Consider the following 57199-nt stretch of genomic DNA (forward strand, 5'->3'; position numbering starts at 1 on the left):
ATCCTGCGCACGATAACGAGGCAGGCGCTTGGCATCCAGGAGACGATTCACCTCCTCGACATAGGGAGGAAGATCCGCATCAGCGACGGCAAAGTCCATTTCAGGCGAGAAATAGTCGGTCCCGTTGTAGCCCAGACTGAATCGGGTCTGAAATTCCTGAATGGGCATGAGCTGTAAGGCGGTCACGCCGAGGTCAGCAAGGTACGGCAGCTTGCGCGCCACGTCGAGAAACGTGCCGCCCTTCCGAGGCAAGTTCGGCGTGAAGAAGGTGCCGACATGGAGCTGATAGAGAACGACCTCGTGAAACGGCGGCGTACCGTACCCGCAGTCGTGCCACGGGAAGTCCGTACGACGAACCATGCATTCTGCAGGAAAGGGTGCTTCCAGCTCACGGGCGTAGGGATCGCGCTTGAGCCCCTCGCTCCCCTCACCGACGACATAGAACATGTACCGGTGCCGGTCCTTCACGCCGGGGAGAAAGCCCCGCCAGTGCCCCTGCTGATCCCGGGTGAGCAGCGCCGCATCATTCCGCACCCGGTGGTTGAAATCGCCGACGACATAGACCGCCTTGGCCTTCGGAGCCCACACGCGGAAGGTCGCCCCGCCGGCGACCAGGTTCGCGCCCATCGGCGTGTCGGAATGGATGTGTGCGAGTGAGGCAGGCATACGTACGTTCAACCCGGCCATCGCGGGAACGGTATCATCCTATCGAAGGCCGCCGGACCGGGCAAGAGGCAGGTTCAGCCACCTATCGTTCACCGCAGCCGACCGGCACGGATCAATGCCACGATCTGATCCGCGGCGACGTCGGACGAGGTGACGGTGGTGTCGATGGCCAACGCCGGCGAGACAGGCGCCTCGTACGCGTCCTGCAACCCGGGCACGGTGGAAGACGTCCCTTCCAGACCTCGCCGATACGTGCCTTTCTTGTCACGCTCCATGCAGACCTGCAGGGGACACTCGATCGACACCTCCAGCAACTCAGGAATCAAGGCCCGTGCAAATTCTCGATAGGCTCGGCGGCTCGCAGTCGCATCGAAGATCACGTTCACCCCGTGCGCCAGCAATCTGGCTCCCATGAACCCCAAGGCGCGGTAGAAGAGATCCCGTTCCTCCCGCGAGTAACTGGCGTCAGGCGTCAAGACACGCCGGACCGCATCGGACTCCAGCACCTCCACGGTCAATCCCAGCGCAGAGAGTTTGGGCAGCAACCGCTCAACGATCGAGCTTTTCCCCGAAGCCGGGAGTCCGGTGAGCCAAATGGCAAATGGTGTGCTCTTCATGGACACAGGCAAGGAATTCGCTCGTTCAACAGGAATACGTCGCAACCCATTCGCCGGCTCATCGACCTTCCCCCACGGCAGGGCGGACCGTTCCACCTAGCGGCAATACCGGTGCACCTCCGCCGGATCAAACCGTGGTTCGGCCAGGACATTCTCGATGAATCGGAAAATGGTTCGCCTCACGCCTACTGACAACTTCGGATACCAGAGCGGACTGGCCAACACTAAGCCGCGGAAGGCAAAGAACGGCGCCGTCGTCTCGAGTACGCCCTGGTCGCGACTTTCCGCAAGGTAGCGATCCCAGAACGCACGAAAGACTATTTCCAGCGCTCCGGTGAGCGTCCCGTGCCGACACACCGAGAAAAACAGATAGTTGATCGACATCGAGGTGACATCGTCGGCCGGCTCGCCCCATTCCCCGCGCGAACGGTCCAGCACGGAAAAATCCACGCCGCGGCGAAACAACACGTTCCAGGGATGAAAATCGCCGTGCACCTGCGCCAGGCGGGCATGTCGGCTCCGCAAACGCCAGCGCCAGGCGTTGCAGGCCACTTCAATCCGCTGCAGCAGCTCTTCCGTGATAAACGCAAACCGGTCAGGGTAACTATCCGTGAGCCCCATGATACATTCGCCGTGCCCCAGCAACTCCCGCAGCCGCCGTCGATACAACTGCGGATCGCGGTGTTTCTTCCGATGGATCTTCACCAAATACCCGGCGAGGGCGTCCGTCCGCTTCCGGTCGAGGGCGGTGGGTTTCTTCGCTCCCGCCAGCCGCTCAAGATCCTTGTGATACGTGTCCCCTTCCGACCACTGAGTCAGCAGGAAGAATTCTTTCGCCGCGGCGACCGAGATCAACTCGCCGTCTTCGGTGAACGCCCCCACGTCCAGCGCGACAATGTGTCCAGGCAAGCGGCCATAGCTGTCATAGTCCCACAACATGGCCTGTGCCCGATCGGCCGGATGCTCATGGCCGAACGGGCCGGGACTCATCGTCCCTAACACCACCTGGCGCGTCTTCCCATTGACCTCGAAGGTCAACCGCACCGGAGCCCCATACCCGTATTGCTTGTAGCGCGACCCACTGGTTTCCTTTCCGATCGGGCCATACCGGCACAGCTGTGTCGTCGGGCCAAACCGGGCCTTGAGATAGGTTTCGAGGGCAGACTTGTTCAACACCGGCATACCTCATCCCCCTCGCAAAACATGTTCCACAAAATGCGTGCTGACTCAGCGTTATTTCCGCGAGTACTGGCGCATTGAGCTTCAGCCGGACCGCATCCAGTGAGGAATTTTGCACCAGTCCCCAACCAGGTCGTGACCGGCCGATTTTCGGCTCGTCGGCAAATGCCCCACTTTCAGCCAATTCACAGGCGCGCTGGTTCCGATTGCTTGCCCCCGAGAAGGCATGTGCTTTGCTGAGACAGGGCGTGGACCCTATCCTGACCTGAGACGAGAGGAGGGACGCATGAACCTGGAAGTTGAGAGCCGCAACATCGCCATGACCCCGCGGTGGAAAACTGAGATCGAGGAGCGGATGGCCGCCCTGCAACGTGGCCATGACGATATCATCCACGGGCGCGTCACGCTGACGAAAAATCGCCATCACAAGAAGTTGGACAACGTTGCCGAGGCGCTCGTGCTGGTGACGGTGCCGACCCGGCAGACCATCACTTCGCGCAAGGAGGACAAGACCTTCGAGGAAGCGATCCGGTCCGCGTTCGATGCCGTGTCCATCGAGCTACGGAAGTATCGTGAAAAACGGGCCGACAAAGTCGCACGGGTGGAACCGCTGCCGCAGCTCCGCGGCGTGGTGAGCAAAGTGTTCCAGAACCAGGGCTATGGGTTCATCCTCACAGACGGAGGCGGTGAAGTGTATTTCCACAAGAATGCGCTGAAAGGCATCTCCTTCGACCACGTTCAAGACGGACAGGAAGTGCTCTTCGAAAGCGAACCAGGGGAGAAGGGTTTGCACGCCACGATCGTGCAGGCTCCGCACGTGTTGAAGCCGTAGGAACGGGAACGATGTCGGACAAGCACAAACTTCCTGCGAGTTTACTGGCGCCGAATGTCGATCCCGGTCGCCTGGGGTTCGAGGATACCAGCGAAATCGAACCGCTGGAGGAAACCATCGGGCAGGAGCGGGCGGTCGAGGCACTCGAGTTCGGACTGCAGATGAACAGTTCCGGATTCAACATCTTCGTCTCCGGACCGGTGGGAACCGGCAAAGGGACGCTGGTGCGGCAGATGGTGAAACGCCTCGCCCAGACGGCGCCCTCGCCGGCCGATTGGTGTTACGTCCACAATTTTCAGGATGCGTCCAGGCCCACCTGTCTGTCGTTTCCGGCGGGACAGGGGGCCTCGTTCAAACGCGAGATGGGAGCCTTCATCGAAGGACTTCGCCGCGACATCCCCGCCGCCTTTGAAGGGAAAAAATACCTCGATGCGAAGGCGAAGATCATCGAGGACACGGAAGGAAGAAAAAAGTCGCTCTTTCACGAACTCACGACACTCTGCCGCCAGCGGGGGTTCGGATTTGAAGAAACACCGGTGGGGTTCGGGCTCGTCCCGCTCAAAGACGACCGCCCGATGAACGAGAAGGAACTGGAGGAACTCTCCGAGTCGGCACAGCAGGAGCTGACCGAGCGGCGGCAATCGCTGGAGAGCGAGATGCGGGAATTCCACGTCCGCATCCATACACTCGAACGGGAGGCCGAACAGGCCCTCCATCATCTCGACCATCAAGTCGTCGCGAACGTCATGAAAAGCGCCTACGAGACGCTTCAGCACACCTACGAACGATTGCAGCCGGTCACGACGTATCTCCAACGCGTCCATCACGACATCATTCATCAATACAAAGATTTCCTGCCGCACAGCACTCCGATGCTGCCGATTCCAGGCCTGGAGCAAACACGACGCCCGGACATGACACGATTCGCGGTCAACCTGATCGTGGCCCGTGATGCCGCCGCCGGCGCGCCGGTGGTGGACGAATCGCATCCGACCTACAGTAACCTCATCGGCAAAATCGAACGACGCGCGCACCTAGGCGTGATGTATACCGACTTCACCGAGATTCGCGCCGGCGCCATGTTGCAGGCCAACGGCGGCTACTTGATCCTGCAGGCCCTGGATCTCCTTCCCCAGCCATTCTCCTGGGAGGCGCTCAAACGTGTCATCAAAACCGGAGCCGTCACCATCGAGGACCCGGCGGAATTCTACGGCTTCGCCACCGCTGGCCTGCGACCTGAACCGATTCCGGTCTCGGTCAAGGTCATCCTGGTCGGCACAGCGGGCATCTACCATCTGCTCCAGACCTACGAGGAAGACTTTCCCAAGCTGTTCAAAGTGAAGGCCGACTTCGACGTCGAAGTCCCACATGACGAACGGCAGGAGCGGCAGTATGCACGGTTCGTGGCGAAACTCTGCCGCGAGGAAGCGTTGCCCCCCTTCGGCGCCGACGCCGTGGCGGAAGTCATTCGTCAAAGTTTCCGGTTTGCCGACCGGCATGACCGCCTGTCCCTCAGGTTCAGCCTCGTGAGCGACCTGATACGCGAAGCGGGCTATTGGGCCAGGAAAGACAGCCACTCCTTCGTGACGCGGGCGGATGTGGAGTCGGCTCTGGCGCACCAGCGCCGCCGAGCCGATCTGCCCGAGCAGTGGATTCAGGATGAGATCAAGGAAGGCACCCTGATGGTGGATCTCCAGGGCGAGGTCGTCGGCCAGGTCAACGGGTTGTCCGTCTACCAGCTGGGCGACTATTCATTCGGCCGGCCCACCAGGATCACCGCCCGCACGTATGTGGGCACGAAAGGGGTCATCGACATCCAGCGCGAGGTCGAACTGGCCGGACATATTCATAGTAAAGGCGTCCTGACGCTGGCCGGATTTCTGGCGGGAACATTCGCCGGGCTGCAACCCTTCGCGCTGAGCGCCACCCTGACGTTCGAACAGACCTACTCCGAGATCGAAGGCGACAGCGCCGCCGTCGCCGAATTGACTGCGGTGCTCTCAAGTCTGGCAACCCTCCCCGTTCGCCAGTCCCTAGCCGTCACCGGCTCGGTGAACCAACTCGGAGAAATTCAGCCCATCGGCGGCGTCAATGAAAAGATCGAAGGCTTCTTTGAATCGTGCAAGCGGCGCGGGTTGACCGGTACGCAGGGCGTCGTCATTCCGGCACGGAACACGAAACACCTGGCGCTGAATCGGGAAGTGGTCGCGGCAGTGGAAGAGGGGACGTTCGCCGTCTATGGCGTCGATACGATCGAGCAGGCGCTTGAACTCCTCATTGGGGTCCGGGCTGGAGAACGGGGACCGGATGGCACCTACCCGCCCGAGAGCATCTACGGCCGCACCGCCGCACGATTAGAAGAGCTCGCACAGATCGTCGCCAGCTGGGGAGAGGCGGAGGAGCATGCCCAGGTCAACGATTAGCAGGGGTGCCGCCGGCGTATCGGTGAATGAGTCAGGTGACCGATCATCGTTCGAACGAGGGTCCCATGCCCATGTATGATTATACCTGCCTGGACTGCGGGAAAGAGTCGCTCATCGTAGTGACGTTGAAGCAGCATGAGAAGGGCGAGGTGCAATGTCCGGCCTGCGGCAGCACCAAACTCCAGCAGCACTTCTCATCCTTCATCGCCCACACGACGAAGAAAAGCTGAGAAGCAGGAGCCCTATGTCTCTCGTCATCACCAGTCAGGTTCGCGGACTGTTGTTCGCCGGCTCCGTCGGTGTCATCCTCGCCGCGCTCGTCGGCCCAGCCCCTGCGCAAGACTTTTCACCGGACGTCACCAGAGGGAAGGCCGTCTATGACCGTCACTGCCTCACCTGTCATGGCGCAGGCGGGTGGGGCGACGGCCCCGATGCCGCCGCATTGAGAGTTCCGCCGGCCAATTTTCACCGGTTCAAATCCTTCCTCAAGTCGGACGAGGAGCTGCTCCGGACCATCGAGCACGGCATCGTGTTCAGCCCGATGCATTCCTGGCAGGGACAGTTGACGGAGACCGAAAGACAAGACGCACTCGCCTATATCCGGCTGCTCGTGCAACAGGGACAATAACGGATCGGGAACACCGACCTCGCAAAGGGCGCCATGAATTACCTTCGACCCGGCGATGCGCTGCTCGTGGTGGACGTGCAGAACGATTTCTTGCCAGGGGGCACACTCGCAGTACCGAACAGCCAGGAGGTCATCACCGCCCTGCGACGCTATCTCGACGTCTTTGTGGAAGCGAGTGCACCCGTGTTTGCAACACGCGACTGGCATCCGGCCAACCACTGTTCCTTCCATGCCCAGGGAGGACCGTGGCCGGCACATTGCATCGCACAGACCCACGGTGCCGAATTTCCCTCATCACTCCACCTGCCGCCTGCGTCCATCGTCATCTCCAAAGGTACCGACCCCGCACGCGAAGCCTATTCCGGATTCCAAGGCACGTCGCTGCATGATCATCTCCAGGCCGCCGGCATTGCCAGACTGTTCGTCGGAGGCCTGGCGACGGACTATTGCGTCCTTCACACCGTGAAGGACGCCTGTCGACTCAACTATGCGGTCTACTTGCTCATCGACGCCATACGTGCCGTGAACGTCCTCCCGGACGACGGACCGCGCGCCGAAGAATCGATGGTGTCAGCCGGAGCAATCCCACTCTGTTGGGAGCAACTGGTCGCATGAACGCCACATCCGAGTCACTCCTCACCGACTTATACGAACTCACGATGGCGCAAGCCTACCTCGCCCAGAACATGACAGACGACGCCGTCTTCGAATTTTTTGTCCGCAAACTGCCCTCCCACCGAAATTTCTTCATGGCAGCAGGCCTGGAGCAGGTCCTCACCTACCTGGATACGTTTCATTTCTCCGAACACGATCTCGATTGGCTCGAACGGACCGGCACCTTCACTCCGTCGACACTCGCCGCCCTCCACACCATGCGGTTCACCGGCGATGTGCATGCCATGCCGGAAGGCACGGTCTTTTTTCCCCACGAGCCGATTCTCCGCATCACCGCGCCTCTCCCGGAAGCGCAGCTCGTTGAAACGCGGGTGATGAATCTGCTGAATTTCCAGACCATGGTCGCCTCCAAAGCCTGCCGCTCTGTCCTGGTCGCCGAGGGGACGCCGCTGATCGATTTTGGCCTGCGCCGCGCCCATGGCGCGGAAGCGGGACTGCTTGCCGCCCGCGCGAGCTACCTCGCCGGATTCGCCGGTACGTCCAACGTCTTGGCCGGAGCGAGGTTCGGCATTCCCACGTTCGGCACAATGGCCCATTCGTTTGTGCAGGCCCATCAGGAAGAAGCGGACGCGTTCCTGCACATTGCCCAGGCACACCCGCAACATGTGGTCCTCCTCATCGACACCTACGATACGGAAGCCGCGGCTGAAAAGGTGGTCGCCCTAGCATCCCGACTTCACAGTCAGGGCATTGCGATCCACGGAGTGCGGCTCGATAGCGGAGACTTGGCTGACCATGCCCGCAAGGTCCGGCACATTCTTGACCGTGGCGGTCTCGGCGACACCAAGATTCTGGTTAGCGGCAACCTCGATGAAGACCGTGTTCAGGCCTTGGTCCGGAGCGGTGCACCGATCGACCGGTTCGCGGTGGGCACCGCCATGACGACCTCGGCCGATGCGCCCTACCTGGACTGCGCCTACAAACTGCAGGAATATGCCGGGAGAGCCTGCCGCAAGCGTTCTGAAGGCAAGTCGACCTGGCCCGGCAGAAAGCAGGTCTATCGCCGACTTGGGCAAGACGGACGACTGGACGGAGACACCATCACCGTCGAAGGCACGACGGAGCCAGGTCGGCCTCTGCTGCACCAGGTCATGCGGGCTGGATCTCGAGTGGCTCCGGATCCATCGATGGACACGATTCGCCAGCGCGCAGGATTGGCTTTGGCTGAACTTCCGGATACTCTACGCCGGTTGGATCAGACCGCATCGTACGAAGTCCGGATTACCGAAGCCCTCACGGCATTGGCCCAGCAGGTCGACCGGCACACGTAAACCGATCCACACAAGGCTGCCGCTGCAGCCCGACACGGCACTGATGTTCTTGAAGGAGGCGCTTGCATGAACCAGCATTCCCTGTCCGTCACCCTCATCGCAGGTTGGGGGATCATCGCGTTATGCTCCATCACGGTTGATGCAGGGGCCGCGGCGAAGCCCGCGCCCAACACCACGTCGGCGCTCTCCTGTGAGAGCCCCTTCAAGCACCAGCGCCCGGCCGCCAAGCAGTTGGACAAGGTCCTGCAATTACATGCGCGCTGGCTTGAAGATCGTGAGTCCGCCGACGGCCGCCGCGCCAACCTTTGCCGCACCGACTTACGGCAACTTCGACTGGTGGGCGCCAACCTCGAACGCATCAATCTGGAAGGGGCGGTACTCAAAGGCACGAATCTGCGCACCGCGAGTCTGGTTCAAGCCCACCTGAAGGGCGCGGACCTGTCCCAGGCAATGCTCGACGATGCCAACCTTGAGGGGGCAGACTTGCGCAAGGGCATACTGGTCAAAGCCCACCTCAACCGAGTGGCCGCCGACGAAGCCGCGTTGTACGGCGCGAACCTCCAAGGAGCGTTGCTCAAGGAAGCGCTCTTGGAACGGTCGCATTTTGAAGATGCCGATTTGCAACGGGCCGATCTGAGCGGCGCCACGCTGCTGGATGGCTACTTCTACGGAGCAAACCTGTCGAAAGCCAATCTGACGGACGCCGACCTGGCCGGCACGGATCTGCGCCGCACCAACCTCCGGCAGGCCACACTGCGTCGCGCCAATCTCCAGGGAGCCCTGCTGGACAGCGCCGTCTTCGATGGTGCCTCGCTGGCGGAAGCCGATCTGGACAGCGCCTATTTGGACGATGCCTCCCTGGTGAAGGCGGACCTGCACGAAGCCAGCCTCCGTGGTGCAGACTTTCGGTATGCCCGGCTCGACGGCGCCAATCTGCAACGGGCGAATCTCGAAAATGCGAATTTGGAAGGCGCGCGACTCTTCAAAGCCCGGCTCGACTCCGCCACGCTGACGATGACGGTCCTGTACAAGGCCAACTTAGACTCCGCCAACCTGCATGGAGCCGGGCTTCACCATGCGGTGCTGATCGACACGCGGCTGTCGCATGCCGATCTCCGGAAAGCCGACCTCACGGAAATCTATGCCCCAAAAGCCCATCTGCAACAGGCTCGGCTCAGTGAAGCCAACCTGGAACTAGCCAACCTTGTCGCAGCCGACTTGAGCCAGGCCGATCTGAGTCACACGGTCCTGGTTCAGACCAACCTGCGGGAAGCCACCCTTCGCGGAGCCAACCTCAGTGGCGCCGACTTGACGGGGGCCCAACTAGACAACGCCGACTTGCAGCAGACGGATCTGCGCGGGGCCAATCTCAGCGGCGCGCTCGGACTAGTCCAGACGCAGCTCGACCAGGCCTGCCTGGACGAGACCACCAGAATTCCCTCGGGCCTGCAACAACCAAAGGCATGCCAATCACAGCGACAACGGCGGACATCGTGATGTTGTGAGGAAACCCCTTTCCCGAGGATTCGGCGGCTTGGGCCTGCATGTGTGGTGTCGGCAGAGACCCCGCATCCTATTCGCCTATCATCCTTGCCTCTAGCAACGCCTCCTTCTTGTGCTCACAGGCCTACACCCGCTGACTGTGCGCATGCCCATCCACCTTGCGTCGCGATCCGCGCATGGCCCCTGTGCGTCTGAAATCCCGCTCGACATCAAACACATGGGACTACTCGCCGTACCAGTCTCTCGTTCTTCGCCTTAGGGTTACGAACCTTCTGAACTAGGCACATCTCCAGGATCCTCAGAAGCGCGGGCGCGCAAAGATGAGTGTGACACACACCCTCAGGCGAGAAGGGAGGACACCATGAAGAGACGACGAACCTACTGCCTCTCGGCCCTGCTGGCGTTATCCATGGTTTGGCCGACTGCTTCTCACGCTGATGCGCCGATCCCACATGAACCGGGAGATGAACGCCTGATCGCACAATCCTATGACTCTGTCGCGGGCTTCTTGTTTCGCGACTATTCACTGCGAGCGAACGGCCAGGTAGACTATCGTACGGCTCGCCACATTCTGAGCATTTCCTACGATGATCCGGCCTCGGACGAACCGGATGTGGCCTTGCATCCCCTGTTTTATTGGTACGATCCCCATCAAGACGGACAATGGGAATTGTGGATCGATCGCGAAGAGGAAGGCCATCTCGTCGATATCACGCGGTATGACTGGGAGCAGGGAGAAGATTTGCTCACGCGTTACCCGAATCTGCAGCATCCCACATGACAGCCCCGCCTCGCATTTCCTATAATTCGCACCGGGGGAAAGGACCCCCACCGGTTCGGCCGGCGCATCGATGCGCCGATTCATATGCACATATCTCCGGTTCATTCATTTCGCCGAATGCCCTCCGGCATTTGGGTCTTAGGGTTCGTCAGCCTGCTGATGGACATCTCCTCGGAAATGATCCACAGTCTGCTGCCGCTGTTCATGGTCACGACGCTCGGAGCCGGCACCGTCGCCGTCGGCATCGTGGAAGGGCTCGCCGAGTCCCTCGCACTCCTGGTCAAAATCTTTTCGGGCGTCCTCAGCGATTATGTGGGGCGGCGAAAACCGCTGGTCCTGTTCGGATATGGATTGAGCGCGTTGACCAAGCCGCTGTTCGCGTTGGCTCCGGACATCGGCAGCCTGTTGGCTGCGCGCGTACTGGACCGTGTCGGGAAGGGCATCCGCGGTGCGCCCCGCGACGCGCTCGTGGCCGACATCGCACCGCCCCATCTCCGAGGCGCGGCCTTCGGACTCCGCCAATCGCTCGATACCGTGGGGGCGATTCTCGGCCCGCTCCTGGCCGTGGGGTTGATGCTACTCTGGTCCGACGACTTCCGGTCGGTCTTTTGGGTGGCCGTCATTCCCGGCATCATGGCCGTGTTGCTCCTGTTGTTCGGTGTGCAGGAACCATCCACGGGCCGGTCATCTACTGGGACGAATCCCATCACCAAGACAAATCTCCTACAGCTGAAGCCGGCCTTCTGGTGGGTCGTCGGTATCGGATTCCTGTTCACGCTGGCGCGCTTCAGCGAAGCGTTTTTAGTGCTGCGCGCTCAACAGGGCGGCATCACCCTCGCCTTCATTCCCCTCGTCATGGTGGCCATGAATGTCGTCTACAGCGCCTCTGCCTACCCGTTCGGCCGACTGTCCGACCGGATGCGCCACGGATCATTGCTTACATACGGCCTGGTGGTGTTGATCGCCGCCGACCTGGTGCTTGCCACCACCGACCACTGGGGCGTCGTGCTCGGCGGCGTGGCGCTGTGGGGGATCCACATGGGGATGACGCAAGGGTTGCTCGCCACCATGGTGGCGGACACGGCGCCGGCGGATCTCCGCGGAACCGCTTATGGGTGTTTCAATCTGGCCTGCGGTCTGGCCATGCTGATCGCGAGCATACTGGCGGGGTACCTCTGGGACCGTCTCGGTGCAGCGTTCACGTTTTACGCGGGCGCCTGTTTCTGCGGCGTGACGATCATTGTGCTCCACTGCGCTCCTGCAGGAGCACAGCAACCGGCCCGCTCGCCTGCATGAGTCATGATGGTTCGTCACAACATCGTGAGATCACGGGGCACAAGGCACAGGCGCAACCGGAAGGGACCGAGTGGTGGGCATGCAGCAACGAATCCGGGATGACAGAGAAGCGGTGATGAATACAGGGGGCTAGGACCAATAGTCCGACGCCTTCATGTACCCGTGCAGAAGATCCCGCCTTGCCACCAGTCCAACGAGTGTCTTCCCCCGCACCACCGGCAGGCGGGTCACATAGCGATCCTGGAACAGATTCGCGACCTCTTCCAGTAGCATCTCCTCCCGCACCGTCAACGGTTGCGTCGTCATGATTTCCGACGCGAGCACTTTGTGCAAATCCCGCCCCTCGATCATTGCCTGCAGCAGGTCGTACTCGGTCACCAGCCCTACCAGGATGCCGTTATCCCCGACCACGGGCAATCCGCCGAAATTCTGCTTCGTCATGAGACGGCCGATGGTCAACGCATCCGTACGAGGGGTACAGGTAAACAACGCATCTTGCATCAGTTGCCCCACGGTCAGCGTCTTCGGATCACAGGCTTGAGTCAACAGATCAATCCGCCGCATACGTCACCCTCTCTCCGCAACAGGCGGCCTTGCGCGCCGCATTCTTAGCGACGCCGCTTCACAGGAGGACGGAGCACCGCGCGGACCACATCGCGACGCGTCACGACGCCCAGAAACCGGTTGGCTTCATTCACCACCGGGACCGACAGCAGATCACTCTCCGTCAACACATGCACCAATGTCGCCAACGTGGTTTCCAGCCGCACCGAATAGGGGTTGGCACTCATCAACGCTTCCGCCGTCTGTGCCTTCCACGCGCGTCCTCCGTCGAGGGACGAGAGGAGATCGTGTTCACTCACGATTCCCACCAGCTGCCGCGTCTTATCCACCACGGGAATCGCGCAGCCCTCTTTGACCAGGAGGGCCGCCACCTTGTCGCCGCTCATGCCGAGTCGCGCGGGCGACAGCCGCTTGTTCACGATATCCTTCACCGTCAATTGCTCCAACCCTGCGCCGACGCGCTTCTGAACAGCCGGTCGTCTCGCCGGGGCCTTGCGTGCCTGTCCCATGAACCCTCCTTGGCCGTCTGTGCCGTGGCTGCTACGATTCCGGCCCCACGCCGGCAGGCAGCGCCGGGCTGCGATCCTCCGCCCAACGCATGTGCTGTGTGGTGACATGGCCGTGCCGGACTTTGATGCCTGCCACCCTGTTTGTCACGCCCCCCAACGTCGCCGTTACCTCATAGACTCCCTCAGGCAGGTCGATAAACAACCAGGGGCCCGTGATCTGCTCTTGCGGAACAGTCAGCACCGACAGTCCCTTGGCATCGCGCAGGGTCACTCCCACGCCGGTGACAAACGATTTTCCTCCTGCCGTAAAGACCAACTTCAGGGCGAACGGCGGATAGGCAGCCTCGCGCTCAACCTGTCCGATACCGGTGCTGAAGTAGCGGATCGTTCCACTGTGGTAGAGGGGGACGACCTCTTTTTGCGCGCCAGTCTCAGCGGAAAATTCCAACTCGATGCCCTCTCCGCTCGGAAGCACTCGCGCCGACGCGGTAGCCGCCTCTGCGTGGGCCCCGCTCAGCCACAACGCCACGCCCACAATCCCGCTCATGTGTCGCGCACATTCACGCCATCTCATCAGGTCTCCTCCTGTCCATCCTCCACGCAACGGTGATGCCGAAGTACTCGCGAATCGTGCGCCTTATGATGGCGCGGGAACCACCCGTCCAGCCCGGCCGAGCCTCGCGGGTATCCAGATCCGACTGAGGCCAATTACCCCATCCGACTCCTCGATACTGCTGCAAAACGCCGCAATATCATGATCCCGCCGCCCCAGTCTTCGGGGTGAATGGCCTGGCTCCGCCGGAAATGAGCGGGCTGAAACCCTCACGTCTCCAGGCACATCCGATGCAGACCTCATTCCAGAGCACACACATGTCGAGTGGCGTGATGGGGGAGAGCGATCTATGGATATACTGATTGCAGTGGACGGATCAGAATTCGCCGAATGGAGCGTGCAAATGCTGGAGGCCCTCGCCGGCCGACCACCGGACAGCGTCACCTTGTTGCACGTAGTGGATAGTGCGTCGCTGAAATCCTCAGCCCGTAAACATGCCGCCTTGTCCAAACAGGCCGTTGCCGCCATGACGAAGGCCGGCGATCACATCTTGCGGCGCTTTGAAGGGCTGGCGAAAATTGCGTTGAAGCAGGCCACGACGAAACCTCGCACCACGATCGACACCATCCTGGCTCACGGCCGCGTCGCGGAAACCATTTCGAAGATCGCCAAACAACACAAGGCCGACCTGCTCGTCGTCGGCTCCCGCGGCCTCAGCGATGCGGAACATTATCTCCTCGGCAGTGTGTCGCGCACCGTGACCGCCCTGGCGCCTTGTCCCGTGCTCGTCGTCAAGCGGCCGTTGACGGCGCTTTCCCATGTGCTGTTCGCGGCCGATACGTCCAAACATTCCCAAGGGGCCTGCAGTTTTCTGTGCAAACGATTTCTCCCGGACTCAGCCCACGTCACGGTCCTGTCCATCGTCGAGCCCACCGTCACGGAACTCGCGACCAAGTACCTTTCGCAGGACCAGGTGGAACAGATTACCGCGCCGAAACGTCTGGCCGCCGAGCAGGTGGTGGAACACCTTCGGGCCCGCTTCCTTGCCGAAAACTATGCGGTCACGACGAACGTGCACCTTGATCATGTGACAGATGCCCTCCTCAAGCAGGCCGCGGCACACGACGTCGATCTGCTGGTGGCCGGCTCGCGAGGCCTCACAGGGTCCGAGCGGTTGCAATTGGGAAGCGTCTCGGAGGCGATGCTGAAGTACGCGCCCTGTTCGGTGCTCATCGTACGAGGATGGCGTGCCTGACCTGTCTGCGCTCGAGATCTGCCGCCTGGCGCCCAGCCAAGTGTATCGCGCCCTCACCACGAGCCCTCAGGGACTCTCAGCGGACGATGTGCGGCGCCGGACCATTCGAGACGGGCCGAACAGCCTGCAGGCCCTGCGCCGCACCCCGCTGGTCAGCCGCTTCGTGCGGCAGTTTACCCACTTCCTCGCACTCCTCCTATGGGTAGCCGCGGGCCTGGCATTTCTGGCCGATGTGCTGCATCAAGGCCAAGGCATGGCCACGCTCGGTTGGGCGATTCTTGGCGTGATTCTCATCAACGCTGTGTTTGCGTTTCTTCAGGAATACAAGGCCGAGCGCGCGGTCCAGGCCTTACGCGGCATGTTGCCGGCCAAGGCCTGGGTGACTCGCGACGGGCAGCAGCAACAGATCGCCCGCAGCGAACTGGTGCCGGGAGACGTGCTCGTGCTGGAAGAAGGTGAACAGGTGCCCGCCGACGCCCGACTCACTGAGGCCGTCGGTCTGCGCGTCGACAATTCGTCGCTCACGGGCGAATCGAAGCCCCAGCGAAGAATCGCCGACCCCATCACCGATGGTCATCCGCTCGACATCGCCAACCTGGTTTTTGCCGGGACCACAGTCCTGTCCGGACATGGTCAAGGGGTAGTCTTCGCCACCGGACTCAAAACCGAATTCGGGAAGATCGCCCGCCTCACCGCCACCGTCCACACCAGTTTGAGTCCGCTTCAGCAGGAAATCGTGAAGGTGACCCATGTGGTCGCCGGACTCTCGCTGATCATGGGGGTGGTCTTTTTTACCATCGGCGTGGGAATCGGCCTGGGATTCTGGACCAGCGCGATTTTCAGCATCGGGATCATCGTGGCCAATGTACCCGAGGGCCTGCTCCCGACGGTCACTCTGGCCCTGGCCATGGGCAGCCAACGCATGGCTGCGCGCAAGGCGCTCATCAAACACCTCGCCTCCGTTGAGACGCTGGGCTGCACCACCGTCATCTGTACCGACAAGACGGGCACGCTCACGGAAAACCGCATGCGAGTCGACAAACTCTACGTCGATGACCTGATCGTGGAATCCCGGGAAAGCTGCCTGTTCACCAGAAACCGGCTCATCAGCGCCGCCGAGGCCGAACGCTGGCGCCCACTCTTCGATGCGATGGTGCACTGCAACAACGCGAAGCGTACGCGCCGTCCAGACGGTCGCAGCCAGGCCTCCGGCGATCCGACTGAAACGGCGCTCTTGGAATTTGCCGCCGACCACGGACTCCTGCATCGGCCTCCACTTCGACGGATGGGTGAACTGCCCTTCGATGCGGATCGAAAACGCATGACGACGCTGCACTGGAGCGAGGGACGGCTCCTGGCCTTCACGAAGGGAGCACCGGAATCGATCCTGCCTCTCTGCACCAGGCAACAGGGCTCGTCAGCGGCCACGGACCTGACACCGGACGAACGCAAAAAAATCCTGGCGCAGGGGCAAGCCTTCGCCCAACAGGCATATCGAGTGCTGGCCGTGGCGATGCGCGAGGTGGAGCGAGGCGTGGAAGAGTTGGACGCCGACAGCATCGAACATGGGCTGACGTTTCTCGGGCTCGTGGCCATGATGGATCCCCCGCACCGCGAAGTGCCCGACGCCATCACGACGTGCCGCCGGGCCGGAATCCGCGTCATCATGATTACGGGCGACCACCCGCTGACGGCCTTAGCGATCGCGCGAAAGGTCGGCCTGGCACAGCAATCCGTCGTCACGGACCCGGGGCGTTTCGTGCCGGTCATCGAAGGCGCGCAGATCGACGGTTTCAGCGATGAACAACTCCGCCGCCTGCTCACGCCGACGGGACCGGGGGAGCCGGACCCGATCTTTGCCCGCATGGCGCCCCGCCATAAAATGCGCATCGTCTCGGTGCTCAAAGACATGCGCGAAGTCGTCGCCGTGACCGGCGACGGCGTGAACGATGCCCCGGCATTGAAGACCGCGGACATCGGCATCGCTATGGGTGTGGCCGGGACGGACGTGGCGAAGGAAACGGCGTCGATGATCCTGCTGGACGATAATTTCGCCACGATCGTCAGTGCCATCGAGGAAGGCCGGGCCGTCTTCATGAACATCCGCAAGTTCATGACCTATGTCCTCGCCAGCAACGTGCCCGAAGTCGTGCCGTACCTGGCATTCGGCCTCTCGTCGGCGCCGTTGGCGCTGACCGTCCCGCAGATACTCGCAGTAGATCTGGGCACCGACATGGTCCCGGCGCTGGCCCTCGCGGCGGAACCTCCGCAGGGCAACGTGATGGATGAACCGCCCCGGCCGCGAACAGAGCGATTGCTGAACCGTGAGATGCTGGTGAGGGCGTATGGCTTCCTTGGGTTGATTGAAACCGCCGTGGCCATGGGGGGCTTCTTTCTGTACCTGCACCACCAGGGATGGGCGTGGGGAAGTCCGCTCGACTGGAGCACGCCGTTGTACAAGGAGGCCACCACCGTGACCTTCGCCGGGATCGTCGCCGCACAAGCCGCCAACGTCTTTGCCTGCCGTTCCGACAGGATCTCTGCCTTCCGGCTCGGCTGGTTCAGCAATCCGCTGATTGTGTTGGGGATTGTCGTGGAGGTCGCCCTGCTGCTGATCATGACCTACAGTCCGGTGGGGCACTGGGTTCTGGGCACCGCTTCCCTTCCGGCCTGGATCTTTGTTCCGCTGCTCCTGGGAGCCGTAGGGCTGCTGTTCGCCGACGAACTCTATAAACTTGTCAGACCACGCATGAATGCCAAACAGCCGGGACGGATGAACTGAAAGCGAACCTGTGTGCGAGCGCACTGTGCCCGTATGAATGAACGACCATCGACATCCGAGAGACACGACCGCAGCGAACCGTGCGTTGAAGCAAAGGAGCGCGTATGACGACCGCATCGGGTCACCATGTCAGTGACTATATGCACCGCCAATTGGAAGTGGTTCCGCAAGACACCTCCGTCGTGACCGTCGCCGCAAGAATGAGAACGCACAGCATCGGCTCGATCCTGGTCGAATCCTTCGATCGCCCGCATCACGATTGCCGGATTGCCGGCATCGTCACCGAGACCGATTTGGTCGCGAAGGTCCTGGCGAAAGGCCTCGTTCCTTCGCGAACCAGCATGGCGGACATCATGAGCAGCCCGCTCATCACCATCGCCCCGAATCGTCCGATGGTCGACGCCAGTCATGTGATGCAAGCCAAGAACGTGCGGCACCTGGTCGTGACCGAGGGGACGGACGTGCTCGGCGTGATCTCGGTCCGCGATCTCGTGCGACACTTCGTCGATGCCGACGGCGGTCCGGTACAGGCGCTGACCAATGTCTATCGTCCGCTGAGCGTCCTCATGAAAACTGCCATCGAAACCATCGGCAGCGAAGAAACCGCCCTGGCAGCGGCGAAACGGATGACGGAGAAACACATCGGGGCGCTGTTCGTGATCGAAGCCGATGAACTGGTGGGAATCATCACCGAAGGCGATCTGGTGCGAAAGCTGCTTGCCTATCAACTCGACCCGGAAGCCATGCGTGTCGGGGCTCTCATGAACTCGCCGTTACTCGACATCGACATCAATCGCACGATTCGGGATGCGAGTGAGCGGATGGCGGCGAAGCGCGTCCGGCATCTGGCCGTCACCGAGCACGAGAAGGTCGTCGGCGTCCTCTCGATCCGGGATCTGGTCAAGATGGTCGCCATCCGGGACCGCCCGGACTTTTTGAAGCGAAGCTGATCGGTCGGCCGCGAGGGTGCCGGGCCCTCGCGGCCGAGATCGGCTTGGACCCACGTTTTGATTGCGCCTACCGACCACGAACGGTAGACTTCCCCCATACGTGTTGTTCCCACATCGTCACGCATGACGGATCGAGTCACTCTCCCCCTCTTAGCTGAATGGAGCCGCTGATGTTGGACTGGCTTGCCAATCCTGAAGTCTGGATCGCACTCGGAACGCTCACCGCATTGGAGATCGTACTGGGCATCGATAACATCATTTTCCTGTCCGTCCTCGTCGGCCGCCTCCCCGAGTCGCAGCGCGCCGTCGCACGCCGAGTGGGGCTCGGCCTCGCCATGATGGCCCGCCTCGGGCTGCTGTTTTCGATCTCCTTTGTCATGGGATTAACCAAACCCTGGGTCACGATCCTCGGTCACGGCATCTCAGGCCGCGATCTGATTCTAGTCGGAGGCGGGCTATTCCTCATGGCCAAAGCCACGCACGAAATTCATAACAGCCTGGAAGGCGTCGAGGAAGGCCACACACCCACCGCAGCGGCCAGCCTCGGCATGGTCTTGCTGCAGATCGCGCTCCTGGATATCGTCTTTTCGTTGGACTCCGTCATCACGGCGGTCGGACTGGTCGAACATGTGTCGATCATGGCCGTGGCCATCATCCTGGCTGTGGTGGTGATGCTGATGGCGGCCAAGGCCATCGGCGATTTCGTGGACACGCATCCGACGATCAAGATTCTAGCCCTGTCGTTTTTGATCCTGGTCGGCGTGACCTTGATGGTCGAAGGATTCGACGTGCACGTGCCGAAAGGCTACATCTACTTCTCCATGGCTTTTTCCGTGACCGTCGAGATGCTGAACATACGCATGCGCAGAAAACGGGCAACACCGATCAAGCTGCATAGCCGCTACGCGGAAGAGCCGCGGCAGTGAGAGGGCTCTCGCCTGCTGCCGGTCCGGTTATTCTCCGCGGAGGCCTTCGGGGACGGACAGGAGATAATTGGCATCCATCGTCTCTTCCCACGTGCCCCCGCCCTGCGCATTTCCCATAGCCCATCCGCGCATGAATACAAGGCCGAGCACCGGCTCACTCGCCGGCACCGTCGTCGGCCTGGCCTCCTTCTGATCCCCGATGCGCCCCACCACCGTCACCCGCGCCCATTGCTTCCATTTGGGAGGCAAGAGGGAGACATCCGGGACGACCACCCAATAATATCCCGCTTCGGGTCCCTCAGTACTGGTCGGACGGTGAGGCCGATAGTCTTTATCCAGAGGGCGATTTTTCAGATGGAGCCAGAGCCGCTGGCCGTTCTGCTGCTGATCTACGACGACCCCGCCGAGAATGACCGTCTTGCCTTGATAGGTATCCGGCGCGGCGACAAGGGAGGTAAGGGTGACTCCCGGCTCTGCCTGCTGAATATATCGTGACGGCACATTCCCGCAACCCGTCACGAGAGTAAGGCCTAGCAGGCACGTCAGTAGTCGAATCTTCCCACCATTCACATCGTCCTCCATTCGTCGAGATGTCGATGCACGCACAGATCACGCCTGAGCACGTTTCCACCCGCTGATCGCACAACGCTGGGCTAGCAGCGGCCGCATGTGATCGAGATCGAGGGAGACGCGGGTCATCACCTCATCGGCCAACCTTGCATCGTCGAAGCATTCAAATGCGTCATCGAGAAACCCGCCTCGTAAGAGAGGATGCTGCAGAAATCGCTGACCGGACCCGCTCGCGACTTCAAGCGGCCGCTCGATCACGTCGATCCGCTCCATATTCAGCCGTTCAAGCCACCCTCGCGCCTCCGCCGCCGACGGCCGCTCCGCCACATGCGCGGCCAGCCGTGCACGCTCGATCGTCAGCCCGTGCCGGCTCATTTCCTGATCAATCCGTTGCCAGATGGAATCGAACGTTCCCAGCGAAGGAAAGGTCAACACCACTTGGCCTCCAGGCGCGAGGTGTTCGATCAATCCCCTCATCGCCTCAAATCGGTGCGGCCGGAGAAACATAACGGACAGATTGCCGGTAATGCGTTGGAAGGTAGGAAAGGATGCAGGCAGGGCACGCATGTCACAACAATCAAACCGGAGCCAGGGCAACTCCCCTCGTTGCAGCGTCCTGGCATTGGCCACCTGGCCTCGACTGGCGTCGATTCCGAGGACGGAGCCGGTCGGGCCAACCTGTTCAGCCAGGTAGAAGGCCGGGATGCCGTGACCGCAGGCGATATCGAGGATGGTTAAGCCGGGCCGCAGATCGAGTTGCGCCAACAGCACTTCCGCAAACGGGGTCGACCAGTCATCCTCTGCGGGAAGGGGCCATTGCCTGGACAAGGATGCGGAGGGGTGGCTCATGAGATGCCTTTCGCTCGGGCCTAAACGGTCTGCCGCATCTTACCCGAAGCGTCGAGGACAAGTCAGAACTCTCTTCGGCAATCATCACGCTCACAACCGGTCCAGCAGCTGCTGTTTTTTCGCGCGATAGTCCTCCTCCGTGATCAAGCCCTGTTCCCAAAGGCGTTTGAGCAGGCTCAGTTGTTCCTCCATCGAACGCGGTGGGTCCGGCTGGGCCGTAGGCTCTGGAGCCGTAACCTGCGTCCCACCCTTTGCGCCATGGTATTCGAGGATCAGTTCGTCCGGATCGGAACGAAACGGATTCCCGCCTTTCTCGGCAGCCCGCGTGCTCGTCTGGCCTTCACCCGGCACCAATTCGTAAAACGCCCCGGCTTGCGCGAACAAGGGATCCCGCCAGATCTGTTTCCTGATCGAGGGCATGGTCACGGCGACCCGGTAATTGGCCAGGCGCAGATGGATTCGGCCGTCCTCGACGAACCAGACTCCTGAGGTCACCTGTTCCAATCCAAGATCCGACGGCCTGGCCAGTGCAAACACCACCTGCTCTTGCGCGGTGGCCTGCTGAAATGCCTGATGGAACGATTCAGCCAGGTACCGCACCTCTTCCTCCGAAAATGCCGATTCGGTATCTCCTCGATACGACGAGCCGAGCAGAGGCCTGTGAATGCTTCGCACCTGCACCATTCGCAGCAGGGCTTCCCATTCCTGCCGCTCCAGTCCGAACGGGTGCTGGAGGCGCTGTTGATGATCACGCTCTTGTGTGAACGGGACGATCCTGACGAGCCGCTGATCGTCACAAGAGACGCATGTCATCTCCTTGCCAGGAGCGAGGCCCGAACAACCGGTCAAAACGAGGCAGACAACGAATAGGACGGCAATGTTCGTCCGTTGAAGGGACGCGTTGTTCACCTGTCTGTGATCTTTCTCAAGCCTGGACGATTCAATACGCAAAATCCAATCCGACCAACATGGTTTGCCCTCTCAAATCACCGCCGGTCGGACCAACGGCTTGCGTGCGATAACTATTATATTCCGCATGCAATGCCAGATCGGTTCGGGTGGAGTGATGAATGAAATACCGGGCCAGCACGGTGTGGGAATCGACGTCATTATAGTTCCCTTTGAACACATCCGTGTTGCCGTCGCCATGCCGGTCGTTTCGAATCACATCATATCGATAGGCAAAAAACCAGTCCGGCATATCAAAGAACAGGGCCGGCGCATAGTCCAATTCGACGAACGCACCATTCCAGGACGCGTTCTGCGGAGTCGGAATGCCTTGCGAGGCAAACAATTGTGCGCTGTCGTGGCCATGCATGATCGCGCCGAAGACGTTCCATTCCCCATTGAAGGTCAAACTCACATCGATGCCGATTCTCGTAAACGGCTTTCCGCTGCCGGCGACGCCCTGACAGGTCGGGCAGGTCGCATTGACCAGCGTCGGGGCTTGGCCATATGCGCCGAAGATCCCGACTCGATTCCCCGTCACGATGCCGTAGCCGCCGAACGATTGCGTGATGTGACCGTAAAAATTCACATTCCGTCCGCCCGTCCCGCAGGGAGTATTGGGTGGGCAGCCGCCCAACGGCCCCGAGAACGAGTTGGTGGCCAGCGCGGTCAACGAATAGCGAAGGTACCCTTCCGTCGACGGCGTTTTCATAATGCCCGAGAGTTCCCCGCCCGGCTGGTTATCACCCAACAGGAAGGAATTGGGGTTGAGATAGGAGCTCGTCGAGGTACCGCCGATCGTCGCGGTATAGGGGACTCCCGGCGTATAGTGATACATGACGAACGGCGTGTTCAAAGTCGGGCTGCGTTTTTCGCTGAACGGAAGATCGAGTTCGAATTTTCCCACGCGCAGGTTCAACAAGTAGTTGCCGGGATCGGATTTGACGCCGAAGTACCGCTCCAAACGCATCAAACGCACAAACGCGCTTTCAAGATCCCCATCCGACGCGCCCGTGCCGAACCCCGCGCTGCCGAGTCCCGGCGTATAGACCACGCCAAAGGCGATATCCCGGTGCAGCGTGCCGAAACTCAACAGGTCCAGGCCGGTGAAACCGAACCCTCCGGTCGTGATGCCGCTGCCCTCCGTCCTCACCTGCGCCGCCTGGTATCCGACCGTCGCGCGAATCGACACCGGCCAGAAGCCCATGCCGATCCCCTCGTAGACCGGCGAATCCGCCTCGGACCCCAATTGATACCCGCGATCCCTGAAGAGGTTGCCGAAGTCATTGAGTTTAGGGAAGCCCGGGACGTGGCATACGTTACACTTGAAGTCATACTTGCGGGCAAACGCCGGAATCGCCTCGGCTTTTTGTACCAGCCCGCTCAATTCGTAACTGATCAGCGCGACCAGGACGAGTATCGACATAATTACCGCCCTGGCCCGCAATGTTGCGCTCTTCATCGATCAGCCTCCCATTTCACAATTCGGCTGTCTTGCTTGGTTATTCAGGCGGCAGTTCATCGCCGCCACCGGCAATTTTCCATTCGACTTCGACCGGGCGGACGGGAAACTCGAATCGAGATTCGACCTGGGCTTTCGGAGAAATCTCTAGGGGTTGCCGGAGGACATGGGGTTCGTCATACACGGGGCGAGAGGCACTGAACTTGACGATGTTGAACCCGGGATGCCAGGCAATCAGCGTATAGGAACCAGGTGGAATGCCCTTGATTTCGAATCGCCCCAGTTCATCGGTCACCGCAAAATAGGGATGGTCGAGCGCCGCGGCCCACGCATTCATATGCACATGCACATCACACTGCAGCCGCAAGCCGACCCCGCGCGCCCGGACGAGGGTAGCCGCAATTTCGCGGTTCGCCGTCGGCATGGCAATGTTGAAGAGGCTGTGTTTGTCGCTGAACAGATGCGGATTGTGCAGAATCGGTTCGAAATTGATCAGCGCGACCTCCGCCGTGCGGACAAACGGCGTAATCTGCTGTTCGAACTGGCAAGCCTGCCCCGCAGGATGCGTCGCGCTTTTTCCCATCCGCAGCGGATAGGCGGGCGCGGCGGCCTTTCCACGCTCCACCCGCTCGAGATACACGAGCACGTCCTGAAGACCGTTGGTACCCGGATCAATTCGTAAGGCCGGTGACGGCACGTGAGTGCCGCAGGTATCCGGATCGGCAAACACTTTCAGCGGCGGGAGTTTCGGAATGCTTCCCGTCCAGACAACCTGGCCGTTGACCGTGCCACCGTCGGAGACATCGATGATTTCATACTCGGCATAGCCGCTGGTTGCGGTGAGAAGCCATGCCAGACTGCACAGAAGCACAAGACGGTAACCGCGATGTCGTCGTGGAGACATGAAGACCTCTTCGACATACCGAGGGCCGGATGACCCAGGGCCGGTAAAAATAAAAAAGCCCGAACCTCCGCCGGGGGAGATTCGGGCTCTAGAGCTGGTCGCTCGTTGGCCTCACTTATGTGCGCACGCGGAGGAGACTAATCAACCGCACTCCGGCCTGTCAAGTATGCGAGACGCGAGTGTCGAACGAAATCGCGTCTACTTGATACCGATGACCATGGAATCCGGTCCGGCCAGATGTTCGACGCTCGTGCGTGTGAAACCGGCCTTCTTCATCCATTGCCGGCAATCCGCACCGGTGAAGTCGAATCCGCCCTTGGTCTCGATCAGCATATTGAGGCTCATCAACAAGCCGAAGGCGTTGGTTTTCCGGGCATCATCGATCAAGGCCTCATGGACGATCAACGCGCCGCCTTTTGGCAATGCCGCATACGCCTTGCGCAGCAGCATCATTTTTTCTTTGAGATCCCAGTCGTGCAGGATGTGCCCCATGATGAGCACATCCACCTTCGGCAATGATTCCTCGAAAAAGTTCCCTTCGTGAAACGTCACGCGCTTCTGCAGTTTCTTGCTTGTGACATAGGTCTCGAAGACGGGCCGCACGACAGGAAGATCCATGCCCTGGCCGTTGAGATGCTGGTGTGCCAACGCGATTTCCACCGCCACGCCGCCTTGGGCACAGCCGATGTCGGCAAAGGAATCAAACCGCTTCCACGGAAATTTCGCTGCAATGGCGCGGGCTGTCCCCTGACTGAGTCCGGTCATCGCTTTGAGAAATCCTTCCAACCGCTGCGGATCTCTGTAGAGCGTGCCGAAGAAATCGTCGCCTCTCTTCACTTCATTCTGCGGCTTGCCCGTGCGTAGTGCTTCCGTCAGTGATCCCCAAAATCCATACAGACGGGCATTACACATCTCCAGCATGCCGCCGATATAGGAGGGTTTGGCGCGATCAAGAAACAGGGCGCTTTCCGGCGTGTTGGCGTATCGCGTCCCGATCCGCTTCAGGAGGCCGAGCGCCACCAAAGCATCGAAAAAGTCCCGCGCGCTGCGGGGATGCAATTTCAGTTTGGCGGCCAAGGCTTTCAGGTCGAGCCGACGCTTGGCCAACTCCGTGAAGACGCCCAATTCCACCGCGGTCAACAATGTCTTTGAACCCCAAAACCCGAACCCGATTTGGAGCAGTCGATCAGGAACCACTTGGCGTCCGGCCATGATGCTATCCTTTCATGAGACAGAAAGAGCGCGAGGCTACGCGGGGAACCATGCCCTGTCAACGTCGATCAACGATCGGCAGGCACCCGGCACAGCGCTTTTTTCTCCGCCGTATCGACGGAGAGACAGGTCGCCGCGGCATTCCCCGTCCATCCGCTGCCCGCTATGCAGCGGCAGTGATAAATCTGTCCGGGTCATCGTGAGGCAGGATCGTTGCCAGCACCCGGTTCGTCATGCAGTCACGACACCACCGCGCGCGAATATCGGTTCATGGAGGAGGTTACGCATGGCTACGTACAATCAACTGAGAAGGGTCTGTGCACGCTGTTGCGGCTGGGATCGCTGCACAGTGTCAGTTCTGCGAAACAATGGAGCGGTCCGCAAAATCCAACCGGAAATATCTCGCGGCCTGAACACGTGGCCCTGAACTTTGAGTCCGCGGCATGGTGCCTCCTTCACCGTCGCAAACGAACAGGCATCTTCCGTCGAAGCAGGCAGGGGTTCAAGCCGATGCACCGGTCCTCGCGGCGACAGGTTACTCGACCAACCTCCGGAAGGCTGTCTTGATCTGCGCTAGTCCTTCTCGCAGGTCGCGCTCAAACGAATCGGCCCGTGCCCGTGCCATGTCCCGCTTCATCCTGAGATCGTTTCGGTACGCCTGTACTCGCCGAAGCAGGTCCTGTTTGGTGGCCTCGACGGTGTGCCGCTGTGCCCCGCGTTCATCCAGCCATCCGTACCTCAGCGCGTCGAACTCCGCCTCAAGCCGGCTTGCCCGTCCGACGAGGTCTTCCCACAGCCGTCCCGACCCGAAGGCCACTCCCGCCAACGTTCGATCCGCCATGGACTCGAACTGACTCAGCGCCTGCGTAATCTTCTCGCGCTGCTCCTCGATGCTGTTACGCGCCTCGGCTTTTCCCAACGTCAGTTGCACGTGCAGATGATCGAGTGCCGACTGCAACTCAGCTTTCACCTGACCGACGACGGCCGTTGAGGCCGACAGTTCATTACGCACCGACGTCACCAGTTCGCGCAACTGTTGCTTGCCTTCCTCGATCCGCTCCAGCGCCTGCGCCCTCGTCTGCGTGAGTTGGGCCTCCAACACGGCCGCCTGGTGTTCCAAGGCCTCCAGTTTCTTCTCAATCGACGCACGGATGGTTTGAATTCCTGACATCGCTGTTCCTCCCCACAGGATTGTGCTACCGTCCAAGAGAGCCCTCCGAATTGGACCCGGGGCTGTGCGGCCCCGACTCACGATGTGACGACGGCGCGGGACGTTCGACCTTGGGGGTCGGCGGGGCACAAGCGGGAATCGCGACCGTGATACTCAGCACGAAGACGATCCCTAGGCTGGATACGATGGTCATAAGGTCCTCCGCACAATCTCACCGGCATCGGCGATTTCCGCACGGGAACATCGCACGTGAGACGAGTTGTGGCGCGGCATTGACAGCCGAAGGGGCAACAGCCGTGCCAGAGTTCGCACACCAACCAGAAGCAGCACCGCCCGCTGAACATCTTCACCATCCACGTCTCGTCAGAGCCCACGACTGCGGAGAATTTCCGCAGCCCCCTGATTCGGAACTGGCGCGAATGGCCACAGGCAGCGCGGGGCCCTGCGGGAGAATCCCCTTGACCGGCAGCCAAGGCTCCCGGCATCGGGCTTGCTCTCACTCCCTTAGCAGAAGATGTGTCCAACCCGTCGCGTCCGATGACCTCACTCCACCAAAACCAACGAAGGAGGGCCCCATGAGAGCCTCAGAATATTTCGTTCACGGGTGCGACCCCACGGCATTGATCGTTCGGCAGATTATGGAGGATGCCGTCGTCACGGTCAGTCCCACGTCCAAAGCAATGGCGGTGGCCGAACTGCTCAGCGAACACAACTTTGGAAGTGTCCCGGTCGTCGAGAGGGATCAGACCCTGCGCGGGCTGGTGACGGAGTTTGATCTCCTGAAAGCCGTTGAGCAGGGGAAGGATCTTCGTGAGGTCACGGTGGAGGAGATCATGACTCGGGATGTCGTCACGACCACGGAGGACATGCCGCTGATGAGCCTGATCCATCTCCTCCAGGAACGGCACCTCATCCGCGTTCCGGTCGTGAAAGATCGCCGGCTCATCGGCATGGTCGCTCGGCGCGATGTGATCTTCGGCTACGTCAAAGCGCGGGCCGTCTACTGGCCGTAACCTTTGTCCGGATGACGAAGGACGCCGGGGCATGCACGTAGACGTCACATGACCCGTGGCATGACAGAGCCCGCCGCCACGACAGATCGCACGAACGCATCTCGTCGGGACGCTGCCTAATGAGCCGACCTGGGAATCGGATCAGGAATGATCCTGCCGCATTCCAAACAACGCACCGTTCCAGTGTCTTCGCCCTGTTCCGTCAGAACAGGATCCACCAGTCGGCGATGGCAACAGGTGACGAGGGAGGGACGCATGACGTGCGGCAAGTCGATGGATGGCGTCTGCATGGCAGCCTCCGTGCTAGGCGTGGGGACTCGACGCGTGATGACGGGAGCACAACCGGACACATGATAACAGAATGTGGAGGGGGATGCATGCCGACAGGCCCGGAGGGCTTTCGTTATGCGGCGTCGATCGTTCGATCTGTTCCGACCCAGGCGGTCACCATCATCGTCAGCGCAGCACCGGCGAACGCCGCCGCCATGTCTTTCTGCGCATCCCATTCGTCGCCTTGCGTCCCCAGATACATGCTGCCCAACTCCGGACTGACGACCATGGCCACCATCGCTTCCACGACCTCAAAGAATCCACTCTGGGCCAGAACCCCGCTGACCGGCAGGAAGTAGGACCACCCTCCCCGTAATCCGGCCAGACGTACCAGCACCTCGCGCAGCGGATACACCAGCAGGAGACCATAGGCAAAATGAACGAGCCGGTCGAAGGGATTCCGGCTCAATGCCAGCACGTCTTTGAGCCAAAACCCGAAGGGAACCTCAGCGTAGGTGTAGTGGGCGCCAATCGCATGCAGCACCATGAACGCCGCAATGAGACAGTAGGATGAGAGAGAAAAGGAGAACCGGCGATAGGTGATCAGAAGTCCCATCGCCAGCCCGACCGTCAACAGATTTTCCAGGAACCAATCGTGGCGATTGACCGGCTCAACCGCCAACACACACCAGAACAACCCGTAGGTTAGAAGCAGCCCCAGCGCGATACGCTGCCGCTCCACCTCGACCGTACCCTGTCCTTGCTCCCCTACTCGCATGCCGACTGGCTATTCCGAGAACGCCGCCTCCGATTCCAACGCCGTCTCCGCCCCGCGCAACGCACGCACCACCAACAACAGCGTCATCGAAAGCAAGGCGCCGTAGAGTGCCGCAGCCATATCCTTTTGCGCGTCCCAGATATCCCCTTGCGAGCCCAGATACATGACGCCCAATTCCGGGTGCACGGCACGCGCCACCCAGGACTCGATGATTTCCCAGAGGCCGCTCAATCCAAGCACGGTCATGACCGGCAGGTAATACACCACCCATCCCCGGATACTGGCACTCAGCCGGAACACTTCCTCCATCGGATAGGCTAGGAAAAAGCCGAAGCTGAAATGCACCACCCGATCGAAATGATTGCGCCCAAGGTGCAGCACCTGATCCAACCAGAGCCCGATCGGCACCTCTGCATAGGTGTAATGCACGCCGATCGTGTGCAACGTCAAAAATGCCGTAATGAGCGCATACGAGGTCTGCGAGAGGGGCAGGAACCGATGGGTCGCGACCAGGAGCACGACAAACACGGCAGGCAAAATACTCGCGATCAACCAGAACTGGGGATCGACCGGGGCTTGCGCCATCCAGGCCGACACAGCGACGTACCACATGAGGAGCCCGATCGACACCAGCCTGTTGCGACTCACAAGTGGTTCTCCTGGTGACATGGTGCGGGGAAGACACGCCTCCGCCCGCTGCGCGAAGAGGCTGAATTTACTCTACTGGATGGGTTCCCTTCCTGCAACCGCCTGCGGCGCACAGACTCGCGCCACGCATCGCGCACAGAATGACTTGCATGAACGTCCTACGCGGCATGGCAGGGGCGAATACAAGTCTGATCGTGAAGGTCTGTCGCCCGACAAGCCTGGAGGCAGGCCACCACACGATCTGGCCTGGAGGGCAGCGACCGCACGGCCCTCGCAGTGGCGGCATGGGATGCGGAGCCGGCGCGCCGGTTGACGCCGGTCCATCTCAGCATATAGGTGGTGGCGCGGAGCGAGGCCACGAATGGTTGTGTCAGTAAATGTCTGGCGTGAATATGTGGAAAATTCGTACTGTCAAGTGTTGAGAAATCTGCTAGGGTTGGGCCGAATTCAGCCGGAAATGGCCTCTCACATAACGTCCGCCGCGATTCGGGGAGGTTCTTATGCAGAGTCCTCAACTCGATCCGACCATGACACGGACACTCACCTGCCTTCACATGCGGCTCATCGATCGCATCCCTTCCGAACACGACGATGACCCTCCTCGCTATCGCTGCCTCGAATGCGGGGCGGTGATCGAAGATCCGGAGTGTCACCCGAAGTCGTTGGCATAGTCGCAGGGCCCTGGTCGCAGACGTGCGCGGCGACCAACCACAGCAGGCCGATCACGACCAGTTCGAACGCCCACTCTGAACTTCTCCCCCGTCATCACCGGTTTCATCGTGTGAACACTCTTCCACGAGCCGCTTCCGGCGCACCCCTGACGCCACGCATCAGTCTCGTCCACGCCATTGTCTTCTCGTCCACATCGCGGCATACTGCAACTGGACGTTCCACCCCGAGGACAAACACCATGCGCCCACGAAGGCAGTACCACGGATTGATGTTGACGGTCCTGCTGCTGTCCGCGGCCACCACCAGCGGCGTCATGTCTGCCGATACGGGCGCGGCGCTGAAAGGAGATGCAACCCGAGGCCAGGCCCTGTTTAACGGTAAAGGGATTTGCCACTACTGCCATGGCAGCGACGGCGTGATCGACAAGAAACCCTCCCTCAAGCCTGACACCGCAGCGGCTATCGCAAAGTTGGCCGCCACAGCTCCGGATCTCCGCAATCGTGCTACGCAGACCTTAAAAGACAATAAGGCCCGCTTTCGTGCCATCCGCGAAGGGCATCCGGGGAGCGGCATGTTCCCGGACTCGACGTTGAGCGATCAGGACATCACCGACATCCTCGCCTATCTTGCAGCCCTCAGGCAGAGCGCATCGACGCCAAGCAAGAGCCCATACTGACCATCTTCACCGCCTCATGACGCCTATCGTCCGAACCGCCCCATCACCTGGGCTTCGGCCAACACATGTCCCTTCATCGCCTCCACCACCTGCGCCTTGGTCGCCTTCGGTTTGAGGGACAATTCACGATCCAGCGCATAGAGCGTGAAGTAGTAGCGATGGGGGGTGCCCGGTGGCGGACAGGGCCCGCCGTAGCCCACTCGATGAAAGTCGTTCATGCCTTGATGCGCATCATTCGGCAGCACCTCCTGCAGGGGAAGTCCCTCGGCCAATCCGCGCACGTCGATGGGAATGTTGAACAGCACCCAGTGGACCCATGTGCTACCCGGCGCGTCGGGATCATCCGCAATGAGCACAAAGCTACGTGTTCCATCTGGGGGATGGTTCCAGCGTAGCGGGGGCGAACGGTCCTCGCCCTCACAGGTATGCTGCTTCGGAATCGACTCGCCCTCCTTGAACGTCCCCGCGATCAATTCAAACACCGGCATCTTCGCTCTCCTCTCCCTCTCCGATCTCTCCCACGAGAAGCTGCAGCACGAGATCGCCGCCTGGTGGAATTACAACCAGGCCCGTTCCGCATCCAATTCCTTGGCCCCCCACAGAGCGCTCAGCGGCACATCGAGAAGCGCATGGGCGCCGGGACTCAACCTCGGCAATGCCCGCGCAGCCGCCACCATGATTCGTGCCGTCATCATCGCCTCATCGAAGCGCGCTTCGATGAACAGCCGCTGATGCCCCTTGCTGGCCGGCCCGCTCCGGCGCTCCAGCACGATGCCACGGCCTTCCTGCTCCAGCGCGGCCACACTGTCTACCGGAAAGACCAACGTCTCGTCGCTGAGAAACAGCGGATCGGCACGAATGGCGGCGGCCACGTGCGCAACGTCCACGCCTGGCTGCATTTCGACATACACATACCGCTGCCTGGTCCCGTCGGCAGCAACCTGCTCCGTACAGAGCGCGTCCTTCACCCCCGTGACCTGTCGCGCCATGGCCGTATGATGCAAGCTGGCCGCCACACGATGCCTGGTCTCCAGTTCTCCCTCCGGCACCAGCAGACCGAACAGGGACCGGATGAGGGACAGCGCCCCAGGATCCCACCCGGCGCCCACGATGGCCGGAACGCGAAACCGAACGGCGAGCCGATGAATCGCCTCACGATGAGCCTGGAACGCCTCTCCATGGAGAATGGACGCGTCGACAATAGGGACGCCATGCTGCAGACAATCGTGCGCCGCGTCGAACATCTTTGCCGTCGGCACGCAGAGCAGCGCGCCATCCAATCTCGGCACCTGCGCGGTATGAGAGACGACGGGCACCGTACTGAAGGCATCCGGCACCGGTTGGGCAAGACGATCGACACGCCGCACGATTGCGGCCAAGGTCAGATCCTGCGCATCGAGCACGGCGTCCACGCAAGCCCTACCTACTCTCCCCAAGCCCACCACTCCAAGAAGTAGTCCCTCCTCACCGTTCCGCTTGTTGCCTTTGCCCACGCGCGAGTCCTCCGGTTCCATTCCACGCACGCGATACTGTTGAAGGAGCAATCGCAATGCCTACAAACCCAACCGGTGCTGTGATGGAACGTACGTGGTGGGTTTCCCGAATGAACTCACCGACATCGGGATGATGAGGGAGCTCGGGGCGGGTGAGGCCTCCGTGCGGAGCCACCGTTCATGGCTGTGCTCCTGTGCCCTTTCGCAGCATCAGACCCCACGCGCTTGTAGCGGATTTCCGCAGCCCGCGCGAAGCGACACAGGACCGGCCATTGCATACAGGAGACAACAGAACCGGATACATCGCCGTCGTCGGAAAGAGAGGACACGTGGGGCCGCCCATCGTTCGTGCATTGCTGGTGACGGGACTCTGGCTCTGCCTTGGTTGTGTGGGCCCCCTGCAGCAATGGGGCGAGGACACCGCGTTTCATCGCAAGACCACTTCGTTCGACCCGGCCACGCTGAAACAGGAACGGGCGGCGGTCGTGCACGCGGTCGTGGGATTCGGACTGGAAGGATATGCCCATCAAGTCTCGCGTTCGCTGTCGAGCGCCTTGGAGCAGCACCCTGCCCAGATCACCGCGCTCCCGGCCCACGAATCCCTCAATCGCATCAATCGAGCAGGATTGACGCCGACGTACGCAGACATGGCTGCGGCCTATGCCAAAACCGGCATCCTCAACCGCGCAGGGTTGCAAGAACTCGGTGTGGCCCTCCAGGCTGGCTATGTCTTTCAGCCCAAGCAACATCAGGACGAGACCTTGAGAGAAGATCTGGATGTTGATGCTGATCGCGAAGCACGGGAGAACAGGGTGGGAATGACGCGGCATCGGTTCTTACTCGTAGCAGCCCCGGCCCTGTTGCTGGCCTGGCTGCTGACGCCACTCGCAGCTTCGACGGATGCCGGACAGGAATCTCCCACGGCTGTCGTTCGCGCGACACTCGAGGCGGTCCTTCATCTTCTCGACGATCCGCAACTGAAACCGGCGGCACAAGCGAAACACCGGCGCCACCTGCTTGAACAGGTGATCGCAGAACGGTTCGACTACGAGGAGATGTCCAAACGGACACTCGCCGTCCAGTGGAAGGCTCTCAACGACAGGGACCGCCAGGAATTCGTGCAGCTCTTCAAGGCGTTTCTCTCGGACGAATACGCAGCAAGGATTGAAGGGTATGCAGGCGAACGGATCGTCTATGTGTCGGAACGGACGGCGAACGGATATGCCGAAGTCCGCACCAGACTGGTGTCGGACAAACTCGACCTGCCGATGGACTACCGTCTCACCGGCAAGCAGGGTACCTGGTACGCCTATGACGTCATCGTCGATGGGGTCAGCCTCGTCATGAACTACCGCAGTCAGTTCACGAAGATCATCGCGGAGTCGTCGTTCCAGGAACTCCTTCGCCGTCTGCGGGAACGGCCCAAACAGGACCTCAGCAAGCCGAAACCCTGATCACATCCTCTCCACTCAAGGGAATCTCCGCCACTGGTGCCAGAACCTGAACAGGTACCCCTCCTCCAGTGCCGCATCACTGTAATTTTGCGATGCTCCAACCAGTGCTGCCGCTTCTCACCAACGAGCAATTCGAACACCCTCTCATCGGTGAACTTGCGGAGAGCGTAGATAACAAATGGTTGCATTGTTCAGTAAGAATCAGCCCGTGGCTCTTGACGAAAATGCTGAATAGGCAGAGGATTCATCACCGTCAACCGGATCAAACCCATGCTGAAAAAGATCAGGCTCTTTCTCGCCTCCTCTGCAGAGCTAGAAGCAGATCGACGTCAATTCGAAATCTTCATTAACCGCAAGAATAAAGACTGGGTGAATAAGGGCGTGTTTCTGGAGCTCCTCATCTGGGAGGATTTTCTTGACGCGCTGTCTCAGACGCGCTTGCAAGACGAGTACAACCGAGCGATTCGCACCTGCGATATCTTCGTGATGCTCTTCTTTACCAAGGTCGGCAAGTACACCGAGGAAGAGTTCGAGACCGCCTTCGGGCAATTCAAGAAAACCAACAAGCCTTTCATCTACACCTATTTCAAGGACGCGCCGGTTTCGATGGGCGCATTGAATGATGACGTGTTATCGCTGTTGCAATTCAAAAAGAAACTGAAGGCGCTCGGGCATTTTCAGACGGTCTACAACAATATCGAGGACCTCCAACTCCAATTCGGCCAACAGTTGGACAAATTAGCCGCCAGTGGATGTATTGAGTTCCAAGGAGATACGGACAAACAACCCACACCATCGATTCACATCAGTCACAGCAAGAATGTGGTGGCGGGCAGCACCGTGAGTACCGGCGGCGGCAATTTCATCATCGGAGACAGCACCTCATCCAAGAAATAACTCTCATGGCCGAAACACATCTAGAAAATGTTCACAATGCTATCGTCGGCTCCACCGTCACGACTGAGGGTGGCGACGTCCTGGTGAACGGACACAAAGTCACCAATTATTTTTATTCCTCCCAATACCAGGACTTGAAAACGCAAGCGGATGAGCTTCAGGAACACTTTGACAAGACTTTAGACAAAACCAAGAAATACCCGGACGATGAAGATTTCAAGGCCGATCTCCTGAAACTCAGCGGAAAGCGCAACGAGATTCGCAAGAAACTCAAAGAGTTGAAACAGGAGGTCATCCGCCTCGCCGAGACCTTCACGAACATTCCCATCAACTCCGAGCGCCTCAAGCTCGCCCGGCAGCACTTTGAGGCGGGCAACTTCTCCGCCGCCAGGGCCATCTTAGATGCCGATGCCGAGCAAATGGGCAATGAGTTGGACGCTCTCCTGCATCGAGAAGAGCACCTGCAACAGCAACAGGCCCAGGTTCAGGCCCTTCGATTGGATAAGGCCAATGAATTCCTTATCCTGGCGAGACTGACAGCCCTCAACTTCGACGTACCCGATCGCTTCGACAAGACGATCGAGTACTTTGAGCAGTCCCTGAAGGCGACACATACGCTAGAGAACACATTCGAGTATGCCTATTTCCTGCATACACACAATCAATTCAACACCGCTCAGCCATGGTATGAAGAGTCTCTCGCCATCCATCGCCGCCTGGCCGGCGCCAACCCAGACACCTACCTGCCCGATGTCGCCATGACGCTCAACAACCTGGGGAATCTATACCGCGACCGCCACGACGTCGCCGCCGCCCAGGCCGCCTATGACGAGGCCTTCCACATTTACCGCCGCCTGGCCGACGCCAACCCAGACACCTACCTACCCAAAATCGCCACGACGCTCAACAACGTGGGGAATCTATACCGCGACCGCCACGACCTCGCCGCCGCCCAGGCCGCCTATGACGAGGCCCTCCACATTCGCCGCCGCCTGGCCGACGCCAACCCAGACACCTACCTGCCCGATCTCGCCATGACGCTCAACAACCTGGCTGTGCTGTACAGCGACCGCCACGACCTCGCCGCCGCCCAGGCCGCCTATGACGAGGCCCTCGACATTCGCCGCCGCCTGGCCAGGACCAATCCGGAAACCTATCTGCCCAAGTTCTCCGGGACAGCTGTGAACTTGAGTATCTTCTATCTACAGAACCTGCCTGATCGGGACAAGTCTCTCGCCCATGCGGGGGAAGCATTAGCCGCCGCCTGGCCGTTTGTGGAGGTCTTACCTGCTTGCCTAGAGCATGCTCGCGCTATCTTGCAAATCGTCGAGGCATGGGGGGTCGATGCAGAAGCTTTTTTCGAAGAGACGCTTAAGACGACTGAAACCAACTAGGATCGCATTCAACTGCGCACATGTTTCGCAATGAGTATCGTCATATTGGCCAGCCGCTGCAACCGCAGCTAGTCAACTCATTCGGTGGAGATGCCGGGACACATCGTGATAGCGGGGCGGGGTCACGTGATAACAATCATCGAACAGCCGTTCCGCCGCCTCGGCAGTAATGCCCTGCTCCCGTGCCTGCAGCATGTCCATGAACCGATTCATGGTCCGATAGACGGCTTCGCCATCGTCCGTGGCGAGGTGCGCTCTGACGATTGCCAGTTGCACAACGTAGGGCCTAAAGAGATCTTCTCCACCCTCTTCCTTCGCCTGTTCAACCAGGACCGCCTGCACCAGCACATCAAGCCAATCATGCTCCCCGGCGCCGGCTGCACGTTCAAGGCCGGGCACGATGATGACGCTCGCCAACAACACACATGAGGCCGCCATTCCCTTCACGCCTTGAATCCTTCGCATGATTTCCTCCTCGTGTCGGCTCGGCATGCAGTACCGCCAGGCCATCCCCGCCACGCTTGCGTGCTTGCGTAATCGCCCTCCTGTCTCCCCGCCCGTACCACTCGATCACCCGTGTCACGATCAGCACCGGAGAGATGGCGAGCTGGGTGACGGCTTGCGAGACGCTGCCGGCGGACGCACGACACTCCCCATGATAATCTCCTGCACATCAGGCAATTCCTTGGCCAAGTCGGCCACCCGCCGGGATCCGTTCTGAGACCGCAGATTCATCGAGGACGACCAACCGTCGCATCACCGGCGCCCCCACGCCGTTCACCCATGAATCGTCGTGTTGCCTGCAACACAGATAGGCAGCATAGGCTATGCCAGGACCGGGCATGTCGTAGGACATAACCAATCACCATTGAGCAGGAAGAATCGGCGAGGAAACAAGGGGTTGAACAAGGGAGAGCCAGCGGGGCCTGGACGGGAAGATTTGACACTGCCCTATTCCGCTACAGAGCGAGAGTGCGGTTGTGGCGTGGGCCAGCACAGCATTGATGAGTAGCTTGACTGCTGCCGATCCGAGCGTATCTGAGAAGTGAGCGGAGGGTTCGGTGAGAGGAACTGAGACGGATACCGAGGCCGAGCGCAGGGGTGGTGAGCAGGCCCGCGGATGCGAAGCGGGAAGCCTGAAACCCCTCCAAGGCCTCACGACGTGAGGGACGCTCTCTGAACCCACCTCCGCTCTGCTTATGTGAGCCCCTTCCACGTTGACTCACTCACCACGGTCGATGTCGTGCCTGCAGAGGTTCATGCGGAACGCGCTGCCGATGGTGCGACGATGAGCCCCTCTCGCAACAGCACGCGCATGGCTTCATGCGCCGCACGCACCTTTGACTCCGCTAGAATGTGAACCTGATCGCGCGTACGCTCCACGCGTGCCAATCCTTGTTCCTGCGCCTTCGTGGCGGTAGCCACCGCTAAGCGCATCGGCACATGCCACTCCTCCATCGTCGGCAGAATACTGTCCTCGTGAATGCCGCGTTCCCTGGCGCAGCGCGCCAGTTCATGGGCGGCGGCGATCGCCATCTCATCGGTAATAGCCCGTGCCCGCACATCGAGCACGCCTCGAAAGATGCCGGGGAACACGAGCGAATTATTCACCTGATTGGGGAAGTCGCTGCGTCCGGTAGCGACGATGCGCGCCCCTGCTTCTTTGGCTTCCCAGGGCCAGATTTCGGGAACCGGGTTGGCGCAAGCAAACACGATGGCATCTCGCGCCATACCCGTTACCCATTCCGGCTTGATGATGCCGCCTGCCGAGAAGGCCACGCACACATCGGCTCCCCGCAAGGCCTCCTCGATCCCGCCGCGCCGGCCATCGGGATTGGTCTGCACACAGACCGTCCATTGTTCAGCGAAGGCCGGATCCAGCTCATACTCGCGGCGGAAAGTCCCCAGGATTCCTCCCGCATCACAGGCCACGATACGAGTAGGATCGGTACCGCAGGCCGTCAGAAACCGATAGGTCGGCACGTTGGCCGCCCCCATCCCGATCATGGCGATGCGTACCTTGCCCATATCCTTCCCGACGACGGTCAACGCGTTGATCAACGCCGCCAGCAGCACCGTTCCGGTTCCTTGCTGATCATCGTGCCAGACAGGGATCGGACTGATCGCCTGGAGTTCGCGCAGGATCGTGAAGCACTTGGGCATCGCGATATCTTCCAGATTGATGGCTCCGAATGACGGGGCAAGCAGGCGGACGGTCCGGACCAATTCGTCGGGATCTTTCGTGTCGAGACAGAGGGGAACGGCATCCACCCCGCCCAGATATTTGAACAACATCGCCTTGCCTTCCATGACCGGCAACCCGGCGCCAGGGCCGATGTCGCCCAGCCCTAGGACACGCGTCCCGTCGGATACGACGGCGATCATGTTGCCCTTGTTCGTATAGTCGTAGATCAGATCGGGGTCGGCCTGAATGGCCTTGCACGGTGCCGCCACTCCGGGCGTGTACCAGACGGAAAAATCTTCCAGGCCCCGAATGGCGCACTTGGGCATCGTCTGCATCTTCCCTTTATAGTAGGCATGCAGGCGCAACGCCTCGTCCCCGGGTTTCGATGCCTTCGCCAACAGCTCGGCTCGCTCCGCCATCGTCTCCCTCCTCAGCCTCATCTCCATCGCACGATCAACACCACCATGGCGATCCGTTCGTCTTCAGGGCTCCATGGTCCGTTTCAACAGCTTGCTCACTTCCCCGTAGGATCGCGTGTTGACCACGTCGGACTTTCGAAGCCAGCCCCGCCGGGCCTGTGCGATCCCGTATCGGCCGTTCTCAAGATCCGCCGTGCTGTGTGCATCGCTGTTCACGGCCATCAGTACGCCCTCCTCCCGTGCCATGCGGCAATGGATGTCCGTCAGATCCAACCGCTCCGGATGGGCATTCACCTCCAAGAAGCACCCGCGCTCCCGGGCCTTCCGGATGATGCGCAGCATATCGACTTCGTAGGGATCACGACGACCGAGGAGACGGCCACTGGGATGGGCCAAAATGGAAAAATGCGGATGGCCCATCGCTTTCAAGATACGATCGGTTTGTTGCTGTTTGGACAAGTTGAAGCGACTGTGGACCGCGCCGACGACCAGATCCAAGCGACCGAGCACGTCATCCGGCAAATCGAGCGAACCATCTGCGAGAATATCCACTTCGATGCCCTTCAACAGTCGAAGGCCTGTGAGGCCTTTGTTCAGCCGATCGATTTCGGCGCTCTGTGCCGACAATCGGGTAGCATCGAGACCCCTGGCCATCGTCAGCCGGCGGGAATGATCGGTGATGGCGAGATACCGAAGTCCGCGACGCCTGGCCGCGTCCGCCATCTCTTTCAAACTATGCCGACCGTCCGTCGCGGTCGTATGGGCGTGCAGGTCCCCCACGAGATCCTGCAACTCCAGCAGGATCGGAAGCCGCCCTTCATTCGCCGCCTCGAACTCGCCGCGGTTCTCTCGTAACTCCGGGGGAATCCAGGGCAGGCCGACTGCGGCATAGACCGACTCTTCCGTCTCGCCGGCGACGCGGACCTCTCCGCGAAACAGCCCATACTCATTCAGCTTAAGCCCGCGTTGTTGAGCCAACTGCCGGAGCACCACGTTATGAGCCTTGCTCCCGGTGAAATACAGCAGCGCCGCGCCATAACTCTCTTCCGGCACCACGCGCAGATCCACCTGCAGCCGACTCCGAAGGCGGACGCTGGCTTTCGTGTCGCCCTGCGCCAACACCTCCAGCACGTCAGGGTACCGTACAAATCGATCCGTCATGGCTCGACCGGCACGCGCCGTCACAAGAATGTCCAGATCGCCGATGGTGTCCCTGCCGCGTCGATAACTCCCGGCCACCATGACGCGCCCCACGCCGGGCGACTGCCGCAGATACGCCATCAACGCATCGGCATAGGGCATGGCCAAGGCCAGCTGTATACGCGCCTCCTCTCCGGTCCGCGCAGCCAACGTGTCGAGGATGTGCTGCTCAGTCTTCTTCCCGAACCCCTGCAGGCCGCTCACACGCCCCTCCTGGGCCGCCAGCTGTACATCCGACAGGCTGCGTATGTGGAGATGGCGGGCAAGCGCCTGCACGCGTTTGGGGCCAAGCCCAGGAATACGCAGCAGCTCCGTCAGCGTGGCTGGGATTTTTTTGCGCTGCGCCTCCAGGGCAGCTGCCGTGCCGGTCCTGACGATTTCCTGGATTTTTCCGGCCAAATCGTCCCCGATGCCGGGGAGGCTGGTAAGGTCTTCCCCCCGCATGACCATCTCCGCGACCTCGCCGGAAAGATCGCGGATCGTTCTGGCGGCAAACCGGTACGCCCGCACACGGAACGGATTCGCCCCTTCGATTTCGAGCAAGTCGGCCATCTCCTCAAAGACGGCCGCGACCTCGGCGTTATGCGCCGCCATGATCACTCCGCCACTGGTGAAACCCTCGCCAGGCACGAGCCTGGCCTGCGCGTTGATCCTTTCCCCTCACCCGCCCGCATGCTCGAGGCCCACCCGGCCACCCGGATAGACGGCATTTCACACACGATGCATGGTGAGGGGAGCAGCTATTCCTGAATGACTGGGAGAAAGCAATGCGCAGGCCAACCGCGCGGAACGGATCCAGGCGGCCTCGGCACTCCCGCGCCCGCTTGCAGAATGACCACCTGGTACAAGCGTCGCCTTCTTCCCCAACCACCGGAATGTGGCTGTCGCAGAACGCCTCCATGAGACGACACCCCCCCTGCTTCCCTGAGAGCGACGATTCAGCTGCACGAGGCCAGGACCGGCCCGAGACGCACTCCATGCCAGGCACTGCCTTTGCTCATCGCAGCAATGCCTATCGGCCGGAACAAATCATGGAGGCAAGACAGAATGGGTGGATGGATCAACCATTGGCGAACAGCGACCATCGCCCTGGGTTATATATAGGCAGCAGCGACCCACTCATGTGGGGGACAAGTGTCGCGAACATCGGGCTTCGCCGTGGCCGGTACCGGCCTGCTCTTTGCTCTTCACGTGTGGCGCAGCGCCGGTCGTCGAGATCCCGCTTCAACTCATCAACGCCGGCCGACGTTGCTGGTGTCCGCATCCGGATCGATCCGTGGCTCTCGCCTGCCTCCCGCTGCCGTTTCACCTACGAACACCACCATCTGGCAGCCCCTCTGCCATCGCCTGGATGGACATCGCCACGACCGCAGATTTGTATGAAGGTGCGCCGGTGATGGCATGGCGCTGGGATATCCCGCGGCTTCCTGGCACCATGGATCGGGAAGGTCACCGAGCCGAGAAAGGCAACGTCGCCCTCCTCGGCATCGTGACCCAGGCCAGAATTCAGCGCTTGCCGTTGATGGCCGGCGGCAAACTAGTCGATCAGTTGGTGCAAGGCAACCAGGCGTCTGAGCCGCTGCTGACGCCAAACTTTTTCGGGCTAGGCCTGGTGGAACCCGCCTATCGCATCACACAATTGTTGGTGTCAGCGGCGAACCGCTACCACCGACGAACGTCGTCCACCTGGCCACCGTCCTGACGAGTTAATTCAGGCGCGCTTTTTCGCGCTTCGCCATCAGTTGCCGTACACCTTCGGGAGTACCCATCTTCCGGCGATGTTCGAGAATGAGCGGATCGATGTGCTCGCCGCACATCACGCAACGCCATCCCATCTGATTGACCTCGCGAATCTCCTCCGGCACCATGAAGCCTCCGCAACGAAGGCACCGATCCCGTGCGATAGATGTAGCGTAAGTCACCATATATGGTCTCGCCTTTCTGTTGGGCGTGAAGATGTCGCTGACTGTTCGTTTGAGCAAGAACGGACAAAAAGGATTCACCCGCCTTTCGCCTTCCTGATCACCCCCTGCACCACATCGGCCAGCGTCGGCGGTCCGTGATCCTTCACCTCATACCGCACGCGAACTGTGGGCTGTGCAATCCGGACCAGCCGCCGTAAATCCACCGGTGTGGCGATCACCACGAGGTCGCAGTCCACCGAGGCGATGGTCTCCTCCAGCTCCCGAATCTGCTCCGGCCCATATCCCATCGCCGGGAGCACCGGCCCCACATGCGGGTAGTGTTGAAACGTGCGCTGCAGGCTCCCGACGGCGGAGGGTCTGGGATCGACGAGCGCACCGGCATGATGCCGTTCGGCCATCACATGCCCCGCACCGAATGCCATGCCCCCGTGGGTCACCGTCGGCCCATCCTCGATGACCAGCACACGTTTTCCCGCAATCACCCCGGCTTCGTCGGCGCTGAGGAGCATGACCGTCTCCACCACCGTGGCCCGCGGATTCAGCCGATCAATGGAGTGACGGACTGCGGCCACCTGAGTCGGCGTGGCAGTATCCAGCTTCGTCAGAACCATCACATCCGCGCGAAGCAGATTGACCTCGCCGGGGAAATACGCGCGGTCGGTGGCGCGAAGCGGATCCACCAAAACGATCTCCAGATCGGGGACGAAGAACGACCAATCATTGTTGCCCCCATCCCAGACGATGATGTCCGCCCGTTCCTCCGCCTCGTGCACAATCTTTCCATAGTCCACGCCGGCGTAGACCGGACATCCTTGCGCCAGATGTGGCTCATACTCCTCCCGCTCCTCAATCGTGCAACCGGCGGCATCCAGATCGGCCAGTGACTCGAATCGTTGCACGGCCTGCTGCGCGAGATCACCGTAGGGCATCGGGTGCCGCACGACGGCAACCCGCAACCCTGCCTGTTGGAGGATCGCCACGACCCGGCGCGCCACAGGACTCTTGCCGGCGCCGGTCCTGGTTGCACAGATCGAGACGACCGGCTTCTTCGCAGACAACATGGTGGAACGAGGCCCCAGCAGCGAGAAATCCGCGCCGGTGGCCAACACACGAGAGGCCTGCTGCATCAAGTCTTCATGGGAGATATCACTATAGGCAAAGACCACCAACTCGATATGCTGCGATCTGATAAGCCGGTCCAGTTCCTGTTCGGCACAAATCGGAATGCCGTTGGGATACAAGGGGCCGGCCAAGGAGGGAGGGTACACCCGCCCCGAGATGTTCGGGATCTGCGCCGCGGTAAAGGCCATCACGCGATAGTCCGGATTGTCGCGAAACTTCACGGCAAAGTTGTGGAAGTCCCGCCCGGCGGCCCCCATGATCAGCACCCGCGTCCCCTCATCCTTGGCGCGATTGTCCACGTCTATTCTCCCTCACTGATGAATAATGCTACAGCGTCTCTGGTCCTACGCCGAGCAACCTCAGCGCAAGCCGCGCGAATTCCCTCGGTTGGCCATGGCTTCGAGGTATCCCCGATGGTCTACGCCTTGCAGAACCCATGCTCGGAGCATCGGCATGCCTTGGAACCCCATCATCAAGTCACGACGAGACTGGGACGTGATCCCGAACCTCTACGACTATGATGCCGTGCGCACGGCATTTTCGTGGGACCAGGCGCGTAGCGAACTAGATTGGCTCCCGGGGAGACACGGGCTGAATATCGCCCATGAAGCCGTCACGCGTCATGCGGCCGGGCCGCTGGCGCAACGGACGGCGATTCGATGGTTGGGAAAAGACGGGACGGTCGACGACTATTCCTACCGGCGACTGGAAGACCTGACGAACCGTTTTGCCAACGTGCTCCACACGCTTGGCGTCGTCAAGGGCGACCGGGTCTTTGTGCTCGCCGGGCGCATCCCGGAGCTCTACATCACGGCACTCGGCACGCTGAAACACCGCGCGATCTTCTGCCCGCTCTTTTCCGCCTTCGGACCGGAACCGATTCGCGCGAGGCTGACCATAGGCCAGGCCAAGGTGCTCGTGACCACGGCCTCGCTCTATCAACGAAAAGTGGCCGCCATTCGCGAGGCTCTGCCACATCTCGAACATGTGCTGCTGGTCGGTGACGAGCAGCCGACTCCGGTGCGCGCGGGGACGCACAACTTTCATTCTCTCCTGCAGCAGGCCCCGGACCTCTATCAGATCGGAACGACCGATCCCGAAGAACCGGCGCTCCTTCATTTCACCAGCGGCACGACCGGCACACCGAAAGGCGCCATTCATGTGCATGAGGCCGTGGTGGCCCACCACATCACGGGAAAGCTGGCCCTCGACTTTCATCCCGACGATATCTTCTGGTGCACGGCTGATCCCGGCTGGGTCACCGGAACGTCCTACGGCCTCATCGCACCACTCACCAACGGCTTGACCAGCATCGTGGACGAAGCCGAATTCGACGCCGAACGGTGGTACGGGATCTTGCAAGACCAGGGCGTGAGCGTCTGGTATACGGCGCCGACGGCCATCCGCATGATGATGAAAGTCGGCCTCTCTCCCGTCAGACAATACGACCTGCGGAAACTTCGCTTCCTCGCCAGCGTGGGAGAGCCACTGAACCCAGAAGCGGTCGTGTGGGGGGAACAGGCTTTCGGCCGCCCGTTTCACGACAACTGGTGGCAGACCGAAACCGGCGGCATCATGATCGCCAACTATGCGGCCATGGATGTTCGCCCCGGCTCCATGGGTCGCCCGCTGCCCGGCATTGAAGCCGGCATCGTGAGAAAAACTGATTCCGGTACGGTCGAGCCGATCACCGAGCCGGGCCAACAGGGGGAACTGGCACTGCGGCCGGGCTGGCCCTCCATGTTCCGCGGCTATTGGAATGAGCCGGAGCGATACAGAAAATGTTTCGCGAGCGGCTGGTATTTGACCGGTGACGTCGCCAGGCAGGATACGGACGGCTATTTCTGGTTCGTAGGCCGAGCGGACGACGTCATCAAGACCTCTGGGCATCTCATCGGCCCTTTTGAGGTCGAAAGCGTCCTCATCGAACACAAGGCCGTGGCGGAAGCGGCCGTGATCGGTAAGCCGGACCCCGTCGCCGGGGAACTCGTGAAGGCCTTTGTCTCGCTGAAGAACGGCTACGAGCCTGATGACGTCCTCAAACGCGAATTGCTCGGCGTGGCCCGGTCCCGCCTCGGAGCGGTAGTGGCGCCGAAGGAAATCGTGTTTCTGCCGACCCTGCCCAAGACGAGAAGCGGCAAGATCATGCGGCGCCTCTTGAAGGCGCGCGAACTCGGCTTGCCCGAGGGCGACACCTCGACGCTGGAGGGCGGTTCATGACGATGTCGATGACTCGCGAACAGGGCATGGAGCTATTGCGGCAGATGTTGCGAATCCGCCGGTTTGAAGAGCGGGCGGCGGAACTCTACCAACTCGGCAAGATCCACGGATTTCTCCATCTCTACATCGGAGAAGAAGCCGTGGCCGCCGGCTCGATCCCTCCCCTCACGAGCGAGGATGCCATCGTCGCCACGTATCGTGAACACGGCCACGCGCTGGTCCGTGGCACATCCATGCGATCGTTGATGGCCGAATTGTTCGGCAAGGCGACCGGCTGTGCGCGCGGACGTGGAGGATCGATGCACTTTTTCGATGCCTCACGCCGCTTCTACGGCGGACTCGCGATTGTCGGCGGCGGGTTGCCGGTCGCGGTAGGGTTGGCGCTGGCCGACAAGCTGCACGGTCGAGCCCGCGTCACCGCCTGCTATTTCGGCGACGGCGCCGTGGCCGAAGGCGAATTTCATGAATCCTTGAACCTCGCCGCTTTGTGGAAACTGCCGGTGCTGTTCGTCTGCGAGAATAATTTGTACGCCATGGGCACCGCACTGGCCCGCCACCAATCACAACCGGACATCGCGAAAAAAGCAAAAGCCTACGCGCTGACGGCTCACACGGTCGACGGCATGGATGTCCTGGCCGTCGACGTAGCCACGCGCCGCGCGGTCGAGTTCGTGCGACAAGGCCACGGTCCCTACTTCCTAGAATGCCTCACATACCGTTTCCGTGCCCATTCCATGTATGACGCCGAGCTCTATCGCACCAAGGATGAAGTGAACGAGTGGAAACAGCGCGACCCAATCGCCACCTTTCAACAGACCTTGCGCACCGCCAAACTGCTGCACGATGAGGATTGGAAACAGCTGGACACTTCGATCGCCGCCGAAGTCACTGATGCCGTGGCCTTTGCGGAAGCCGGACCCTGGGAATCGGTCGAAGAGCTCACCACCGATGTGTACAGCCGAATTGTCGGCGATCAGGAGCGAGCCGGCAGCTGAATGTCGATCGCTGAATGGGAGGTGTTCAGAGTTGGACGCCATGACTATCACCTATAGGGAAGCGGTACGAATCGGCATGCGAACGGCCTTGCAGCGCGATTCTCGCGTATTCCTCATGGGGGAAGACGTCGGCAAGTACGGCGGCACCTATGCCTGCAGCAAAGGGTTTCTCGATGAGTTCGGCTCTGAACGGATTCGAGACACGCCGCTGTCAGAGAGCACCTTCGTCGGCGCTGGCATCGGCGCGGCGCTCGGCGGCATGCGGCCGATCGTGGAGGTCATGACCGTCAACTTCAGCCTCCTGGCGCTGGATCAGATCATGAACAATGCCGCGACCATCCGGCACATGTCGGGCGGACAATTCAACGTGCCGCTGGTGGTCCGCATGGCCACCGGAGCCGGTCGGCAGGTGGCCGCGCAGCATTCGCATAGTTTGGAAGGCTGGTACGCTCACATTCCCGGCATCACCGTGCTGACACCGGCAACCGTGACGGATGCACGCGGCATGCTGCTCACCGCCCTCGAACAACCGGACCCGGTCTTTATCTTCGAACACGCCTATCTCTATTCGATGGAAGGGCCTGTGGAAGAAGGACCGCTGGCGGTGGACATCTCGCATGCGGCCGTCCGCCGAACCGGCAAGGATGTCAGTCTGCTCACCTTCGGCGGCAGCCTCTGGAAGGCGTTGGCTGCGGCAACACAATTGGCAGAAGCGGGTATCGAAGCCGAGGTGGTGGATCTACGGGTCTTACGCCCGCTCGATCGTGATTGCCTTCTGGCATCGGTCCGCAAAACGCACCGGGCGGTCGTGATCGACGAAGCTTGGCGCACGGGAAGTTTTGCCGCGGAAATCTCGGCCGTGATCATGGAAGCCGCGTTTTACGACTTGGACGCCCCGGTCGCGCGCGTGTGCAGTGAAGAGGTCCCGATTCCCTACCCGAAACATCTGGAAGACGCGGCGCTGCCGACGGTGGGGAAAATTGTGCAGGCCGTGCGTATCTTGTGCAAGGGAACGTCCACATGAGCATCCACTCGGGCGACCTCATCAGACCATGTGTCCTTCAGCGCAAACCCTGTGATCCTCTTCCTCCCCTCACCCATAGGATCGAGTATGGCTGAATTTGTGATGCCCACCCTCGGGGCCGACATGACCGAGGGGACCTTGGTACAGTGGAACAAACGGGTCGGCGACCGTGTCACCAAGGGCGACATCATTGCAGAGGTCGATACGGAAAAGGCCGCCATCGAGGTCGAGTGCCATGCCACCGGAATCATCGAGCAGTTGCTGACCAAGCCCGGCGACAAGGTCCCGGTCGGCACAGTCATGGGGGTGATTCGTGAAGAGGGGCAGGCCGCGGCGGCACCATCACAGCCGCAGCGCAGCACGCCGCAACCGGTCACTCCACAGCCCGTCCCGCCGCCCCATAGAGGAGCCGCTCCTCCACAGCCTCCCGGCAGCCGCCTGCGCATCTCTCCCGCAGCCAGAACACTGGCCGCTGAGCGCGGACTTGACCTGACAGGCCTTCAGGGAACCGGGCCGGACGGGGCCATCACCCTGGAGGACGTGACCCGCGCGACCGCAACCACCGCAGGCATCACCAAGCCGGCCGACGCCACGGAGCGCCAAGCACGCATGCGTCAGACCATCGCAGCAGCCATGACTCGCTCAAAACGCGAGATCCCTCACTATTACCTGAGCACCACCATCGACCTCAGTCGCGCATTGGCATGGCTCGCCGCCGAGAATAGACGCCGGCCTGTGACCGAACGCCTGCTCATGAGCATCCTGTTCATCAAAGCAGTCGCCCTCGCACTCCGACACGTCCCCGAACTGAACGCACTGTGGACAGACGGCACAGCGGTCAGGAGCGAACGGATTCACATCGGCACGGCTATTTCCTTACGCCAAGGTGGCCTCGTTGCGCCGGCCTTGCACGACGCCGACCGTGCGAGTCTCGGCGAATTAATGCAACGGTTCCAAGACCTCGTGAAACGAGCCCGCGCCGGCTCGTTACGGAGTTCGGAGCTGTCGGACCCGACCATCACCGTCACCAGCCTGGGCGAACAAGGAGTGGAAACCGTCTTCGGAGTCATTTATCCTCCGCAAGTGGCCTTGGTGGGATTCGGCAAGGTGGTCGAACGGCCTTGGGTGACCGACGGGCAGGTCGTCCCGCGTCCGGTCGTGACCGCATCCTTGTCCGCGGATCATCGCGTCAGCGACGGCCATCGGGGGGGATTATTTCTGGCTGACCTCGATCGCCGCTTACAGGAGCCTCAATCCCTATGACGACCACGCCGCCCGAAGCCGACACCCGCGCGCAGGTGCTCCGACTCCTGGGCGACATTGCCCCCGAAGCGGATCTCGCCACGCTCAACCCCGCTGTCAGCTTTCGAGACCAGCTCGACCTCGACTCCATGGACTTCCTGAATTTCATGGTGGCCATCCACAAAGCATTCCACATCGAGATCCCTGAATCCGACTATCCCAAATACATGACTTTGAACGGCTGCCTCGCCCAACTGGCCGCATCACGAACATGACCACCGCCAACCAGCCGCCGACCGACACCTGCATTCTGAAAGTCGTCGTCGGCTCACATGCACACGGCCTGGCCGGACCGGACAGCGACAAGGATTTCCGCAGCGTCTTCGTGCTACCCACTGCCGAATTGTTCCGTGTCGGTTTCAAATACCAGGGCACGAGGATGATGAAGGAAGAGGACGACGAAACCGCCTGGGAGATCGGACACTTTCTCCAACTCGCGCTGCAAGGACATCCGCTGGTGCTGGAGACACTGGTCGCCCCGGTCGTGACCATGGATGACTGGGGCACGGAGCTGCGGCAACTTTTTCCCCGCCTCTGGTCCGCACAAACCGCCTATGATTCGTTTTTGAACTACTGCGACAACCAGCGCAAGAAGATGCTGGAGAAAAAGGATGGCCGACCGGCCAAATACGCCGCCGCCTACGTGCGGGTGCTATTCAATCTCTGCGAACTGCTGGAACGCGGAAGTTTCAGCATCAGAATCTCCGAAACGCCTGTCGGCGAAGTCGTACGTCGGATCAAGGCGGGACAGTATCGGCCCGGTGAAGTCATCGATCTGGGAGAGTATTGGACTGAAGAAGCCACACGCCGCCTTCGCACCTGCACACAACACGCACGCCCGGACCTCGCCGATGCGTTCCTCTTGAAACTCCGCAAGGGCTTTCTCCAGTAGCACCCATCGGCGTTTACGTTCCGGTAGCGAAACGGTCGCCCACGACCGTTTCACAAAAAAGAGCCCGCTTCCGTGTGGAGATCAGACCTGCCGACCGAGCGAAGCCCATCCGGACATCCCGGGACAACGCTCACACCGGATGTCCCGCGCCTCCCGTTCATCGGGCTCCCATGGGAGCCGTGCCTCATACTGGCACCGAGATGGAAGCGCGTCCCTTCAGAACTGACCCCGAAACCGGCACAGGCGCAACCTCCGAACCAACTCTTCGCTGCACGGAAGCGGGGATCTCGATCTTATCCTGGCTCCACCTCCCTTCATTTCTGAATGTAAGCACAGTCCGCCTGAAATCAATGAGGTAATTGGCACCATTGCCGTAACCTGCCGATGTCCCGTATCGCCCCACCCCCACCAGCGCCCGGCCCGACACCCACCGCAGCAAGCGCCCTAAGCGAGTGAACTTCCGCCATTCCTGAATGGAGCGATGCCCTCACGTCTTCCTGGCATTGAGCCTGCAATACCATTCGACACAGTTGCGCATGACGACTCACATCGAAATGGTCATGTGCAGAATGAACCATCCACGGAGACACACAAAGGAGACGGATCATGAGTGGACTCACCCGATGGGAACCGTTTCGCACACAGTGGAACCCCTGGAAGGAACTGGAGGATGTGGAGAAGCGCCTCTCGGCGCTCTGGGGCCGTCCCCAGGGTAAAGTGGAAGGACAGAAGGAAGCGATCTCGGTTGCGGAATGGTCGCCGCTCGTCGACATCACGGAGGACGAAAAAGAATACCTCATCAAAGCCGAGCTCCCGGAGGTCAAACGGGAAGACGTCAAACTGACCGTTCAGGACAATGTCCTCGCCATCTCCGGTGAACGGCGATATGAGAAGGAAGAAAAGAACAAAAAATATCACCGGGTGGAGCGCGCATACGGCAACTTTTTGCGCAGCTTCACGTTGCCGGAGGATGCCGACGGGAGCAAAGTTTCTGCGGAATACAAGGACGGCGTCCTGAAGGTCCATTTACCGAAATCAGAGAAGGCCACCCCCAAATCCATCGAAGTCAAGGTCTCCTGAGCGAAAGGAGCAGGCCATGTTCAAGCATCCTCGCTATCTGGACATTCCCTGGGAAATGCATTGGCATCCCGAAGGGTCGTCTCATCGCCACCGGTGGTTGGTCCTGCTCGTGATTCTTACGGCCCTCTTTCTGGTCGGCGTGGGCGTCACCAGCGGACTCTGGTAACGGCGGACGGTCGCGCGACAGAGGGAGATCGACATGTTCAAGAACCGTGAAGAAGCCGGCGAACTGCTCGTGCAGGAATTGGCCGCATTTCGAAACGATTCCTCAGCCATTCTCCTGGCCCTTCCGCGCGGAGGCGTCGTCGTGGCCTTCCAACTGAGCCTGGCCCTGCATCTGCCTCTTGACGTGTTGATCACACGCAAAATCGGCGCGCCCGGCAATCCGGAATATGCGCTGGGCGCGGTCAGTGAGACGGGGGCGGTGTACTGGAACCGCGAAGCACTCTCCGGTCTTGCGCTGACGGATCGAGACCTGACGGCGGCCGTGCACGCGCAACAACAGGAAGTCGCTCGGCGTGTAGCCCTCTATCGGCAAGGGCGTCTGTTTCCCCCGCTCAAGGATCGAACCGTGATTCTGGTGGACGACGGGCTGGCCACCGGCGCGACTTTCTTTGCGTCTGTGGCAACCGCTCGCCAGGCGCATCCGCGCCGCGTGATCGGTGCCGTCCCGGTTGGCCCGCGCAGCACGGTAGAACAAGCCCGCGCGATCGTGGATCAACTCGTGGTCCTGCGGGTTCCGGATCCCTTTTATGCTGTCGGCAACTTCTACCGGGATTTCGAACAAGTCGAAGATCGTGAGGTTTTGCAGTATCTGAACCTCGCAGAAGAAGCATTTGTGACCAAGTCATGAGCGGCCGGGGTGCACGGATGACCGGCGCTCCGACCAGGAAAGGGGCCGGCGGCAATGAACAACCAGACGGAAGGCGGCCACGGCGCACGCCATGATCGATTTGTGCAGGAATACCAACACGACTCGTACAAGATGTCGGGCAAGCTCAAGGAACCGACGGCCTGCAAAGCGTGCGGGGCCGTCTTTCACAAAGGTCGCTGGACGTGGGACTCAAAGCCGGCCGGCGCGAGCGAGATCGTCTGCCCGGCCTGCTTGCGCATCCAGGACAATTACCCGAAGGGGTTCGTCACATTGAAGGGAGCCTACAAGGATCAGCATCGTGATCAAGTGATGGGGGTCATTCACAATACGGAGGCCGCGGAAAAGAAAGAGCACCCCCTGGCCCGTATCATGGCCATCCGAGACCAGCCCGAGGGCTTGGTCATCTCGACCACCGACAGCCATTTGCCGCGACGAATCGGGGAAGCGCTCAAGCACTCACATCACGGCGCATTGGACGTTCAATACGACAAAGACGAGGAGTTCGTGCGCGTCACGTGGACCAGCTAGGTCACGAAGCGGCAGAGTACGTGGGCTAGAGAGAGGAACAGACGGACCCAGGCTGCGGGGCAAGGGAAGGCCTCGCCAGGGGGTTGCAATGGGGAAACGAACATTCATGCGCTGGACCCGCATCCCGGTCGTGAGCCTGTGGCTCATCTCCACGCTCACTCCGGCAACAGCGGAGATGCAGCTGATGCCGGGAGCGGCGTCGGATCTGGATCACGCGACGGCGGAGGCGGTGATGACGACCTTCCGCAGGGCGGATGACGCGATCCGCACGCGTGACCTGAATGTCGTAATGGCCCTTTATTCCGAGCAATACGACTACCACGGACTCAAAAAATCCGACATGCGAAAGGTGTGGGCCAATCTGTTCGATGAATTCCAAGACCTCGCCGATGCCCATCACTTTTCCCGGCTGACCAAGGTGGGCAGCGGCTCCAAGACCATCATCGAAGTGACCTGCACAGGCAGCTTGTCCGGCCTCTCCAAGACCGGCGGCCTGCGCGTCCCGATCGACAGTTGGTATGAGGAAGTCCACTATATGACGTTCGAAGACGGGCAGTGGCGTATTCGCGGTAACGTCGGCGATTCTCCGCGGTTGATGCCCTTCGGCACGTCACCGCATCCTTTATTCTGAAAGGAGGCCTATGCGCGTTCTGATCGCACTCGACTGGTCGGAGCAGGCCTTTGCAGCCGTTCGAGAAGCCTCATATCTCTACGATCTGCACGACGTCACGCTGGTGCATGGGATCGATTTGGGGATGTTTCAATATCCGATCGTCGCGGAAGTCAGCAGCATGCAAGGGTATGACGACTTCCGCAACGCCATGAAGAAAGCCGGTGAGCAACTGCTGGATCACACCACCACGCTCCTGCCGTCCGAAGGCGTGTCGGTTGCGCGCGTCTGTGAATTCGCCAAGCCGGCCTCGCTGATTTTGGACAAGGCGCGGGACCTGCGGCCTGAGCTGATCGTGCTCGGCGCGCGCGGGCGCGGGCGTGTCGGCGAATTCGTCCTGGGAAGTGTCTCCCACCGCGTGGCGATGCATGCGGATTGCACGACCTTAATCGTGAAAGAACGGGAAGCTCCGGTCAAACGCGTCACGGTCGCCGTGGAAGGACATGAAGACGGGGCGCGCATCAAAGCCTGGCTGCTCGCCCATCCGTTCAAGAATCCGGTCGATCTCACCATCGTCAGCGTCGTGCAGCCGATCCCCGCCACCGATCCCTTCAGCCTCTTCCCGCTACAGGATTGGACCGGCATCGCCGTCCGTTCGGCGGAAGACCTGATCAAGAATCTCGCCGCCTCGCTGATGAACAGCCGGTATACGGTCGGTACGCAGGTGAGCATCGGCGATCCAGCAGATATTCTCACGGAACGCGCCAAGTCGGCGGACCTGTTGATCATCGGCTCGCACGGACGAAAAGGGTTGGAGCGGTTTCTCCTGGGGAGTATTTCCCACGCACTGCTCCACCAGGTCCCCTGTCCCGTATTGATTGTGCGATGAACAGAGCGACAATCTTTTGGCAGACATCGAATCATAAAGGAGCCCGCGCATGAAAACCTTCAGCATCCTCTGTGCCCTCTGCCTCGTCATCCTGGGAAGCTCCTGGGCCGCCGGACAAACCCACCGTGGCAACCCTCGCGACGGCCAGGCGATTTACGAAAAGACCTGTCTTCGCTGCCACGGGGAGAAGCTGGACGGGAACGGGCCGGAGGGACAGTATCTGATCGTGCGGCCGGCAAATTTTCAGTCGGTCAACTCGCGGGCCAAGACCGATTGGGAGCTGCTGATTACGATTGCGAACGGCGCCCTGTTCAGCCCCATGCACGGCTATCGCGGCAAATTGACGGATCAGCAAATGCTGGACGTGTTGGCCTACATCCGGTCCGTGGCTACACCTGATTTCGTGAGTTAGCGACCTGGCTTCCGCGGTTCCGCGTGCAAGGCTTCAGGCTGAGACATCGCACCGTCGTACGGATCCTGGGGCGAGGCCAGGATCCGTCACCCAGCCAACGAGCGACAGGTCAGCGGTTGCAACCCACTCGCAACCCGTTCATGATCCCCGCAGGGAGTTCGCCCGTCGCGAGTCTCCATCTGATCAGAGCACTTTCCCATGCAACGTATCCGCCCCCGCCACATGCCGCCGCTTCGAGATGATGGGCCCGACGCGGGACACACCATCCTGAGCGATGGAACCACGGCCCTGTTGCGGATCGCGCAACCCGGCGACGCCGACGAGTTACAACGCTTCGTCGAACGCCTGTCTCCGGCAGCCACACGCCATCGCTTCTTTTCAGAAACGGCGCCGCCCGCCGAGGTGATCCGTGCGCTCTGTGATGCGTCGCAACCGCAACGGTGCCTGACGGTGCTCGTCCTCCGCCGCCAGGACGATGCGCTGCACATCATCGCCTCCGGCTCCTACCATGCACGAGGCCCGCATGAAGCAGAAGTGGCGATGGCCGTGGACGACCGGCTCCATGGGCATGGACTCGGCACCATCCTTCTCGAACGCCTGGCTCTGTTGGCCATTCGGCACGGATTCACCAAGCTCTGGGCCATCACCCATGCGGACAACCTGGCGATGCGCGAAGTGTTCGCCACGTCAGGCTTTACCATAGAAGAACATCTGGAGGGCGGCGACATGGAGGTCGAGTTGTCGCTGACACCGACCGATCAAAGCGTGCGGCAGTCGGAATGGCGCGAACGAGTTGCCACAACCGCTTCGCTGCGCCCCCTGTTCCATCCTCGCACCGTCGCCGTGGTCGGCGCCTCACGCTCCCCCCAGAGTATCGGCTACCGCATACTTGATGCGCTGCACAGCAACGGGTTTCGCGGGCACTGCTACGCGGTCAATCCGCATGCGTCGAAGATTGCCGATGTCGAAGCCTTTCCCTCACTCCGCGCCCTGCCTGAACCGGCCGATCTCGTCGTCATTGCCGTGCCGAAAGAAGCCGTTCTTTCCGTGGTAGACGACTGCGCGGCGACCGGAGTCCGCGCGTTGGTGGTCATCACCGCCGGATTCGCCGAAGTCGGAGAGGAAGGACGTCGTCTGCAAGCACAGCTGCTGGAGAAGGTACGGCAGCATGGTATGCGGATGGTCGGGCCAAACTGCTTCGGCATCCTGAATACAGACCCGGCCGTCAAACTCAACGCCACCTTCACCTCCACATTTCCCCTCGCCGGCTCGATTGCGATGTCCTCTCAAAGCGGTGCCTTGGGGCTGGCCCTGCTCGCCGCTTCCGGGCGATTGCACCTCGGGCTTTCGACCTTCGTCAGCGTCGGCAACAAAGCGGATGTCTCCGTGAACGACCTCCTGCAATATTGGGAGAGCGATTGCGCCACAACCGTCATCCTGTTGTACGTGGAATCGTTCGGCAACCCCAGACGGTTCGCCCACATCGCGCGGCGAGTCAGCCGCAACAAGCCCATCGTCGCACTCAAAGCGGGGCGGACAGCGTCCGGCAAACGTGCCGCGGGCTCGCACACTGCCGCGCTGGCCGCCAATGACGTCGCCGTTGAGGCATTGTTTCGGCAAACCGGCATCTTACGCGCCGACACGCTGGAAGATATGTTTGCACTCGCGGGAGCCCTGTCGGAGCAGCCCTTACCGAAAGGCAACCGCGTCGGCATCCTGACCAATGCCGGCGGGCCCGCCATTCTCTGCGCGGATGCCTGTGAAGCGGCGGGGCTCGAGGTGCCGGAATTGTCTCAAGCCACAGTGACCAGACTCTCGCCTTTTCTTCCCACCTCCGCCTCGTTGCACAATCCGGTCGATTTGATCGCCTCGGCAACCCCCGAGCAATACGAGCACGCCATCGTCACGCTGCTGAGCTCGGACGATATCGACGCCTTGATCATTCTGTATATCGCGGTCACCAGCACGGATGTCGCCCCTATTGCGGAAGGTATTACTCGCGGCATTGCCGCTGTGCGGGCGGCTCAGCCGATGAGGAAGCCGGTCCATATCGGATGGATGGTAGAATCCGACCGCGAACGTCGTTTCGCCCTGCCGACTGAAACCATTCCGACGTTCGGCCTCCCTGAACTTCCTGCACGCGTCTTGGGAACCATCACCGACTATGTGCAATGGCGCGATCGCCCACTGGGGATGGTCCCCGATTTCGACGATCTGAACCTGCCGGCCGTGCAAACCATCTGCCGCGACGTGCTGGCCACGAGGGGAGGCGGCTGGTTGACGGTCTCGGAAACACGTGCGGTCTTGTCCGCAATGGCAATTGCACTGCCGCCCGGCGGAGTGGCGACAAGCGCCGAGGAAGCGGCTACGCTCGCTGCCCAGATCGGCTTTCCGGTCGCCGTGAAACTGGCTTCGCACACCCTCGTGCACAAAACCGAGATCGGCGGCGTCCATCTGAATCTCGCCAACAAGGCCGAGGTCCGACGCGCCTACGACGACATCGCCGCACGACTGGCCGAAGGCCGGCATCTGGACGCAATGGAAGGGGTGCTCGTCCAGCCGATGGTAAAGGATGGCGTCGAGGTGATGGCCGGCATGGTCCAAGATCCCTCCTTCGGCCCTTTGATTGGATTCGGGCTGGGCGGGATACACGTCGAAATTCTCGGGGACGTGCGGTTCCGGATCACACCGTTGACGGAGCTGGACGCGGCGGACCTGATTCGGAGCATCAAGGGCTATCGTCTGCTACAAGGGTATCGCGGCCATCCGCCCGCAGACGTCGATGCCATCCAGGAACTGCTCCTGAGACTCTCGCGGTTGGTCGAAGAGGTGCCCGAAATCGTGGAACTCGATCTCAACCCCATCTTCGCCCTCGCACCGGGAGAAGGATACCGCATCGTCGATGCGAGGATCAGGGTAGCGGGAAAGAACCCCTAACACTCCGCATCACTCGGTGCTCGAAGTCGATTCAGGCTGCTCCCGGAGCTCCGTCACCTGCGCCGCGCAGTCGCCCGTGGGGGAGCCGCGATCGACAGACTCCTTCTCCCACACCAGACGGCGCGCGCCGACATGCCTCAACAAACATTCAGCCGTCGCTAAGAGCTCCTGCACCTGACGAGCGGCCCCATCGGCGTAGTGCGCCAAATCGAAAATGGGAATCTGGAGACAGACCTCCGCGCGATTCTTGCGTTCCGGTGAAAATACGATGCGGTGGGCAGGCGGCTGCGGATGTTCGCAAGGCTTGAGCAGGTCGAGTGTCTGAAAGAACACCCGGCACAGGCGCTGTAAATCGCCGAGAATCGCCCGATGTTCCTCGTCGTCATTCAGCGGAAATTGGGCGGAATCTCTAAAGGCCCCGTACAGATTGAGCTGAAACCCGATCTGGACGATCCGTCCGTCGCCCATCTTGACAAAAAACGGGTCATGGTCGAAGCAGACCTTGCGCTGCGCAATCATGTCACGGAGCGACTGCTCACTCGAAAAGGCCTGCTCAAGATGCAGCTGCATGGACCTCTGCTTACCTTCGGTCACGGCCCGCCTCCGCCATGACAGGAGAGGCAGTCCCCCATTCGGCCCGGTTGATGTGCGCCTCGCCCTTTTTCATACAACCGCCGCACAATGAGCTCGTCTTTCAGCGTCACCTTCGTCGCGACCCGTGTGCCGAACGCATGGCAGGCGGTGCAGGAGCCGGCGCCCGTCGC

Annotated in this window: 59 protein-coding genes (2 of these 59 only partly in view); 34 read left to right on the plus strand and 25 right to left on the minus strand. The window is 60.8% G+C overall.

What is annotated here, in order from left to right:
* The 3 genes from JNL86_06775 to JNL86_06785 all read right to left on the minus strand — a co-directional run.
* Window positions 1–666, minus strand: the start of a protein-coding gene (locus JNL86_06775) for an alpha amylase C-terminal domain-containing protein (GenBank protein ID MBL8042606.1). The gene continues 1245 nt to the left of window position 1, outside the view; the window shows 666 of its 1911 coding nt (coding positions 1–666); the start codon lies at window positions 664–666; the stop codon falls past the left edge of the window.
* 89 nt (window positions 667–755) lie between these two features.
* Window positions 756–1295, minus strand: coding sequence for an adenylyl-sulfate kinase (locus JNL86_06780; GenBank protein MBL8042607.1), 540 nt, complete (start codon window positions 1293–1295; stop codon window positions 756–758).
* A gap of 84 nt (window positions 1296–1379) precedes the next feature.
* Window positions 1380–2465 carry a phosphotransferase gene (locus JNL86_06785; protein ID MBL8042608.1) on the minus strand — a complete coding sequence of 362 codons (1086 nt, stop codon included), beginning with the start codon at window positions 2463–2465 and terminating at the stop codon, window positions 1380–1382.
* A gap of 283 nt (window positions 2466–2748) precedes the next feature.
* Between JNL86_06785 and JNL86_06790 the strand changes: the two genes are divergently transcribed.
* The 9 genes from JNL86_06790 (at window position 2749) to JNL86_06830 (ending at window position 11871) form a co-directional block, all read left to right on the plus strand.
* Complete coding sequence (locus tag JNL86_06790) at window positions 2749–3294, plus strand: HPF/RaiA family ribosome-associated protein (protein ID MBL8042609.1); 546 nt, start codon at window positions 2749–2751, stop codon at window positions 3292–3294.
* Window positions 3295–3305: 11 nt separating this feature from the next.
* On the plus strand, window positions 3306–5717 hold the full coding sequence (locus tag JNL86_06795; GenBank protein ID MBL8042610.1) for an AAA family ATPase: 2412 nt from the start codon (window positions 3306–3308) through the stop codon (window positions 5715–5717).
* A 65-nt stretch (window positions 5718–5782) separates the two neighbouring features.
* Window positions 5783–5947, plus strand: coding sequence for a hypothetical protein (locus JNL86_06800; GenBank protein ID MBL8042611.1), 165 nt, complete (start codon window positions 5783–5785; stop codon window positions 5945–5947).
* Between the two features lie 14 nt (window positions 5948–5961).
* Window positions 5962–6345: a cytochrome c gene (locus JNL86_06805; protein MBL8042612.1), complete on the plus strand. Its 384-nt coding sequence runs from the start codon at window positions 5962–5964 to the stop codon at window positions 6343–6345.
* 33 nt (window positions 6346–6378) lie between these two features.
* Window positions 6379–6960 (plus strand): isochorismatase family protein, encoded by a 582-nt coding sequence (locus JNL86_06810; protein ID MBL8042613.1) that lies wholly within the window; start codon window positions 6379–6381, stop codon window positions 6958–6960.
* The gene (locus JNL86_06815) at window positions 6957–8291 is read left to right on the plus strand and encodes a nicotinate phosphoribosyltransferase (protein ID MBL8042614.1); all 1335 of its coding nucleotides are present in this window, start codon (window positions 6957–6959) and stop codon (window positions 8289–8291) included. The genes JNL86_06810 and JNL86_06815 overlap by 4 nt, the downstream gene beginning before the upstream one ends.
* 66 nt (window positions 8292–8357) lie before the next feature.
* The gene (locus JNL86_06820; protein MBL8042615.1) at window positions 8358–9788 is read left to right on the plus strand and encodes a pentapeptide repeat-containing protein; all 1431 of its coding nucleotides are present in this window, start codon (window positions 8358–8360) and stop codon (window positions 9786–9788) included.
* Between the two features lie 367 nt (window positions 9789–10155).
* Complete coding sequence (locus tag JNL86_06825) at window positions 10156–10575, plus strand: hypothetical protein (protein ID MBL8042616.1); 420 nt, start codon at window positions 10156–10158, stop codon at window positions 10573–10575.
* An 84-nt stretch (window positions 10576–10659) separates the two neighbouring features.
* Complete coding sequence (locus JNL86_06830; protein MBL8042617.1) at window positions 10660–11871, plus strand: MFS transporter; 1212 nt, start codon at window positions 10660–10662, stop codon at window positions 11869–11871.
* Between the two features lie 129 nt (window positions 11872–12000).
* Here JNL86_06830 and JNL86_06835 read toward each other — a convergent pair whose 3' ends face one another.
* Genes JNL86_06835 through JNL86_06845 form a run of 3 tightly spaced genes read right to left on the minus strand, consistent with a single transcriptional unit; the run spans window position 12001 to window position 13518 of the window.
* Window positions 12001–12435 (minus strand): CBS domain-containing protein, encoded by a 435-nt coding sequence (locus JNL86_06835; protein MBL8042618.1) that lies wholly within the window; start codon window positions 12433–12435, stop codon window positions 12001–12003.
* A 44-nt stretch (window positions 12436–12479) separates the two neighbouring features.
* Complete coding sequence (locus JNL86_06840) at window positions 12480–12944, minus strand: CBS domain-containing protein (GenBank protein MBL8042619.1); 465 nt, start codon at window positions 12942–12944, stop codon at window positions 12480–12482.
* Between the two features lie 31 nt (window positions 12945–12975).
* On the minus strand, window positions 12976–13518 hold the full coding sequence (locus JNL86_06845; protein MBL8042620.1) for a hypothetical protein: 543 nt from the start codon (window positions 13516–13518) through the stop codon (window positions 12976–12978).
* 328 nt (window positions 13519–13846) lie between these two features.
* On the opposite strand from JNL86_06845, the gene JNL86_06850 reads away from it, so the two are divergent.
* From JNL86_06850 to JNL86_06865, 4 genes are all read left to right on the plus strand, one after another.
* Window positions 13847–14752 carry a universal stress protein gene (locus JNL86_06850; GenBank protein ID MBL8042621.1) on the plus strand — a complete coding sequence of 302 codons (906 nt, stop codon included), beginning with the start codon at window positions 13847–13849 and terminating at the stop codon, window positions 14750–14752.
* Window positions 14745–17534 carry a cation-transporting P-type ATPase gene (locus JNL86_06855; protein ID MBL8042622.1) on the plus strand — a complete coding sequence of 930 codons (2790 nt, stop codon included), beginning with the start codon at window positions 14745–14747 and terminating at the stop codon, window positions 17532–17534. Before JNL86_06850 ends, JNL86_06855 begins: the two co-directional genes overlap by 8 nt.
* Window positions 17535–17638: 104 nt before the next feature.
* Window positions 17639–18484, plus strand: coding sequence for a CBS domain-containing protein (locus tag JNL86_06860; protein ID MBL8042623.1), 846 nt, complete (start codon window positions 17639–17641; stop codon window positions 18482–18484).
* A gap of 173 nt (window positions 18485–18657) precedes the next feature.
* Window positions 18658–19410, plus strand: coding sequence for a TerC family protein (locus tag JNL86_06865; GenBank protein ID MBL8042624.1), 753 nt, complete (start codon window positions 18658–18660; stop codon window positions 19408–19410).
* A gap of 27 nt (window positions 19411–19437) precedes the next feature.
* On the opposite strand, the gene JNL86_06870 is transcribed toward JNL86_06865, so the two are convergent.
* From JNL86_06870 to JNL86_06900, 7 genes are all read right to left on the minus strand, one after another.
* Window positions 19438–19980 (minus strand): Slp family lipoprotein, encoded by a 543-nt coding sequence (locus tag JNL86_06870; protein ID MBL8042625.1) that lies wholly within the window; start codon window positions 19978–19980, stop codon window positions 19438–19440.
* 39 nt (window positions 19981–20019) lie between these two features.
* Complete coding sequence (locus JNL86_06875) at window positions 20020–20829, minus strand: class I SAM-dependent methyltransferase (protein MBL8042626.1); 810 nt, start codon at window positions 20827–20829, stop codon at window positions 20020–20022.
* A 90-nt stretch (window positions 20830–20919) separates the two neighbouring features.
* Window positions 20920–21642, minus strand: coding sequence for an SHOCT domain-containing protein (locus JNL86_06880; GenBank protein MBL8042627.1), 723 nt, complete (start codon window positions 21640–21642; stop codon window positions 20920–20922).
* Between the two features lie 127 nt (window positions 21643–21769).
* Complete coding sequence (locus JNL86_06885) at window positions 21770–23239, minus strand: hypothetical protein (protein ID MBL8042628.1); 1470 nt, start codon at window positions 23237–23239, stop codon at window positions 21770–21772.
* Between the two features lie 40 nt (window positions 23240–23279).
* On the minus strand, window positions 23280–24143 hold the full coding sequence (locus JNL86_06890; GenBank protein ID MBL8042629.1) for a carboxypeptidase regulatory-like domain-containing protein: 864 nt from the start codon (window positions 24141–24143) through the stop codon (window positions 23280–23282).
* Between the two features lie 198 nt (window positions 24144–24341).
* Window positions 24342–25355, minus strand: a complete 1014-nt coding sequence (locus JNL86_06895; GenBank protein MBL8042630.1) for a methyltransferase — start codon at window positions 25353–25355, stop codon at window positions 24342–24344.
* Window positions 25356–25890: 535 nt separating this feature from the next.
* Complete coding sequence (locus JNL86_06900; protein ID MBL8042631.1) at window positions 25891–26526, minus strand: hypothetical protein; 636 nt, start codon at window positions 26524–26526, stop codon at window positions 25891–25893.
* A gap of 575 nt (window positions 26527–27101) precedes the next feature.
* Between JNL86_06900 and JNL86_06905 the strand changes: the two genes are divergently transcribed.
* A complete protein-coding gene (locus tag JNL86_06905; protein ID MBL8042632.1) occupies window positions 27102–27539 on the plus strand; it encodes a CBS domain-containing protein in 438 nt (145 codons plus the stop codon).
* A gap of 116 nt (window positions 27540–27655) precedes the next feature.
* Here the strand turns inward: JNL86_06905 and JNL86_06910 are convergent, their stop codons facing one another.
* From JNL86_06910 to JNL86_06920, 3 genes are all read right to left on the minus strand, one after another.
* On the minus strand, window positions 27656–27829 hold the full coding sequence (locus JNL86_06910; GenBank protein MBL8042633.1) for a hypothetical protein: 174 nt from the start codon (window positions 27827–27829) through the stop codon (window positions 27656–27658).
* Window positions 27830–27942: 113 nt separating this feature from the next.
* Window positions 27943–28587 (minus strand): DUF2238 domain-containing protein, encoded by a 645-nt coding sequence (locus JNL86_06915; protein MBL8042634.1) that lies wholly within the window; start codon window positions 28585–28587, stop codon window positions 27943–27945.
* 9 nt (window positions 28588–28596) lie between these two features.
* On the minus strand, window positions 28597–29235 hold the full coding sequence (locus JNL86_06920) for a DUF2238 domain-containing protein (GenBank protein MBL8042635.1): 639 nt from the start codon (window positions 29233–29235) through the stop codon (window positions 28597–28599).
* A gap of 500 nt (window positions 29236–29735) precedes the next feature.
* On the opposite strand from JNL86_06920, the gene JNL86_06925 reads away from it, so the two are divergent.
* Both JNL86_06925 and JNL86_06930 read left to right on the plus strand, forming a co-directional pair.
* Window positions 29736–29906 carry a hypothetical protein gene (locus JNL86_06925; GenBank protein MBL8042636.1) on the plus strand — a complete coding sequence of 57 codons (171 nt, stop codon included), beginning with the start codon at window positions 29736–29738 and terminating at the stop codon, window positions 29904–29906.
* A gap of 239 nt (window positions 29907–30145) precedes the next feature.
* A complete protein-coding gene (locus tag JNL86_06930) occupies window positions 30146–30583 on the plus strand; it encodes a c-type cytochrome (GenBank protein MBL8042637.1) in 438 nt (145 codons plus the stop codon).
* A 23-nt stretch (window positions 30584–30606) separates the two neighbouring features.
* Here JNL86_06930 and JNL86_06935 read toward each other — a convergent pair whose 3' ends face one another.
* Window positions 30607–31071, minus strand: a complete 465-nt coding sequence (locus tag JNL86_06935; GenBank protein MBL8042638.1) for a YbhB/YbcL family Raf kinase inhibitor-like protein — start codon at window positions 31069–31071, stop codon at window positions 30607–30609.
* A 69-nt stretch (window positions 31072–31140) separates the two neighbouring features.
* Window positions 31141–32097 (minus strand): diaminopimelate dehydrogenase, encoded by a 957-nt coding sequence (locus tag JNL86_06940; GenBank protein MBL8042639.1) that lies wholly within the window; start codon window positions 32095–32097, stop codon window positions 31141–31143.
* A gap of 797 nt (window positions 32098–32894) precedes the next feature.
* Between JNL86_06940 and JNL86_06945 the strand changes: the two genes are divergently transcribed.
* The 3 genes from JNL86_06945 (at window position 32895) to JNL86_06955 (ending at window position 35821) form a co-directional block, all read left to right on the plus strand.
* Window positions 32895–33530: an ABC transporter substrate-binding protein gene (locus tag JNL86_06945; GenBank protein MBL8042640.1), complete on the plus strand. Its 636-nt coding sequence runs from the start codon at window positions 32895–32897 to the stop codon at window positions 33528–33530.
* Window positions 33531–33800: 270 nt separating this feature from the next.
* Entirely contained in the window at window positions 33801–34427 is a 627-nt protein-coding gene (locus JNL86_06950) for a toll/interleukin-1 receptor domain-containing protein (GenBank protein ID MBL8042641.1), read from the plus strand.
* A gap of 5 nt (window positions 34428–34432) precedes the next feature.
* Window positions 34433–35821, plus strand: a complete 1389-nt coding sequence (locus tag JNL86_06955) for a tetratricopeptide repeat protein (protein MBL8042642.1) — start codon at window positions 34433–34435, stop codon at window positions 35819–35821.
* 72 nt (window positions 35822–35893) lie between these two features.
* Here the strand turns inward: JNL86_06955 and JNL86_06960 are convergent, their stop codons facing one another.
* From JNL86_06960 to polX, 3 genes are all read right to left on the minus strand, one after another.
* Window positions 35894–36286: a hypothetical protein gene (locus JNL86_06960; GenBank protein MBL8042643.1), complete on the minus strand. Its 393-nt coding sequence runs from the start codon at window positions 36284–36286 to the stop codon at window positions 35894–35896.
* A gap of 792 nt (window positions 36287–37078) precedes the next feature.
* Entirely contained in the window at window positions 37079–38425 is a 1347-nt protein-coding gene (locus tag JNL86_06965) for an NADP-dependent malic enzyme (GenBank protein MBL8042644.1), read from the minus strand.
* Window positions 38426–38488: 63 nt separating this feature from the next.
* Window positions 38489–40219, minus strand: coding sequence for a DNA polymerase/3'-5' exonuclease PolX (gene polX / locus JNL86_06970; protein MBL8042645.1), 1731 nt, complete (start codon window positions 40217–40219; stop codon window positions 38489–38491).
* A 682-nt stretch (window positions 40220–40901) separates the two neighbouring features.
* Between polX and JNL86_06975 the strand changes: the two genes are divergently transcribed.
* Window positions 40902–41327: a hypothetical protein gene (locus tag JNL86_06975; protein ID MBL8042646.1), complete on the plus strand. Its 426-nt coding sequence runs from the start codon at window positions 40902–40904 to the stop codon at window positions 41325–41327.
* 4 nt (window positions 41328–41331) lie between these two features.
* Here JNL86_06975 and JNL86_06980 read toward each other — a convergent pair whose 3' ends face one another.
* The gene (locus JNL86_06980) at window positions 41332–41493 is read right to left on the minus strand and encodes a hypothetical protein (GenBank protein MBL8042647.1); all 162 of its coding nucleotides are present in this window, start codon (window positions 41491–41493) and stop codon (window positions 41332–41334) included.
* A gap of 131 nt (window positions 41494–41624) precedes the next feature.
* Window positions 41625–42971 carry a GTPase gene (locus JNL86_06985; GenBank protein MBL8042648.1) on the minus strand — a complete coding sequence of 449 codons (1347 nt, stop codon included), beginning with the start codon at window positions 42969–42971 and terminating at the stop codon, window positions 41625–41627.
* 154 nt (window positions 42972–43125) lie between these two features.
* Between JNL86_06985 and acsA the strand changes: the two genes are divergently transcribed.
* From acsA to JNL86_07055, 14 genes are all read left to right on the plus strand, one after another.
* Window positions 43126–44892: an acetate--CoA ligase gene (gene acsA, locus JNL86_06990; GenBank protein ID MBL8042649.1), complete on the plus strand. Its 1767-nt coding sequence runs from the start codon at window positions 43126–43128 to the stop codon at window positions 44890–44892.
* A complete protein-coding gene (gene pdhA / locus JNL86_06995; protein ID MBL8042650.1) occupies window positions 44889–45887 on the plus strand; it encodes a pyruvate dehydrogenase (acetyl-transferring) E1 component subunit alpha in 999 nt (332 codons plus the stop codon). Before acsA ends, pdhA begins: the two co-directional genes overlap by 4 nt.
* A 40-nt stretch (window positions 45888–45927) precedes the next feature.
* Window positions 45928–46911, plus strand: coding sequence for an alpha-ketoacid dehydrogenase subunit beta (locus JNL86_07000; protein ID MBL8042651.1), 984 nt, complete (start codon window positions 45928–45930; stop codon window positions 46909–46911).
* An 87-nt stretch (window positions 46912–46998) separates the two neighbouring features.
* The gene (locus JNL86_07005) at window positions 46999–48174 is read left to right on the plus strand and encodes a 2-oxo acid dehydrogenase subunit E2 (GenBank protein ID MBL8042652.1); all 1176 of its coding nucleotides are present in this window, start codon (window positions 46999–47001) and stop codon (window positions 48172–48174) included.
* On the plus strand, window positions 48171–48428 hold the full coding sequence (locus JNL86_07010; protein ID MBL8042653.1) for an acyl carrier protein: 258 nt from the start codon (window positions 48171–48173) through the stop codon (window positions 48426–48428). Before JNL86_07005 ends, JNL86_07010 begins: the two co-directional genes overlap by 4 nt.
* A complete protein-coding gene (locus tag JNL86_07015) occupies window positions 48425–49105 on the plus strand; it encodes a nucleotidyltransferase domain-containing protein (protein ID MBL8042654.1) in 681 nt (226 codons plus the stop codon). Before JNL86_07010 ends, JNL86_07015 begins: the two co-directional genes overlap by 4 nt.
* Before the next feature lie 606 nt (window positions 49106–49711).
* On the plus strand, window positions 49712–50185 hold the full coding sequence (locus JNL86_07020) for an Hsp20/alpha crystallin family protein (protein MBL8042655.1): 474 nt from the start codon (window positions 49712–49714) through the stop codon (window positions 50183–50185).
* Between the two features lie 16 nt (window positions 50186–50201).
* The gene (locus JNL86_07025) at window positions 50202–50351 is read left to right on the plus strand and encodes a hypothetical protein (protein MBL8042656.1); all 150 of its coding nucleotides are present in this window, start codon (window positions 50202–50204) and stop codon (window positions 50349–50351) included.
* 33 nt (window positions 50352–50384) lie between these two features.
* Window positions 50385–51038 carry a phosphoribosyltransferase gene (locus JNL86_07030; GenBank protein MBL8042657.1) on the plus strand — a complete coding sequence of 218 codons (654 nt, stop codon included), beginning with the start codon at window positions 50385–50387 and terminating at the stop codon, window positions 51036–51038.
* Window positions 51039–51092: 54 nt separating this feature from the next.
* Window positions 51093–51587 carry an ATPase gene (locus JNL86_07035; GenBank protein MBL8042658.1) on the plus strand — a complete coding sequence of 165 codons (495 nt, stop codon included), beginning with the start codon at window positions 51093–51095 and terminating at the stop codon, window positions 51585–51587.
* 106 nt (window positions 51588–51693) lie between these two features.
* Window positions 51694–52218, plus strand: coding sequence for a nuclear transport factor 2 family protein (locus tag JNL86_07040; GenBank protein ID MBL8042659.1), 525 nt, complete (start codon window positions 51694–51696; stop codon window positions 52216–52218).
* Between the two features lie 10 nt (window positions 52219–52228).
* Entirely contained in the window at window positions 52229–53086 is an 858-nt protein-coding gene (locus tag JNL86_07045; protein MBL8042660.1) for a universal stress protein, read from the plus strand.
* A gap of 49 nt (window positions 53087–53135) precedes the next feature.
* The gene (locus JNL86_07050; GenBank protein ID MBL8042661.1) at window positions 53136–53498 is read left to right on the plus strand and encodes a cytochrome c; all 363 of its coding nucleotides are present in this window, start codon (window positions 53136–53138) and stop codon (window positions 53496–53498) included.
* A gap of 198 nt (window positions 53499–53696) precedes the next feature.
* A complete protein-coding gene (locus JNL86_07055) occupies window positions 53697–56435 on the plus strand; it encodes a GNAT family N-acetyltransferase (protein MBL8042662.1) in 2739 nt (912 codons plus the stop codon).
* A 9-nt stretch (window positions 56436–56444) separates the two neighbouring features.
* On the opposite strand, the gene JNL86_07060 is transcribed toward JNL86_07055, so the two are convergent.
* Both JNL86_07060 and JNL86_07065 read right to left on the minus strand, forming a co-directional pair.
* Window positions 56445–57005, minus strand: coding sequence for a hypothetical protein (locus tag JNL86_07060; protein MBL8042663.1), 561 nt, complete (start codon window positions 57003–57005; stop codon window positions 56445–56447).
* Window positions 57006–57025: 20 nt separating this feature from the next.
* On the minus strand, window positions 57026–57199 hold the 3' end of the coding sequence (locus JNL86_07065) for a CxxxxCH/CxxCH domain-containing protein (protein ID MBL8042664.1). 381 nt of this gene lie beyond the right edge of the window; only the last 174 of its 555 coding nucleotides appear in the window; its start codon lies off the right edge, out of view; it ends in the stop codon at window positions 57026–57028.

Source organism: Nitrospira sp., from assembly GCA_016788885.1.
GTDB lineage: Bacteria > Nitrospirota > Nitrospiria > Nitrospirales > Nitrospiraceae > Nitrospira_A.

Excerpts from the sequence above, each read along its gene's own strand:
- JNL86_07050 (MBL8042661.1), top strand. The coding sequence starts at position 53,136 with ATGAAAACCTTCAGCATCCTCTGTGCCCTCTGCCTCGTCATCCTGGGA.
- JNL86_06800 (MBL8042611.1), top strand. The coding sequence starts at position 5,783 with ATGCCCATGTATGATTATACCTGCCTGGACTGCGGGAAAGAGTCGCTC.
- polX (MBL8042645.1), bottom strand. The coding sequence starts at position 40,219 with ATGGCGGCGCATAACGCCGAGGTCGCGGCCGTCTTTGAGGAGATGGCC.
- JNL86_06890 (MBL8042629.1), bottom strand. The coding sequence starts at position 24,143 with ATGTCTCCACGACGACATCGCGGTTACCGTCTTGTGCTTCTGTGCAGT.
- JNL86_06905 (MBL8042632.1), top strand. The coding sequence starts at position 27,102 with ATGAGAGCCTCAGAATATTTCGTTCACGGGTGCGACCCCACGGCATTG.
- JNL86_07060 (MBL8042663.1), bottom strand. The coding sequence starts at position 57,005 with ATGCAGCTGCATCTTGAGCAGGCCTTTTCGAGTGAGCAGTCGCTCCGT.
- JNL86_07030 (MBL8042657.1), top strand. The coding sequence starts at position 50,385 with ATGTTCAAGAACCGTGAAGAAGCCGGCGAACTGCTCGTGCAGGAATTG.
- JNL86_06980 (MBL8042647.1), bottom strand. The coding sequence starts at position 41,493 with ATGGTGCCGGAGGAGATTCGCGAGGTCAATCAGATGGGATGGCGTTGC.
- JNL86_07010 (MBL8042653.1), top strand. The coding sequence starts at position 48,171 with ATGACGACCACGCCGCCCGAAGCCGACACCCGCGCGCAGGTGCTCCGA.
- JNL86_06880 (MBL8042627.1), bottom strand. The coding sequence starts at position 21,642 with ATGACATGCGTCTCTTGTGACGATCAGCGGCTCGTCAGGATCGTCCCG.
- JNL86_07025 (MBL8042656.1), top strand. The coding sequence starts at position 50,202 with ATGTTCAAGCATCCTCGCTATCTGGACATTCCCTGGGAAATGCATTGG.
- JNL86_06860 (MBL8042623.1), top strand. The coding sequence starts at position 17,639 with ATGACGACCGCATCGGGTCACCATGTCAGTGACTATATGCACCGCCAA.
- JNL86_06930 (MBL8042637.1), top strand. The coding sequence starts at position 30,146 with ATGCGCCCACGAAGGCAGTACCACGGATTGATGTTGACGGTCCTGCTG.
- JNL86_06915 (MBL8042634.1), bottom strand. The coding sequence starts at position 28,587 with ATGCGAGTAGGGGAGCAAGGACAGGGTACGGTCGAGGTGGAGCGGCAG.
- JNL86_06935 (MBL8042638.1), bottom strand. The coding sequence starts at position 31,071 with ATGCCGGTGTTTGAATTGATCGCGGGGACGTTCAAGGAGGGCGAGTCG.
- JNL86_06955 (MBL8042642.1), top strand. The coding sequence starts at position 34,433 with ATGGCCGAAACACATCTAGAAAATGTTCACAATGCTATCGTCGGCTCC.
- JNL86_06960 (MBL8042643.1), bottom strand. The coding sequence starts at position 36,286 with ATGCGAAGGATTCAAGGCGTGAAGGGAATGGCGGCCTCATGTGTGTTG.
- JNL86_06875 (MBL8042626.1), bottom strand. The coding sequence starts at position 20,829 with ATGAGCCACCCCTCCGCATCCTTGTCCAGGCAATGGCCCCTTCCCGCA.
- JNL86_06845 (MBL8042620.1), bottom strand. The coding sequence starts at position 13,518 with ATGAGATGGCGTGAATGTGCGCGACACATGAGCGGGATTGTGGGCGTG.
- JNL86_07035 (MBL8042658.1), top strand. The coding sequence starts at position 51,093 with ATGAACAACCAGACGGAAGGCGGCCACGGCGCACGCCATGATCGATTT.
- pdhA (MBL8042650.1), top strand. The coding sequence starts at position 44,889 with ATGACGATGTCGATGACTCGCGAACAGGGCATGGAGCTATTGCGGCAG.
- JNL86_06810 (MBL8042613.1), top strand. The coding sequence starts at position 6,379 with ATGAATTACCTTCGACCCGGCGATGCGCTGCTCGTGGTGGACGTGCAG.
- JNL86_06910 (MBL8042633.1), bottom strand. The coding sequence starts at position 27,829 with ATGCAGACGCCATCCATCGACTTGCCGCACGTCATGCGTCCCTCCCTC.
- JNL86_06950 (MBL8042641.1), top strand. The coding sequence starts at position 33,801 with ATGCTGAAAAAGATCAGGCTCTTTCTCGCCTCCTCTGCAGAGCTAGAA.
- JNL86_07045 (MBL8042660.1), top strand. The coding sequence starts at position 52,229 with ATGCGCGTTCTGATCGCACTCGACTGGTCGGAGCAGGCCTTTGCAGCC.
- JNL86_07020 (MBL8042655.1), top strand. The coding sequence starts at position 49,712 with ATGAGTGGACTCACCCGATGGGAACCGTTTCGCACACAGTGGAACCCC.
- JNL86_06940 (MBL8042639.1), bottom strand. The coding sequence starts at position 32,097 with ATGGAACCGGAGGACTCGCGCGTGGGCAAAGGCAACAAGCGGAACGGT.
- JNL86_06840 (MBL8042619.1), bottom strand. The coding sequence starts at position 12,944 with ATGGGACAGGCACGCAAGGCCCCGGCGAGACGACCGGCTGTTCAGAAG.
- JNL86_07015 (MBL8042654.1), top strand. The coding sequence starts at position 48,425 with ATGACCACCGCCAACCAGCCGCCGACCGACACCTGCATTCTGAAAGTC.
- JNL86_06945 (MBL8042640.1), top strand. The coding sequence starts at position 32,895 with ATGACGCGGCATCGGTTCTTACTCGTAGCAGCCCCGGCCCTGTTGCTG.
- JNL86_06850 (MBL8042621.1), top strand. The coding sequence starts at position 13,847 with ATGGATATACTGATTGCAGTGGACGGATCAGAATTCGCCGAATGGAGC.
- JNL86_06805 (MBL8042612.1), top strand. The coding sequence starts at position 5,962 with ATGTCTCTCGTCATCACCAGTCAGGTTCGCGGACTGTTGTTCGCCGGC.
- JNL86_06795 (MBL8042610.1), top strand. The coding sequence starts at position 3,306 with ATGTCGGACAAGCACAAACTTCCTGCGAGTTTACTGGCGCCGAATGTC.
- acsA (MBL8042649.1), top strand. The coding sequence starts at position 43,126 with ATGCCTTGGAACCCCATCATCAAGTCACGACGAGACTGGGACGTGATC.
- JNL86_07055 (MBL8042662.1), top strand. The coding sequence starts at position 53,697 with ATGCAACGTATCCGCCCCCGCCACATGCCGCCGCTTCGAGATGATGGG.
- JNL86_07040 (MBL8042659.1), top strand. The coding sequence starts at position 51,694 with ATGCGCTGGACCCGCATCCCGGTCGTGAGCCTGTGGCTCATCTCCACG.
- JNL86_06900 (MBL8042631.1), bottom strand. The coding sequence starts at position 26,526 with ATGTCAGGAATTCAAACCATCCGTGCGTCGATTGAGAAGAAACTGGAG.
- JNL86_06885 (MBL8042628.1), bottom strand. The coding sequence starts at position 23,239 with ATGAAGAGCGCAACATTGCGGGCCAGGGCGGTAATTATGTCGATACTC.
- JNL86_06785 (MBL8042608.1), bottom strand. The coding sequence starts at position 2,465 with ATGCCGGTGTTGAACAAGTCTGCCCTCGAAACCTATCTCAAGGCCCGG.
- JNL86_06825 (MBL8042616.1), top strand. The coding sequence starts at position 10,156 with ATGAAGAGACGACGAACCTACTGCCTCTCGGCCCTGCTGGCGTTATCC.
- JNL86_07005 (MBL8042652.1), top strand. The coding sequence starts at position 46,999 with ATGGCTGAATTTGTGATGCCCACCCTCGGGGCCGACATGACCGAGGGG.
- JNL86_06830 (MBL8042617.1), top strand. The coding sequence starts at position 10,660 with ATGCACATATCTCCGGTTCATTCATTTCGCCGAATGCCCTCCGGCATT.
- JNL86_06820 (MBL8042615.1), top strand. The coding sequence starts at position 8,358 with ATGAACCAGCATTCCCTGTCCGTCACCCTCATCGCAGGTTGGGGGATC.
- JNL86_06790 (MBL8042609.1), top strand. The coding sequence starts at position 2,749 with ATGAACCTGGAAGTTGAGAGCCGCAACATCGCCATGACCCCGCGGTGG.
- JNL86_06925 (MBL8042636.1), top strand. The coding sequence starts at position 29,736 with ATGCAGAGTCCTCAACTCGATCCGACCATGACACGGACACTCACCTGC.
- JNL86_06835 (MBL8042618.1), bottom strand. The coding sequence starts at position 12,435 with ATGCGGCGGATTGATCTGTTGACTCAAGCCTGTGATCCGAAGACGCTG.
- JNL86_07000 (MBL8042651.1), top strand. The coding sequence starts at position 45,928 with ATGACTATCACCTATAGGGAAGCGGTACGAATCGGCATGCGAACGGCC.
- JNL86_06815 (MBL8042614.1), top strand. The coding sequence starts at position 6,957 with ATGAACGCCACATCCGAGTCACTCCTCACCGACTTATACGAACTCACG.
- JNL86_06895 (MBL8042630.1), bottom strand. The coding sequence starts at position 25,355 with ATGGCCGGACGCCAAGTGGTTCCTGATCGACTGCTCCAAATCGGGTTC.
- JNL86_06965 (MBL8042644.1), bottom strand. The coding sequence starts at position 38,425 with ATGGCGGAGCGAGCCGAGCTGTTGGCGAAGGCATCGAAACCCGGGGAC.